General features: G+C 65.5%; 58 protein-coding genes and 1 riboswitch (2 of these 59 running past the window's edge). Of the genes, 38 read left to right on the top strand and 20 right to left on the bottom strand.

Annotated elements, in window-relative coordinates:
• Positions 1–230 carry the 3' end of an MFS transporter gene (locus tag BLV15_RS10825; protein WP_090227828.1) on the top strand. The gene continues 976 nt to the left of window position 1, outside the view, so only the last 230 of its 1,206 coding nucleotides appear in the window; its start codon lies off the left edge, out of view; it ends in the stop codon at positions 228–230.
• Positions 231–436: 206 nt separating this feature from the next.
• On the opposite strand, the gene BLV15_RS10820 is transcribed toward BLV15_RS10825, so the two are convergent.
• Both BLV15_RS10820 and BLV15_RS10815 read right to left on the bottom strand, forming a co-directional pair.
• Positions 437–1,768, bottom strand: coding sequence for an MFS transporter (locus tag BLV15_RS10820; RefSeq protein ID WP_175534341.1), 1,332 nt, complete (start codon positions 1,766–1,768; stop codon positions 437–439).
• Between the two features lie 337 nt (positions 1,769–2,105).
• Positions 2,106–3,020 carry a LysR family transcriptional regulator gene (locus BLV15_RS10815; protein ID WP_090227823.1) on the bottom strand — a complete coding sequence of 305 codons (915 nt, stop codon included), beginning with the start codon at positions 3,018–3,020 and terminating at the stop codon, positions 2,106–2,108.
• A 104-nt stretch (positions 3,021–3,124) separates the two neighbouring features.
• On the opposite strand from BLV15_RS10815, the gene BLV15_RS10810 reads away from it, so the two are divergent.
• The gene (locus BLV15_RS10810) at positions 3,125–3,880 is read left to right on the top strand and encodes an SDR family NAD(P)-dependent oxidoreductase (RefSeq protein WP_090227821.1); all 756 of its coding nucleotides are present in this window, start codon (positions 3,125–3,127) and stop codon (positions 3,878–3,880) included.
• A gap of 112 nt (positions 3,881–3,992) precedes the next feature.
• Here BLV15_RS10810 and BLV15_RS10805 read toward each other — a convergent pair whose 3' ends face one another.
• Together BLV15_RS10805 and BLV15_RS10800 are read right to left on the bottom strand one after the other, a co-directional pair.
• The gene (locus BLV15_RS10805) at positions 3,993–4,262 is read right to left on the bottom strand and encodes a DUF1652 domain-containing protein (RefSeq protein ID WP_090227818.1); all 270 of its coding nucleotides are present in this window, start codon (positions 4,260–4,262) and stop codon (positions 3,993–3,995) included.
• Between the two features lie 125 nt (positions 4,263–4,387).
• A complete protein-coding gene (locus BLV15_RS10800) occupies positions 4,388–4,714 on the bottom strand; it encodes a hypothetical protein (protein ID WP_090227816.1) in 327 nt (108 codons plus the stop codon).
• Between the two features lie 282 nt (positions 4,715–4,996).
• Between BLV15_RS10800 and BLV15_RS10795 the strand changes: the two genes are divergently transcribed.
• Both BLV15_RS10795 and BLV15_RS10790 read left to right on the top strand, forming a co-directional pair.
• Positions 4,997–5,257 carry a DUF1652 domain-containing protein gene (locus BLV15_RS10795; RefSeq protein ID WP_175534340.1) on the top strand — a complete coding sequence of 87 codons (261 nt, stop codon included), beginning with the start codon at positions 4,997–4,999 and terminating at the stop codon, positions 5,255–5,257.
• Positions 5,258–5,667: 410 nt separating this feature from the next.
• A complete protein-coding gene (locus BLV15_RS10790) occupies positions 5,668–5,985 on the top strand; it encodes an SEL1-like repeat protein (protein ID WP_090227812.1) in 318 nt (105 codons plus the stop codon).
• Positions 5,986–6,022: 37 nt separating this feature from the next.
• Here BLV15_RS10790 and BLV15_RS10785 read toward each other — a convergent pair whose 3' ends face one another.
• The gene (locus BLV15_RS10785) at positions 6,023–9,502 is read right to left on the bottom strand and encodes a hybrid sensor histidine kinase/response regulator (protein WP_090227810.1); all 3,480 of its coding nucleotides are present in this window, start codon (positions 9,500–9,502) and stop codon (positions 6,023–6,025) included.
• Between the two features lie 281 nt (positions 9,503–9,783).
• Between BLV15_RS10785 and BLV15_RS10780 the strand changes: the two genes are divergently transcribed.
• The 6 genes from BLV15_RS10780 (at position 9,784) to BLV15_RS10755 (ending at position 15,362) form a co-directional block, all read left to right on the top strand.
• Positions 9,784–10,353 carry a GNAT family N-acetyltransferase gene (locus tag BLV15_RS10780; protein WP_090227807.1) on the top strand — a complete coding sequence of 190 codons (570 nt, stop codon included), beginning with the start codon at positions 9,784–9,786 and terminating at the stop codon, positions 10,351–10,353.
• Position 10,354: 1 nt separating this feature from the next.
• The gene (locus tag BLV15_RS10775; protein ID WP_090227804.1) at positions 10,355–11,188 is read left to right on the top strand and encodes an AraC family transcriptional regulator; all 834 of its coding nucleotides are present in this window, start codon (positions 10,355–10,357) and stop codon (positions 11,186–11,188) included.
• 137 nt (positions 11,189–11,325) lie between these two features.
• Entirely contained in the window at positions 11,326–11,967 is a 642-nt protein-coding gene (locus BLV15_RS10770) for an alanyl-tRNA editing protein (RefSeq protein ID WP_090227801.1), read from the top strand.
• Positions 11,968–12,362: 395 nt separating this feature from the next.
• Positions 12,363–13,076: an AzlC family ABC transporter permease gene (locus BLV15_RS10765; protein WP_090227799.1), complete on the top strand. Its 714-nt coding sequence runs from the start codon at positions 12,363–12,365 to the stop codon at positions 13,074–13,076.
• Positions 13,073–13,402: an AzlD domain-containing protein gene (locus tag BLV15_RS10760; protein WP_090227797.1), complete on the top strand. Its 330-nt coding sequence runs from the start codon at positions 13,073–13,075 to the stop codon at positions 13,400–13,402. The genes BLV15_RS10765 and BLV15_RS10760 overlap by 4 nt, the downstream gene beginning before the upstream one ends.
• 88 nt (positions 13,403–13,490) lie before the next feature.
• Positions 13,491–15,362 carry an MFS transporter gene (locus tag BLV15_RS10755; protein WP_090227794.1) on the top strand — a complete coding sequence of 624 codons (1,872 nt, stop codon included), beginning with the start codon at positions 13,491–13,493 and terminating at the stop codon, positions 15,360–15,362.
• Between the two features lie 489 nt (positions 15,363–15,851).
• Here the strand turns inward: BLV15_RS10755 and BLV15_RS10750 are convergent, their stop codons facing one another.
• The 4 genes from BLV15_RS10750 to BLV15_RS10735 form a co-directional block, all read right to left on the bottom strand.
• Positions 15,852–16,346, bottom strand: coding sequence for a SprT family zinc-dependent metalloprotease (locus tag BLV15_RS10750; protein WP_090227791.1), 495 nt, complete (start codon positions 16,344–16,346; stop codon positions 15,852–15,854).
• Positions 16,347–16,389: 43 nt separating this feature from the next.
• Positions 16,390–17,052, bottom strand: a complete 663-nt coding sequence (locus BLV15_RS10745; protein ID WP_090227788.1) for a Yip1 family protein — start codon at positions 17,050–17,052, stop codon at positions 16,390–16,392.
• A gap of 168 nt (positions 17,053–17,220) precedes the next feature.
• A complete protein-coding gene (locus tag BLV15_RS10740) occupies positions 17,221–17,820 on the bottom strand; it encodes a Yip1 family protein (protein WP_090227786.1) in 600 nt (199 codons plus the stop codon).
• Between the two features lie 155 nt (positions 17,821–17,975).
• Positions 17,976–18,569, bottom strand: coding sequence for a DNA-J related domain-containing protein (locus BLV15_RS10735; RefSeq protein WP_090227784.1), 594 nt, complete (start codon positions 18,567–18,569; stop codon positions 17,976–17,978).
• Between the two features lie 121 nt (positions 18,570–18,690).
• Between BLV15_RS10735 and ttcA the strand changes: the two genes are divergently transcribed.
• From ttcA to BLV15_RS10710, 5 genes are all read left to right on the top strand, one after another.
• Positions 18,691–19,515: a tRNA 2-thiocytidine(32) synthetase TtcA gene (gene ttcA, locus BLV15_RS10730; protein ID WP_090229042.1), complete on the top strand. Its 825-nt coding sequence runs from the start codon at positions 18,691–18,693 to the stop codon at positions 19,513–19,515.
• A 22-nt stretch (positions 19,516–19,537) separates the two neighbouring features.
• Positions 19,538–20,029: a hypothetical protein gene (locus tag BLV15_RS10725; protein ID WP_090227781.1), complete on the top strand. Its 492-nt coding sequence runs from the start codon at positions 19,538–19,540 to the stop codon at positions 20,027–20,029.
• Positions 20,030–20,043: 14 nt separating this feature from the next.
• A complete protein-coding gene (locus tag BLV15_RS10720) occupies positions 20,044–20,715 on the top strand; it encodes a DNA-3-methyladenine glycosylase I (RefSeq protein WP_090227778.1) in 672 nt (223 codons plus the stop codon).
• A gap of 280 nt (positions 20,716–20,995) precedes the next feature.
• Entirely contained in the window at positions 20,996–21,658 is a 663-nt protein-coding gene (locus tag BLV15_RS10715; protein WP_090227776.1) for a C40 family peptidase, read from the top strand.
• Positions 21,659–21,735: 77 nt separating this feature from the next.
• A complete protein-coding gene (locus BLV15_RS10710; protein ID WP_090227773.1) occupies positions 21,736–22,263 on the top strand; it encodes a C40 family peptidase in 528 nt (175 codons plus the stop codon).
• 26 nt (positions 22,264–22,289) lie between these two features.
• On the opposite strand, the gene BLV15_RS10705 is transcribed toward BLV15_RS10710, so the two are convergent.
• Positions 22,290–23,120: a metallophosphoesterase family protein gene (locus tag BLV15_RS10705; protein ID WP_090227771.1), complete on the bottom strand. Its 831-nt coding sequence runs from the start codon at positions 23,118–23,120 to the stop codon at positions 22,290–22,292.
• A 163-nt stretch (positions 23,121–23,283) separates the two neighbouring features.
• Positions 23,284–23,514, top strand: a riboswitch (cobalamin riboswitch).
• A gap of 110 nt (positions 23,515–23,624) precedes the next feature.
• Between BLV15_RS10705 and btuB the strand changes: the two genes are divergently transcribed.
• From btuB to BLV15_RS10655, 10 genes are all read left to right on the top strand, one after another.
• The gene (btuB, locus tag BLV15_RS10700; RefSeq protein WP_245728170.1) at positions 23,625–25,454 is read left to right on the top strand and encodes a TonB-dependent vitamin B12 receptor; all 1,830 of its coding nucleotides are present in this window, start codon (positions 23,625–23,627) and stop codon (positions 25,452–25,454) included.
• Positions 25,455–25,523: 69 nt separating this feature from the next.
• A complete protein-coding gene (locus tag BLV15_RS10695) occupies positions 25,524–26,822 on the top strand; it encodes a cobyrinic acid a,c-diamide synthase CobB (RefSeq protein ID WP_090227766.1) in 1,299 nt (432 codons plus the stop codon).
• Entirely contained in the window at positions 26,819–27,469 is a 651-nt protein-coding gene (gene bluB / locus BLV15_RS10690; RefSeq protein WP_090227763.1) for a 5,6-dimethylbenzimidazole synthase, read from the top strand. The genes BLV15_RS10695 and bluB overlap by 4 nt, the downstream gene beginning before the upstream one ends.
• Complete coding sequence (cbiB, locus tag BLV15_RS10685) at positions 27,466–28,377, top strand: adenosylcobinamide-phosphate synthase CbiB (RefSeq protein WP_090227760.1); 912 nt, start codon at positions 27,466–27,468, stop codon at positions 28,375–28,377. Before bluB ends, cbiB begins: the two co-directional genes overlap by 4 nt.
• On the top strand, positions 28,370–29,362 hold the full coding sequence (cobD, locus tag BLV15_RS10680; protein ID WP_090227757.1) for a threonine-phosphate decarboxylase CobD: 993 nt from the start codon (positions 28,370–28,372) through the stop codon (positions 29,360–29,362). The genes cbiB and cobD overlap by 8 nt, the downstream gene beginning before the upstream one ends.
• On the top strand, positions 29,359–30,819 hold the full coding sequence (locus BLV15_RS10675; RefSeq protein ID WP_090227754.1) for a cobyric acid synthase: 1,461 nt from the start codon (positions 29,359–29,361) through the stop codon (positions 30,817–30,819). Before cobD ends, BLV15_RS10675 begins: the two co-directional genes overlap by 4 nt.
• 154 nt (positions 30,820–30,973) lie before the next feature.
• Positions 30,974–31,495, top strand: a complete 522-nt coding sequence (gene cobU, locus BLV15_RS10670; RefSeq protein ID WP_090227752.1) for a bifunctional adenosylcobinamide kinase/adenosylcobinamide-phosphate guanylyltransferase — start codon at positions 30,974–30,976, stop codon at positions 31,493–31,495.
• Entirely contained in the window at positions 31,492–32,538 is a 1,047-nt protein-coding gene (gene cobT / locus BLV15_RS10665) for a nicotinate-nucleotide--dimethylbenzimidazole phosphoribosyltransferase (protein ID WP_090227749.1), read from the top strand. The genes cobU and cobT overlap by 4 nt, the downstream gene beginning before the upstream one ends.
• Complete coding sequence (gene cobC / locus BLV15_RS10660) at positions 32,535–33,092, top strand: alpha-ribazole phosphatase family protein (RefSeq protein WP_090227746.1); 558 nt, start codon at positions 32,535–32,537, stop codon at positions 33,090–33,092. Before cobT ends, cobC begins: the two co-directional genes overlap by 4 nt.
• Positions 33,093–33,120: 28 nt before the next feature.
• Positions 33,121–33,849, top strand: a complete 729-nt coding sequence (locus BLV15_RS10655; protein ID WP_090227743.1) for an adenosylcobinamide-GDP ribazoletransferase — start codon at positions 33,121–33,123, stop codon at positions 33,847–33,849.
• An 86-nt stretch (positions 33,850–33,935) separates the two neighbouring features.
• Here BLV15_RS10655 and BLV15_RS10650 read toward each other — a convergent pair whose 3' ends face one another.
• Positions 33,936–34,463, bottom strand: a complete 528-nt coding sequence (locus BLV15_RS10650; RefSeq protein ID WP_090227741.1) for a BRO-N domain-containing protein — start codon at positions 34,461–34,463, stop codon at positions 33,936–33,938.
• A gap of 94 nt (positions 34,464–34,557) precedes the next feature.
• On the opposite strand from BLV15_RS10650, the gene BLV15_RS10645 reads away from it, so the two are divergent.
• The gene (locus BLV15_RS10645) at positions 34,558–34,833 is read left to right on the top strand and encodes a helix-turn-helix domain-containing protein (protein WP_090229040.1); all 276 of its coding nucleotides are present in this window, start codon (positions 34,558–34,560) and stop codon (positions 34,831–34,833) included.
• Between the two features lie 470 nt (positions 34,834–35,303).
• Here BLV15_RS10645 and BLV15_RS21835 read toward each other — a convergent pair whose 3' ends face one another.
• From BLV15_RS21835 to BLV15_RS10635, 4 genes are all read right to left on the bottom strand, one after another.
• A complete protein-coding gene (locus BLV15_RS21835) occupies positions 35,304–36,245 on the bottom strand; it encodes an S-4TM family putative pore-forming effector (RefSeq protein ID WP_139210705.1) in 942 nt (313 codons plus the stop codon).
• Between the two features lie 4 nt (positions 36,246–36,249).
• On the bottom strand, positions 36,250–37,236 hold the full coding sequence (locus BLV15_RS21830) for an SMODS domain-containing nucleotidyltransferase (RefSeq protein ID WP_139210704.1): 987 nt from the start codon (positions 37,234–37,236) through the stop codon (positions 36,250–36,252).
• A 148-nt stretch (positions 37,237–37,384) separates the two neighbouring features.
• Entirely contained in the window at positions 37,385–38,155 is a 771-nt protein-coding gene (locus BLV15_RS10640) for a nuclease-related domain-containing protein (protein WP_090227738.1), read from the bottom strand.
• A 284-nt stretch (positions 38,156–38,439) separates the two neighbouring features.
• Positions 38,440–38,769 carry a four-helix bundle copper-binding protein gene (locus BLV15_RS10635; RefSeq protein ID WP_090227735.1) on the bottom strand — a complete coding sequence of 110 codons (330 nt, stop codon included), beginning with the start codon at positions 38,767–38,769 and terminating at the stop codon, positions 38,440–38,442.
• 159 nt (positions 38,770–38,928) lie between these two features.
• Between BLV15_RS10635 and BLV15_RS10630 the strand changes: the two genes are divergently transcribed.
• The 4 genes from BLV15_RS10630 to BLV15_RS10620 all read left to right on the top strand — a co-directional run bounded on the left by BLV15_RS10630 (position 38,929) and on the right by BLV15_RS10620 (position 41,314).
• A complete protein-coding gene (locus tag BLV15_RS10630; protein ID WP_090227732.1) occupies positions 38,929–39,342 on the top strand; it encodes a MarR family winged helix-turn-helix transcriptional regulator in 414 nt (137 codons plus the stop codon).
• 22 nt (positions 39,343–39,364) lie between these two features.
• Positions 39,365–40,570: an MFS transporter gene (locus BLV15_RS10625; RefSeq protein WP_090227730.1), complete on the top strand. Its 1,206-nt coding sequence runs from the start codon at positions 39,365–39,367 to the stop codon at positions 40,568–40,570.
• Positions 40,567–40,692 carry a hypothetical protein gene (locus BLV15_RS22390; RefSeq protein ID WP_255964483.1) on the top strand — a complete coding sequence of 42 codons (126 nt, stop codon included), beginning with the start codon at positions 40,567–40,569 and terminating at the stop codon, positions 40,690–40,692. The genes BLV15_RS10625 and BLV15_RS22390 overlap by 4 nt, the downstream gene beginning before the upstream one ends.
• Before the next feature lie 115 nt (positions 40,693–40,807).
• On the top strand, positions 40,808–41,314 hold the full coding sequence (locus BLV15_RS10620; RefSeq protein WP_407072429.1) for a glutathione peroxidase: 507 nt from the start codon (positions 40,808–40,810) through the stop codon (positions 41,312–41,314).
• Positions 41,315–41,408: 94 nt separating this feature from the next.
• On the opposite strand, the gene BLV15_RS10615 is transcribed toward BLV15_RS10620, so the two are convergent.
• The 3 genes from BLV15_RS10615 to BLV15_RS10605 form a co-directional block, all read right to left on the bottom strand.
• Positions 41,409–42,677, bottom strand: coding sequence for an OmpP1/FadL family transporter (locus BLV15_RS10615; RefSeq protein WP_090227725.1), 1,269 nt, complete (start codon positions 42,675–42,677; stop codon positions 41,409–41,411).
• 203 nt (positions 42,678–42,880) lie between these two features.
• Positions 42,881–43,735: a sulfurtransferase gene (locus tag BLV15_RS10610; protein WP_090227721.1), complete on the bottom strand. Its 855-nt coding sequence runs from the start codon at positions 43,733–43,735 to the stop codon at positions 42,881–42,883.
• 324 nt (positions 43,736–44,059) lie between these two features.
• Positions 44,060–45,121: an SMP-30/gluconolactonase/LRE family protein gene (locus BLV15_RS10605; RefSeq protein ID WP_090227718.1), complete on the bottom strand. Its 1,062-nt coding sequence runs from the start codon at positions 45,119–45,121 to the stop codon at positions 44,060–44,062.
• 131 nt (positions 45,122–45,252) lie between these two features.
• On the opposite strand from BLV15_RS10605, the gene rnd reads away from it, so the two are divergent.
• The 5 genes from rnd (at position 45,253) to BLV15_RS10580 (ending at position 49,474) form a co-directional block, all read left to right on the top strand.
• Positions 45,253–46,392: a ribonuclease D gene (gene rnd, locus BLV15_RS10600; protein ID WP_090227715.1), complete on the top strand. Its 1,140-nt coding sequence runs from the start codon at positions 45,253–45,255 to the stop codon at positions 46,390–46,392.
• A complete protein-coding gene (locus tag BLV15_RS10595; protein WP_090227713.1) occupies positions 46,389–46,682 on the top strand; it encodes a YcgL domain-containing protein in 294 nt (97 codons plus the stop codon). Before rnd ends, BLV15_RS10595 begins: the two co-directional genes overlap by 4 nt.
• Before the next feature lie 3 nt (positions 46,683–46,685).
• The gene (locus tag BLV15_RS10590) at positions 46,686–47,618 is read left to right on the top strand and encodes a D-2-hydroxyacid dehydrogenase (protein WP_090227710.1); all 933 of its coding nucleotides are present in this window, start codon (positions 46,686–46,688) and stop codon (positions 47,616–47,618) included.
• 120 nt (positions 47,619–47,738) lie between these two features.
• Entirely contained in the window at positions 47,739–48,188 is a 450-nt protein-coding gene (locus tag BLV15_RS10585; RefSeq protein ID WP_090227708.1) for a YcgN family cysteine cluster protein, read from the top strand.
• A gap of 62 nt (positions 48,189–48,250) precedes the next feature.
• Positions 48,251–49,474: a hypothetical protein gene (locus BLV15_RS10580; protein ID WP_090227705.1), complete on the top strand. Its 1,224-nt coding sequence runs from the start codon at positions 48,251–48,253 to the stop codon at positions 49,472–49,474.
• 4 nt (positions 49,475–49,478) lie between these two features.
• On the opposite strand, the gene BLV15_RS10575 is transcribed toward BLV15_RS10580, so the two are convergent.
• On the bottom strand, positions 49,479–49,856 hold the full coding sequence (locus BLV15_RS10575; RefSeq protein ID WP_090227702.1) for a YgaP family membrane protein: 378 nt from the start codon (positions 49,854–49,856) through the stop codon (positions 49,479–49,481).
• Between the two features lie 150 nt (positions 49,857–50,006).
• Between BLV15_RS10575 and BLV15_RS10570 the strand changes: the two genes are divergently transcribed.
• Entirely contained in the window at positions 50,007–50,924 is a 918-nt protein-coding gene (locus tag BLV15_RS10570; protein ID WP_090227700.1) for a YihY/virulence factor BrkB family protein, read from the top strand.
• Positions 50,925–51,303: 379 nt separating this feature from the next.
• On the opposite strand, the gene BLV15_RS10565 is transcribed toward BLV15_RS10570, so the two are convergent.
• The gene (locus BLV15_RS10565; RefSeq protein WP_090227698.1) at positions 51,304–53,337 is read right to left on the bottom strand and encodes a S9 family peptidase; all 2,034 of its coding nucleotides are present in this window, start codon (positions 53,335–53,337) and stop codon (positions 51,304–51,306) included.
• 100 nt (positions 53,338–53,437) lie between these two features.
• Between BLV15_RS10565 and BLV15_RS10560 the strand changes: the two genes are divergently transcribed.
• Together BLV15_RS10560 and BLV15_RS10555 are read left to right on the top strand one after the other, a co-directional pair.
• A complete protein-coding gene (locus BLV15_RS10560; protein ID WP_407072427.1) occupies positions 53,438–53,887 on the top strand; it encodes an MFS transporter in 450 nt (149 codons plus the stop codon).
• A gap of 125 nt (positions 53,888–54,012) precedes the next feature.
• Positions 54,013–54,590: the 5' portion of a class II glutamine amidotransferase gene (locus BLV15_RS10555; protein WP_090227695.1), read on the top strand. It continues 208 nt past the right edge of the window; only the first 578 of its 786 coding nucleotides appear in the window; its start codon is at positions 54,013–54,015; the stop codon falls past the right edge of the window.

The following is a 54,590-nucleotide window of genomic DNA, read 5'->3' as shown; positions in this document are numbered from 1 at the left end:
CAGGCGAGGGGGCGGATGTCGCCCTTTCGATGAACGTGGTGGTCTGGAACAGCGCGATAGCGGGAGGCGGACTGCTCGGCGGGGTGCTGCTCGGGCAATGGGGCGTGGCTGCGTTTCCCTGGGTTCTGCTGGCGCTGTTGCTGGCCAGTTTGGCCATCGCACTACAGGCGCGGGCGCATGGGTTTCCCGCTGGTGACCGGCGCCCGGGCGGGGCAGTGGTTGGTCATTGAGGTGTGTCTTAGTCTGGGGAAAACGGTGCCTTTGGCCGATTTTTGCCTGCCAAAATCCGACTGAACACGGCCAATGGCAATGTTCCGATCAAGGCGTTCAGTTTCTGGCTCGGGCTCAGGCAGGCAAAGGCGACGCAGCGTTTGGACGATCGGGTTACCAGGAAACAAAGAGGCTCGGTGAAGCCGAGCCTCTTGATGCCGGTCGATTATCTGCTGACAGCCGGCGCCAGCGCCGCACGGCGGTTCTGTTTGCCCACCAGGAACACCAGCAGCGAACCGGTAGCGGTCAGCGCGCAAAGGGGCAACAGCGCGATCGGGAAGCTGCCGGTCTGGTCACGCAGTACACCGATGACGGAGCTCATGGCACCCGTGCCCAGGTGGGCGAAGGTATTGATCGCCGCGATCCCGGCGGCCAGGGTCGCCGGCGGCAGGGTTTCGGAGCACAGCGCCCAGAACGGCCCCTTGATCGCGTAGTTGCCCATCAGTACGAGCGTCAGCAGCACCAGCGTGATGGTCAGCGAGCCCGTGAACAGCGTGGCAAAGAAGCTCACGGCGGTGATGGCCAGCGGGATGGCGGTGGCCTTGACCCGCTCTCCGCTTTTGTCCGCACGCATGCCCCAGTAGATCATGAAGGCCGCGGCGATGCCGAAGGGGATCATGTTCAACAGCCCGGTTTGCATGTTGGAAAGATGGAAGGATTTCAGGATCTGCGGCATCCACAACGAGAGCGTATTGCTGGTTGCCGAACTGCCCATGTAGATCACCGACAGTACCCAGATGTACTTGTTGGTGACCACGGCCTTGAGCATGCCGCTCACGGTATGCGCCTGTTTTTCGGGAGTGCTGTCGCGTGCCGCGCGTTCCTTGCTCAGCTGTCCGCTCAGCCAGTCCTGTTCCTCCTGAGTCAGCCATTTGGCATCTTTCGGCCGATCAGGCAGCACCTTCAACGCCAGCAATCCCAGAATGATCGCGGGGAGTGCTTCCAGCATCAGCAGCCACTGCCACCCTGCGAAGTCCGCCACGCCATCCATTTTCAGCAGCAGCGCCGACAGCGGCGAACCGATGAAATTGGACAGCGGAATAGCGACCATGAAGATCGCGATGATTCGAGCCATGTACGCCTTGGGAATGCACTGCGAGAGGTAAAGGATGACGCCCGGAAAGAAGCCGGCTTCTGCCGCCCCGAGAAGGAAGCGGGAAACGGAATAGGAGATCGGGCCAACCGCAAATGACGAGCAGAAACCGACGATGCCCCAGGTGATCATGATGCGCGCGATCCATCGACGCGCACCGAAACGCTCCATGGCCATGTTGCTGGGCATTTCGCAGAGGACATAGGCGACGAAGAACAGCGTGGCGCCGAATCCGAAGGCACTGGCCGTCAGGCCGATGTCCTCATTCATGGTCAGCGCTGCGAAACCGATATTGACTCGATCGATGTAGGCGATGAAGTAACAGAGCACGAGAAAGGGAATCAGACGAAACCCAAGCTTGCGCATCGTCGATTTTTCAATCCCATCAGTTGATTGCTTGTTCATGGAAACCGCTCTCTTGTATTTGGAATAGGCTGCCCTCAGGCAGAACCTCTCGGTGCGGGGGAGAGGCATGACGGCATACTTTCATTCCAAACTTTCAGCAGGCTTTCGTGGCGAACAAACGGGAAGGATGGTTGGCGGTGTCGCGCCAGCTCTGGCTGGCAAGGTGGAACCTGCCGAGATGAGGAAGGGAAGGTGCATCAGGCCGAGAAAAGAAGCCGAGTGCGTCGATAGCTGCTATTGGGGCCGAAACCAGCCGCCACATCGCATCCTTACACCTCGCCTCATCTTGCAGATCCATTACCGCTGCCGTTAACCGTCCTTACTTGCCGCCTGGCATTCAGCCCCATCGCCAGGCAGGTTCGCCGAGGTGTTCGGCGAAGAAGTCCGAGAGCACCTTGATCTTCATCGGTCGTGTGCGGGCGGTGGGGGTTACGAAGTACAGACCGCCGCGCGCCATGCTCCATTCCGGCAGCAGGGTGACCAGTCGGCCATCGGCGAGGTATTCGCTGGCGATGAATTCGGGCAGTTCGGCGATGGCCAGTCCTTCCAGCAGCACGGGCAACAGCGCGTCCGAGTTCGTCACCCTCAGCGGGCCGCTGGGCGACACGTCTTCCTCGCGGCCGTCCTCGTGGGTGAATCGCCATACCTGGCCGCGGGCGCGGTAGGCATAGCTGAGGCACGAGCGGGTGGCCAGCTCGCGGGGATGGCCGGGGTGGCCGTGTTCGGCGAGATAACCGGGCGAGGCGACAAGGTACTGCGTGACGGCGCAGAGCCGGCGCGCCACCAGCGAGGAATCCGGAAGCACGGCGATGCGCAACGCCGCATCGAAGCCCTCGGCGATCAGGTCTACCGACGCATCCGTGAGATGCAGGTCTATCGACAGTTCGGGATAGCGGCGCATCAACTGTGGCAACAGCGGGGCGACCCAGCGCAAGCCGAACGCCATGGGGATGGCCAGCCGCACCTGGCCACGGGGCTGCACCGACAGATCCTGGGCTTCGCTTTCCAGTTCTTCGGCCTGCCGGTAGATCTCACTCGCCCTGGCCGCCATGTTCGCGCCGAACTCGGTCAGCGCCAGTTGCCGCGAGGTGCGGTTGAACAGTCGGCTTCCCAGGCGTTCCTCCAGCCTGGCCACTGCGCGCGATACCGTGGGCACCGAAACGCCCATGACGCGCGCTGCCGCGGCGAACGAACCCTCTTCGGCCACTTTGGCGAACATGCCCAGCCCTTCGAAATCCGGAAGTCTGCTCATTTCATTTCTGCAACGATGGCTTTCATACAATTCTATTTTGACGATTCGCCGCCGTCGATAAGCTTCTCCCACACCACTTCATCAAGACCGATGGGAGAACCACCATGAGCAGCACACTCGAAGGCAAGATCGCACTGGTTACCGGCGGCACCAGCGGTATCGGCCTGGCGACCGCCAAACGCTTCGTCCGGGAAGGTGCACAGGTTTACCTCACCGGACGCCGCCAGGCGGAGCTGGATGCCGCCGTGAAAGCAGTCGGCAACAACGCCATCGGGGTGCGGGTCGACTCCACCCGCCTGGAGCAGCTCGATGCGCTCTACGAGCAGATCGGCACCGCCCACGGGCGTATAGATGTGCTGTTCGCCAATGCCGGTGGCGGTTCGATGCTGCCCCTGGGCGAGATCACCGAGGAGCAGTACGACGACACCTTCGCGCGCAACGTGAAGGGTGTGCTCTTCACCGTACAAAAAGCCCTGCCGCTGCTGGCGAAAAAGGCCTCGGTGATCCTTACCGGTTCGACCGCCGGCAGTTCGGGAACTGCCGCGTTCAGCGTGTACGCCGCCTCCAAGGCCGCGGTTCGGGCGTTCGCGCGGAACTGGATTCTGGATCTGAAGGACCGCCAGGTACGGATCAACACCATCAGCCCCGGCGCGACCCGAACTCCGGGCCTGGTCGACCTGGCCGGCCCCGATGCCGTGCAGCAGCAGGGCCTGCTGGATTACCTGGCGTCGCAGATTCCCATGGGGCGTGTCGGTGAAGCCGAGGAAATCGCCAGCGCGGCGCTGTTCCTGGCCTCCGACGATGCCAGCTTCGTCAACGGTATCGAGTTGTTCGTCGATGGCGGCCAGGCGCAAGTCTGAAGGCAGTTGCGGGCGACCATGCGGGTCGCCCGCGCTGAAAGAGCCGGCGAGGGTGCTCGCGTATCGCGACCTGCACCTTACGACTTCAAAAGCGATACCCGCGGTCGTGAGGCTATCGGCTCTGGCTTCGCTGTCGACCGTGGCCCTGTTGATGGCGGTGGAGCACGACGGCCAACTCCTGGCGCAGCTCCAGAATCAATTGGGAGAGGGCGCGGATACTCTCGATGCGCTCGGCGTCGACCTGGGTAAGGATGAAGGTGTCATCGCTGTCGCTGGCGTGGATGCGCAGCGTGATCAAGTCGGCGTTGCGCTCGACGTGGCAGGCGTGCGGTTCAAAGGCATCCTCGAGAATCGAACGCGCCTGTTCGAAAGGAAGGTTCATGGCAGTAGGTCCTGAAAAGGTCGGTTTGGCCGACGGTATTGTTGTTGTTCAAGTGCACGGAGCACCGGCTTTCTTGGGAAATCGAAGCCTTCTCAGGACGCTGGGCGATCCGTCGCCGGGCATGCTCAACTGCTCGGGCCGAGGTCCGCGAGGTATTCCTTCTGCGCCGTCACCAGGTCGCGCTGTTCCAGCAGCCAGAGCATTTGCGTAAGCAGCTCCTCGTCGTTCTCGCCGCGCTGGTTCCAGTCGTTGAACAGGCGCTGCACGGCCAGGAGCGTGTATTCGGCCTGTCGCTCGAAATCGTTGCCGTGAGCGGTGGGCTGCCACAGCTCGTACAACCGGGTCAGCGCATCCCGGGCGAGCAACGGGCGGTTGCCTTGCCGCTCCTTCCATTGGGCCGCGATCTCCTGTAGCTGGCGCAGCGCCAGTACCGAGGGGTGAGGGGTGGACATAGGGCCTCGACGACGTGATGACTGATAGAGGTTCGAGAGCGGCCGATCAGGCTAATTCAGCCCGTTAGTCGGACAACGTCGGCAGCCGGTAACGGCCGGGCAGCTGAGCCGGAAGCGGTGTTACCGAAACGCAACCCCGACGGAAGGCGAGGTTCACGGGCTAGCAAGTCCTGCTACAATTTGCCCCACATAGCCGAGAACTGAGTGCAGACCTGGATGTCGTCGCAGCCTCGATCTTCGGTTCGTTCGCGTCGCATATGGAGAACCTCGTGAATGAAATGCATGTCCCTGCCCCGTGCCTGTGAGCTCATCAATATTTACTTTCAGCCCTTGGCCTTCGAAGCGGCACTCGACGCTCCGCAAAGCCTGCACGCCTGCGTGTTCGATCCCGCCAGCGGCGAACGGCTGCTGACGGTGTTGGGAATCCACTGCAACACCTCGCCGACGCTGCACGACGTGAAGCGCATCATCCGCACGATCGAATCCGACTTGCAGATCGTCATGCCGTCCGTCCGGAGCGGCGCGTTGCCTGCCACGCTCTAGCCTTGTTTGGGGGTGTTTTGGCAACCCCGAAAGTCGGTTTTCGTTGATCTTTATGACGAAAAAAATGCGCGATGCGGCGCCATGGTCGCTTGACTTGTTCACAATCAGTCTGACGGCATATGAAGGTGCTGCGTAAACCCTTGTCAGCCTTCGACTTTTTCTGTATGGCTTTGCAAGTTGTTGAAAAAGAACGAGTTTTTATTGTGGCGAAAAAAACGCCAGTTTGAACGCCAGCCCCGTCCGGCCTGCCTTCGCGGTACTTTTCTGCATCTTGTCCACTGAGTTATCCACAGATTTTGTGGATAGCTCGAAAGCGCGTTTCTAGATCAACGCTGCGCTTCCCGCGCAAGTCTTTTCATCACGGGCAAAAGGAGTAAAGTGCGCGCCCTCCCTGGTCGCTCCTGGTCCTGATGAAGTCTCGCGTTTCCCTTCCCAATACCCCCGCGCCGCGCTCCGGATTGCCGCTACGTGTCGCGTCCTGGCTGCTGGATCGTCCGCAGCTCGGCCAGCGCGAAGGCATCAAGCGCCTGGCCGGCCACCTGCTCAAGCAACCTGCCCGGCAGGGCGTGACCGAGGCGCAAAGTCGTCTGGGGCTGCTGCTGTGTCGCGAGTGCGGTGGTCAGCGCGACCGGCGTATCGGCTTCGAGCTGCTGCGCCTGGCGGCGCGCGCCGGCGATCCGGTCGCCCAGCGCGAACTGGGACGCCAGGAACCGACCGCCGAGCGTTGATGGGGATATGCCGTGCCCCTGATGGGCACGGGATCGTTCAGCGCAGCGTCAGATGACGGCTGAGCAGGGCGCGCAGGGCGGCCGGCTTGACCGGTTTGGCGAGGTAGTCCAGGCCCACCGCGTGAATGTCGGCGACCAGCTCGGGCCGCGCATCCGCACTGATCACCACACCGGGAATCGGCTCGCCCAAACGGGTACGCAGCCAGGCCACCAGTTCCGTACCGGTTTCGCCTTCGTCCAGGTGATAGTCCACCAGCGCCAGTTGCGGACGCACGTCCTCCGCCAGCAGATGCTCGCACTCCAGCCGGTTGCGCGCGGTCCAGACCTGGCAACCCCAGCGCGACAGCAGGCTGTGCATGCCGACCAGGATGCTGTCCTCGTTGTCGATGCACAGCACCTGGGTGCCATTCAGGCCGTTACCGCTGCCATTGACGTCGGCTTGCGCGGCGATCTGCGGCTGTGGCGACTTGGCCAGTGGCACGCTGACGCTGAACACGCTGCCCTTGCCGACCCATGAGCGCACTTCCAGCCGATGACCGAGCACCCGGCAGAGGCCGTCGGCGATCGCCAGGCCGAGGCCGAGGCCTTTCTCGGCGCGGGTCTGGTGGCTGTCGAGGCGCTTGAACTCCTCGAAGATGACCTTGCGCTTGTCTTCCGGAATGCCCGGTCCGCGGTCCCACACCTCCAGGCGCAGCTGGCCGCGGCTGTGGCGCACGCCGAGCAGCACCGGCCCCTTGGCGTAGCGGAAGGCGTTGGTGAGGAAGTTCTGCAGTACGCGGCGCAGCAGCTTCATGTCGCTTTCAACCCGCAGCCGGCTGCCGTGCACGCGGAAGTCCACGCCCTGTTCCTGGGCCAGCGCCTTGAATTCGGCGCCGAGGGTGTCGAACAGCGCGCTCAGCGGGAAGGCGCTGCGATCCGGGGTGATGCGGCCGTTTTCCAGACGCGAGATGTCCAGCAGGTCGGTGATCAGGTCTTCGGCGGAGCGCAGCGAACTGTCCAGGTGGCGGACCAGTTGCTGGGCGTCCGCGGGCAGCGCGTTGTCCTGGTGACCGAGCGCGGCGGAGAACAGCCGGGCGGCGTTCAGCGGCTGCATCAGGTCGTGGCTCACCGCGGCGAGGAAGCGCGTCTTCGACTGGTTCGCTGCCTCGGCGTGGGCCTTGGCCTCGGACAGCGCCAGGTTCAGCTGCGACAGCTCGTGGGTGCGTTCGGCGACGCGTTGCTCGAGGCCTTCGTTGGCCTCCTTGAGCGCGTGCTCGGCCTCGCGGAACGCGGTGATGTCGGTGAAGCTCATGACGAAGCCGCCGCCCTGCATCGGGTTGCCGATCAACTCGATCACCCGGCCGTTGGGGAAGGTCCGCTCGGAGGTGTGCGCGGTGCCCTGGCGCATCCAGTAGAGGCGCTTGGCGACGTGCTCGTCCGCATCGCCGGGGCCGCAGAGGCCGCGCTCGGCGTTGTAGCGGATGATGTCGGAAATCGGCCGGCCGACGTAGATCAGCCCCTCCGGATAGCCGAACAGCTCCAGGTAACGGTGGTTCCAGGCGACCAGCCGCAGCGACTGGTCGACCACGCTGATGCCCTGGGTGATGTTCTCGATCGCGCCCTGCAGCAGCGCGCGGTTGAACTGCAGCACTTCGGAGGCTTCGTCGACGATGCGCACCACATCGTCCACCTGCATGTCGCGGCCTTCGATCGCCGCCTTCACCACCGCTCGGGTGGATGAGGCGCCCAGCACCGCCGCGAGCAGGCGTTCGGTGTGGGCGATCCAGTCGCCATTGGCGGCCTGGTTCGGGTTGAATTCCTTGCCCTGGCGGTAGGAGAAGCGCGCGAAGCTCTCCTGCGCACGCTCCTCGCCGACGAAACGTTCGGCGAGCACCAGAAGGTCGCGCACCTGCACGGCCAGCAGCGGCCGGTTGCCCGGCCGCACGGTGATTTCCTGACCGACGAAACGGCTCGCCTGCCAGTGCTCGGACACTCGCGTGCGCGACAGCAGCGAGACCCAGGCGAACAGGGTGAAGTTGACCACCAGCGAGAGCAGGGTGCCGCGGGTCAGCGGGTCGACCTCGATGCCGATCGGGAAATACAGCAACTGGCGCAGACCGGGGAAGACTTCCAGCGGCCAGCCGAGGCTGCGCGCCACCAGCGGCAGCACCAGGCTGTAGAACCAGATCGCCGCGCCGGCGGCGAGGCCGGCGAACACGCCACGGCGGTTGGCCTGTTTCCAGAACAGCGCGCCGGCCATCGCCGGGGCGAGCTGGCCGACGGCGGCGAAGGAGATCTGCCCGATGGTCGCCAGGCTGGCGCTCGAGCCGAGCAGGCGATAGCTGACATAGGCCAGCAGCAGGATCAGCACGATGCTCACCCGGCGTACCGACAGCATCCACTGGCGGAACAGCTCGAAGGGGCGCTCTGCGGTTTTCTTGCGCAGCAGCCAGGGCAGCAGGATGTCGTTGGAGAGCATCGTCGAGAGCGCCACCGACTCGACGATGACCATCCCGGTGGCCGCCGAGGCGCCGCCGATGAACGCCAGCAACGCCAGGCTGGGATGCGCCTCGGCGAGCGGCAGGCTGATGACGAAGGAGTCCGGTGTTACGCCGGGGAGCAGCAGCATCTGCCCGGCCAGGGCGATGGGAATGACGAACAGCGATGCCAGCACCAGATAGAGCGGAAACACCCAACGCGCCAGGCGCATGTCCTGCGGCTCGGTGTTCTCCACCACGGTGACGTGGAACTGCCGCGGCAGGCAGACGATGGCGATCATCGCCATGCCGGTCTGCACCAGGATCGCCGGCCAGTTCACCGGCTCCGCCCAGAACTCGGCGAGCTGCGGCGCGGCGCGGGTCTTCGCCAGCAGGTCGTCGAAGCCGTCGTGCAGGCTGTAGGTGACGAAGGCGCCGACAGCGATGAACGCCAGCAGCTTGACCAGCGACTCGAAGGCGATGGCCAGGACCATCCCGCGGTGGTGCTCGGTGGCATCGAGGTTGCGCGTGCCGAAGAGGATGGTGAACAGCGCCAGCACCAGCGACACGATCAGCGCGGTGTCCTGGGCGCGGGTTCCGGTGGAGTCGGCGCCGGCGCCGATCAGCAGGTTGACGCCGATGACGATGCCCTTGAGCTGCAGCGCTATATAGGGCAGCACGCCGACCATGCAGATCAGCGCCACCACCACCGCCAGCGACTGCGATTTGCCATAGCGCGCGGCGATGAAGTCGGCGATCGAGGTGATGTTCTCCTGCTTGCTGATCATCACCATCTTCTGCAGCACCCAGGGCGCGAAGATCATCAGCAGCAGCGGCCCGAGGTAGATCGGCAGGAACGCCCAGAGCTGTTCGGCCGCCTGGCCGACCGCGCCGAAGAAGGTCCAGCTGGTGCAGTAAACAGCCAGCGACAGGCTGTAGACCCAGGCGCGGGTGCGCGGCGACAGGGGGCGGCGGCGCCGGTCGCCGTAGAAGGCGATGGCGAACAGGAAAGCCATGTAGACGAAGGCGACCGTAGCGATCGACCCGCTGGACAACGACATGCGAACTCCAAAACGGCAGGGCGGACACAGCCGACGACGGCTGTTGCGCGAAGGGAACGCCCGAAGGCGTTTCGCGGGGTTGGATTTTCGCAGCAAAAGCGCCCTGTCGTCAGGCGGCTGCTACCAATGTCGCAGAGGTCCTTGAGCGGTATCCGGCTGGCTGGTAGCGTGGCCTGGATCGCTTGGGAGCACTGTCCAACAGGCAATGTGCGCCGTTGTCGCATGTTTCAAAGCGGCGAGTCTGTCGAGTTTTACCCGCGTCACTGGCAAGGAGGACGCAGATGTTCAAGCCGCAACCGGTCACCCTGCAGCGAGGCGCCCTGCGCCTGGAGCCGCTGAGCGAGGCCGACATCCCCGAACTGGTGACACTGGCCGAAGCGAACCGCGACGAGCTGGTCTACCTGAACGGCCCGTTGCGTCCCGACTGGTATCGCCAGGCGCTGGCCGAGCAGCGCGAGGAAAAGGCCGTGGTGTTCGCCATCCGCATGGGCGACGCGCTGATCGGCACCACCCGTTTCGCCGATTTCATGCCGGTACTGCCGGCCGTGGAAATCGGCTGGACCTGGCTCGAGCGTGGCCAGTACGGCAGCGGCCTGAACGCGTCGATCAAGTACCTGATGCTGCGCCACGCCTTCGAGGAGTGGCAGGTGGTGCGTCTGCAACTGAAAACTGCGGCCAGCAACCTGCGCTCGCAGCGCGCCATCGAGAAACTCGGCGCCCAGCGCGAGGGGCGGCTGCGCAACCATCGGCGACTGGCCGATGGGCGCCTCGACGACACCGTGCTGTACAGCATCACCGACCGCGAATGGCCGGCGATCAAGCTGCAGCTGGAGGCGCAGTTCAGCGGCTGAAATGGACGCCTCGATCCACTCCGAAAACGCGCGTCTCTGGCATCCCGCCAGCCTCGATGGGCTGGAACTGCTCTCGGCACGCTTCGTCGACCACCGCTTCGCTCCACATGTCCACGATGGCTACGTGATCGCGGTGCTCGAGGCGGGTGCCGAGCGCTACCGCTATCGCGGCGAGGAGCATCTGGTCAGCGCGGGCGGCCTGGCGCTGCTCAATCCGGACGAGGTCCACACCGGCCACAAGGGCCATGACGACGGCTGGCGCTACCGGGTGTTCTACCCGCCCGCCGAGCTGTTCCAGTCGCTGCTCGGCGAGCTGGACCTGCCATCGCGGAGCGCGCCGCGTTTCGCCGGCAGCGTGCACCGCGACGCCGACCTGGTGGCGCGCCTGCTCGATCTCCATCGCCACCTCGAGAGCGGTGCCAGTGCGCTGCAGCAGCAGACGGCATGGCGCGAGACCATGCTCGCGCTCCTGCAACGCCACGCCGGGCTCGGGTCGGCTCGCGCGCCGGGGCTGGAGCCGCTCGCCGTGGGCCTTGCCAAGGAGATGTTGCGCGCGCAGCTTGCCGAGCCGCCGTCGCTGGAGGTGCTCGCCGCGGCGGTGAACCTGTCGCCGTTCCACTTTGCGCGGGTGTTCCGTCGCGCTACCGGAATGCCGCCGTACGCCTGGCTCAAACAGCTGCGCCTGGACCAGGCACGCAGCCTGTTCAGGCTGGGCCTGGCGCCGGCGGCGGTCGCCGTGCAGCTGGGGTTTTCCGACCAGAGCCATCTCAACCGCCAGTTCAAGCAGGCCTACGGCGTGACGCCCGGCGAATACCGCCAGGCCTGCGCGCGGTAGGCAACCTCTCCGCAGCGTCCGGCCTGAACGTCTGGCTGCACAGCGCATCCAGGCTCCGCGCGCGGCGCAAGATCGTTCAAGACTGCCCGGGCGGGGAGCGCCTAATCTGCCGTCCTGTCTCGTTTTCGGGAGGGGCCATGGCCACCGACAAGCTGTTCTGGAAAGACGCCTACCGCAGCCGGCTCGAGACGCGCGTGGTTGCCGTGGAGGATGACTGGGTGCGCCTCGCCGAAACGATCTTCTTCGCCTTCTCCGGCGGGCAGGAGAGCGACCACGGCAGCATCGCCGGGCGCCCGGTGCGGGAGGCGTGCAAGGAGGGCCTGGACATTCGCTATCGGCTCGATCCGGGGCACGGCCTGCTCGCCGGCGATGCCGTCGAGGTGCTGATCGACTGGCCGCGCCGCTACCGCCTGATGCGCCTGCACTTCGCCGCGGAAATGGTCCTGCAACTGGTCTACCGGAAGGTTCCCGGCATCCAGCGCATCGGCGCGCACATCGGCGAAGACAAGGCGCGCATCGATTTCGCCCTGGATACCAGCATCGCCAGCCTGTTCGAGGGCTTGCAGGCTGAGGTCGGGGAACTGGTACGTGCCGATCTGCCGATCCGCTGCGACTTCTCCGACGAAGCCGCGCAGCGGCGGTTCTGGCAGGTCGAGGGATTCGCCGAGATGGCCTGCGGCGGTACCCATCCGCGGCGCACCGGAGAGATCGGCGCGCTCAGGTTGAAGCGCCGCAACACCGGAAAGGGCAAGGAGCGCGTGGAAATCCACCTGGCCTGATGACGCTCTCACGGGGGCGTAGGGTGGGCTTCAGCCCACGCGATGGCGTGGACTGCGTCGGGCTTCAGCACGTAGGGTGGGTTAGCCGCGACGGGCGAAGGTCGGGGCAGGCGCGGAAGCCGGCGCGCGGCGTAACCCGCCAGGCGGGGTCATGCCGGACTCCGCCCGGTGGGTTACGCGGCTTTCGGCTTCGGGTTGTCAGGGACTATCGAGCGATGCCGCTAACCCACCCTACAGATTGATGCAGTGTTCGGACGTTTCGTACCACGCGAAGCGCTCCACCCCAAGGCCGGATATCGTCCTGGCGGATTGCCCCCCCACCCGAACTCATGCGCAAGATCGTTCAAGACGTCGGTGACACGCGCTCTTATCCTCCGCTGCCCAGAGGAGAACCCATGTCCCGTCGTCACGAATTCCTGCAGGCCCTGCGCGATATGACCCCGATGCTGCTCGGCGCGATGCCGTTCGGCATCATCTTCGGCAGCCTTGCCGGCGCCGCCGGGCTGACGCCCTGGCAAACCCTCGGCATGTCCGCGCTGGTGTTCGCCGGCTCGGCGCAGTTCATCGCCATCAGCCTGCTGACCAGCGGCGCGACCCTGGCCGTGGTGTTGCTCACCACGCTGGTGGTCAACCTGCGCCATGCCCTGTACAGCGCCAGCCTGCAGCCGTTCGTGCGCCATCTGCCCAAGCGCTGGCGGGTGCCGCTGGCGTTCTGGCTGACCGACGAAGCCTTCGCCGTGGTCCAGCACCGCTATGCCGAAACGGACGCCTCGCCGCACAAGCACTGGTATTTCCTCGGCGCCGAACTGGCGATGTACGTGAACTGGCTGCTGTGCACCTTCGCCGGCATGGTCTTCGGCCAGGCGGTGCCGAACATCGGTGCCTGGGGGCTGGACTTCGCCATGCTGGCGACCTTCATCGGCATCGTCGTGCCGATGTTGAAGAACCGCCCGCAACTGGCCGCCGCGCTGGTGGCGGCGGCGGTGGCGCTCGCTTGTCACGGGCTGCCGTACAAGCTCGGCCTGATGGCCGCGGCGCTGAGCGGTATCGTCGTCGGCGTGCTGCTGGAACGCCGCTGCGCAACGCCGGACGAGGAACTCTGCCAATGAACAACTGGTTGCTGATCCTCGGCATGCTGGCGATCACCTTCGCCACCCGCTATTGCCTGTTCGCCTTCCCGCATTTGCGCTTCCCGCCGCTGATCCGCCAGGGCCTGCATTACGTGCCGACGGCGGTGCTCACCGCCATCATCGTGCCGGGCATGCTGTTGCCGGATGGCCAGCACTGGGCGGTGCGCCTGGACAACGCCTATCTGCTGGCGGGGATCGCGGCCATCGCCCTGTCCGCACTGACGCGCAACCTGCTGGCGACCATCGGCGGCGGCCTGCTGGTGTTCTTCGTGTTGCGCGGGGCGCTCGGTCAGTTGCCGATCTAGCCGCTGTCGGTGCATTCGCCTAACCTCTGGGCCGCAACGGCATGCCCTCGACGACCAGGGCGTGCCAACCGGTTCAGGCGAGGGCTCAATGAAATCCAGATCGCAATTCGCGTTGCTCGGCACCCGGCGCTTCCTGCCGTTCTTCGTCACCCAGTTGCTCGGCGCGTTCAACGACAACGTCTTCAAGCAGTCGCTGATCCTCGCGATCCTCTACAAGCTCAGCCTGGCGGCCGACCCCGCGCTGCTGGTGAACATCTGCGCGCTGCTGTTCATCCTGCCGTTCTTCCTGTTCTCCGCCCTGGGCGGGCAGTTCGGCGAGAAGTTCGCCAAGGACGCGCTGATCCGCGCCATCAAGCTGGCGGAGATCGTCATCATGGCGATCGGCGCCGCCGGCTTCCTGCTCAACCTGTTGCCGCTGATGTTCCTTGCGCTGTTCGGCATGGGCGTCCACTCGGCGCTGTTCGGCCCGGTGAAGTATTCGATCCTGCCGCAGGCGCTGCGTGACGACGAACTGGTGGGTGGCAACGCGTTGGTGGAGATGGGCACCTTCCTGGCGATCCTCGGCGGCACCATCGGCGCCGGCGTGCTGATGTCCAGCGATGGCTACGCGCACTGGGTCGGCGCGGCGGTGGTGTCGGTCGCGGTGCTCGGCTACCTGAGCAGCCGCGGCATTCCGCGCGTGGCGGCGGCGCTGCCCGGCCTGGAGCTGGACTGGAACATCTTCCGCCAGTCCTGGCGCATCCTGCGCATGGGTCTCGGCCAGCGGCCCTCGGTGTCGCGCTCGCTGGTGGGCAACTCCTGGTTCTGGTTCCTCGGTGCGATCTACCTGACGCAGATCCCGACCTACGCCAAGAGCCTGCTGTTCGGCGACGAAGGCGTGGTGACGCTGATCCTCACCGTGTTCTCGGTGGGTATCGCGCTGGGCTCCGCGCTGTGCGAGAAGCTCTCCGGGCACAAGGTGGAAATCGGCCTGGTGCCGTTCGGCTCGTTTGGCCTGAGCCTGTTCGGCATCCTCCTGTGGTGGCATTCCGGCGGTTTTCCGCAGGCCGCCGAGCCGCACACCTGGCTGCAGGTGCTGGGCGTGCCGCAGGCCTGGCTGATCCTCGGCGACGTGCTCGGCCTGGGCGTGTTCGGCGGCTTCTACATCGTGCCGCTGTATGCGCTGATCCAGTCGCGCACCCGCGAGGACGAGCGCGCGCGGGTGATCGCCGCGAACAACATTCTCAACGCGCTGCTGATGGTTCTCTCGGCGATCGTCTCGATCCTCCTGTTGACCGTCGCCGGGTTGTCGATTCCGCAGCTGTTCCTCGTCGTCTCGCTGATGAACATCGCGGTCAACGCCTACATCTTCAAGATCGTGCCGGAGTTCGGCATGCGCTTCCTGATCTGGCTGCTCGGCCACTCGGTGTACCGCGTCGAGCACCGTGGCCTGGAGCGCATCCCGGAGGAGGGCGCGGCGCTGCTGGTGTGCAACCACGTGTCCTACGTCGATGCGCTGCTCATCGGCGGCGCGGTACGGCGGCCGGTGCGCTTCGTCATGTACTACAAGATCTACCGCATGCCGGTGCTCAACTTCGTGTTCCGCACCGCCGGCACCGTGCCCATCGCCGGGCGCAGCGAGGACCTGCTGATCTACGACGCCGCATTCAAACGCATCGCCGAGTACCTGCGCAACGGCGAGCTGGTGTGCATCTTCCCCGAGGGCAAGCTGACCCTGGATGGCGAGATCGGCGAGTTCAAGGCCGGCGTGGAACGGGTGCTCGAAGAAAACCCGGTGCCGGTGATTCCGCTGGCGCTGCAAGGGCTGTGGGGCAGCTTCTTCAGCCGTGATCCGCAGAAGGGCATCTTCCGCCGGCTGTGGTCGCGGGTCGGACTGGTGGCGGGCGAACCGCTGGAGGCAGACGCCGGAAGGGCGGTGATGCGGGAGAGGGTGGTGGAGTTGAGGGGGGAGTTGAGGTGATGCGGCGCGCAGCGTCGAGGCTCGTTCTTGGCTTGCGAGCCTGTTTGGAGTTTGGGTTTCGCCCCTGACGGAGCGCCGATAGAAGCGTAGGGTGGATGACGCTCTTTTCATCCACCGTTACACCGCCGGTGGATCGATGAAGCGCGATCCACCCTACGACTGGCTGCGATCTTTCAGACGGCGCGGAATCCCCCTTTCAGGAGGCCGAGCATAGGCATTGCGCAGAGGGACGAGCGGCATGGATGCCGCGAGAGCTGCGCTGGGCCAGGGATGGCCCATCGCAGCGTGCCCCTGGAGCGGTGCCGGAGTGAGGGGAGTCTCGCGCAGCGAGACCCGGATGCAGGGGGCGCATTCTCTTGGGTTACTTTCTCTTGTGCGAGCAAGAGAAAGTGACTCGCCATAAGGGCGAAACCCAGACGTTCAGTTACCTACACACGCTGAGTACATACGGATTTCCAGGGCCTCATCCGAGCCCCTAAATCCACCCCCTCAACCCTCCCGCTTTTCCCCCGTAAAACTAAGCGTCCCCTTGCAACGCCGGCACACATACCTGCGCCCCTTGCCCACCAGTGCGTGACGCTGCGCCGAGAAGTCGAACTCCCCGTCCGCGCACTTGCAGCGATAAACGAAGCAGCTGCGTGGCCGGCGGGTGATCGCATAGCTGTGGCAGCGGTTCGGCGTAAGCTCGTAGACGCCCCGCATCACCAGTTGCCACTCCTCGCCATGCGCACGGATGTGCGGGCCGAAAACCTGGTGCGCGATCAGGTGGGCGACCTCGTGGGCGACGGTCTGGCGCAGAAAGTCCTCGCTGTTTTCCCGATACAGCTGAGGGTTGAAACGCAGCAGGTTCTCATCCAGATGGGCGACGCCTGCCTTCTGCCCACGCAGCTTCAGACTGACTTCGGGGCGCGGGAAACGGCGTTTGAAAAAGGCCTCGGCGAGCTGGTAACAGGCTTCGACGCGGGCGTTCAGCTGGTGGGGCATAAGGCACTCCTGGGGAGCGCCATTATGCCAGAGGAGGGAAGGATCAAAGCCCTTTGGGCACTTCGTTCGGACGTTCCTGGACGGTCGGATAGGCCTGGTCCGGCGCGGTACGTTCGTAGGTCGGCTGCAGCATCAGCATCCAGAACAGGATCATGCTGACCAGGGTGTGGACCAGCATCAGGATGCCGACGCCGAGCACCGAGGCGGAGAACAGCATGCCTTTCTCCCGCGGGATGCGCATGAACTTCGGCAGGCCGATGAACAGCAGGTAGGCCGAATACGCCGCAGCAATGGGCAGGACGATCACCGCCAGCCAACGGCTCGGATACAGCGCGGCGAGCCCGGCGAGGAACAGCGGCGTGACCATGTAGGCGACGAAGCCGATGCACTGGTTGAGCGTCGGACGGGCGTCGAAGGTGCGGGTCATCCAGCGCACGAAAGCGCCCATCAGGAACACGCCGAACAGCGACGACAGATAGAGCAGCACGCTCAATTGCAGGGCGCTGCTGCTGTCCAGGCGGACGGTCTCGTTTTCCACCAGGGTCCAGCCGGTGATGGTGGTGCCGACGAACAGGCAGATCGCCGGAATCAATGCGAGCAGGAACAGATGTCCCAGGTAATGCGAGCTGTTGGCCTGCTCTTCGTTGCGGATATCGACCCAGGCCCGGTCAGGATGGGTCATCAGCGATACGAAATGTGGAGTCATGGTGTTTCTCCTCAAACGTGTTGTTGTCCCCGTACCCAATGGGCCGGCTTAACCAGTAGACGTTTCGAGGAAAAGCAGGGTTCATCGATTGGCCGTTTTACCCGGCGAACGGTATCGGCAGACGCGAAAGCCGCCCGTAGGCGGCTTGATAGGTGAGGATGAGACCTCTCAGTTGGTGTAGACAGGCCCCACGCCGATGCTCCAGAAGATCACCGACAGCGCGATCATCGCCACCAGCAGGACGAGCCCCACCGCGAGCACCGAACTGGAGAACAGGAAACCCTCGTCGCGCGAGATGCCCATGAAGGTCGGCAGACCGACGTAGAGCAGGTACGCCGTGTAGCAGACCGCCACCGTGCCGACCGCCATCGCCAGCCAGAGGTTCGGATAGAGCGCGGCGAGCCCGCCGATGAACAGCGGTGTGGCGGTGTAGGCGGCGAACACCACGCACTGGGCGAGCGTCGGGCTCGCCGCGTAGGTACGCGACATCCAGTGAATGAAGGCGCCCATCACCGCGACCCCGGCGAGCATCGCCAGGTAGGACATCACGGTCATCTGCGCCGCGCTGGCCTCGGTCAGACGAACCGCAGGCTCGCCACCGTGACTCCAGCCGAACTGGCTGGTGCCTATATAGGCGGACACGGCGGGAATGGCGGCGAGTAACAGAACGTGGGTGAGGTACATGTGGCTGACGGATTCCTCCTCGCCACGGATTTCTTGCCATTCGCGATCGGGATGGGCGAAAAGCCCCCATACGTGGTTGATCATGCCTGCATCTCCTCTTGTTATGGCGATCGCCACGGGAGTCGGCCAATGGAGCGGTCGAAGCGACTGAGGTCGATTCGGGTGCGATCGTATGTCGCAGTATAGGAGGCGCTGCAGCCCGCGCCTGCTGCGGGTTAGAGCGAATCCGCCTGTAACGCTCAGCGGTAATAGCGAGTCAGAATTTCCATCGCCAGGTTGATCGATTGCAGGCGCTGCGTGCTGCCGCCGCGATCCGGGTGGTGCAGGCTCACCAACTGCCGATAGCGCTGGCGGATCAGGGCGAGGTCCAGCGGCGCATCCCGGTCCAGCTCGAACAGCTCCAGCGCCGCGCGCTTCTCCTCGCCGCCGTGCAGGCGCGTCCAGAAACTGGCGAGCAGTGCCTCCACGTCGCTTTCCCCGGCCTGCCGCAACTGGTCGAGGTCCAGATAGTAGTCACGCAGCGAATCGTGCACGGCCAGCGCCTCCTCGCCGGCACGGTAGGGCAGCAACTGGATATGCAGCGCGCCGATCGCCAGGTGTGCGGATTTCTCCTGCCATAGCCGGTCGCGCAGGCGGTAGAGCGCGTTGAACAGCAGGAAGTGAGTGCGGAACAGGACCAGCCGGTCGGTGAGCGGGAGGTGCGGGATGTGCGTGCAGTGGCGCTGCCTGAGCACCTGGATCAGCTGGTATTCGCCGCAGCCGTCCGGCATTTCGCCAAGCAGCAGGCGCAGGTGCTCGGCAAGGTCCAGCGCGGGGTCGAGTTCGGTGAGCATGCGCCGAGCTTAGCATTGGCCAGGCGCGTCGCTCTCTCGCCGGATATCCGGGTGGAGTAGGGCGGCGGCGGGTTTTGCGCTTAAAATGCGCGCCTTTCGCAACTTGCCGGACGTTTTCGCCATGGGCACCCTCTCGGTCAATCAGAACAAACTGCAGAAACGCCTGCGTCGCCAGGCCGGCGAAGCCATCGCCGACTTCAACATGATCGAGGACGGCGACAAGGTCATGGTCTGCCTGTCGGGCGGCAAGGACAGCTACACCATGCTCGACATCCTGCTTTATCTGCAGAAGGTGGCGCCGATCCGTTTCGAGATCGTCGCGGTGAACATGGACCAGAAGCAGCCGGGTTTCCCCGAGCACGTGTTGCCCGCCTACCTGGAGTCGATCGGCGTCGAGTACCACATCGTCGAGAAGGACACCTACTCGGTGGTGAAGGAGAAGATTCCCGAGGGCAAGACCACCTGCTCGCTGTGCTCGCGCCTGCGTCGCGGCACGCTGTACACCTTCGCCGACGAGATCGGCGCGACCAAGATGGCCCTCGGGCACCACCGCGACGATATCCTCGAGACCTTCTTCCTCAACATGTTCTACGGCGGCACGCTCAAGGCCATGCCGCCCAAGCTGCGCGCCGATGATGGCCGCAACGTGGTGATCCGCCCGCTGGCCTACTGCAGCGAGAAGGACATCGAGGCGTACTCGGTGCTCAAGGAATTTCCGATCATCCCGTGCAACCTGTGCGGCTCCCAGGAAAACCTGCAGCGCCAGGTGGTCAAGGACATGCTGCACGAGTGGGAGCGCAAGTCGCCGGGGCGCACCGAAATCATGTTCCGCGCCTTGCAGAACGTGGTGCCCTCGCAACTGGCCGATCGCAACCTGTTCGACTTCACCAACCTGCGCATCGACGAGAGCGCCACGCCGCGCTTCCTCGATGTGATGAACCTGTAACGACTGTCCATGAGGAAAGAGCATGCGCGCTGTGCTGGTGGTGCTGGGATGCCTGTTGCTGGCTGCCTGCGGCGGTTCCGCTGAAGAGGGACACCTGACCCTGAAGCTCGACGGCAAGCCGATGGCCTTCAACCAACGGCTGAAAGCGCAGATGGGCGGCGACCGGGAACATCTGGTGATCGGCGGCCATCTCCCCGACTCCCCGGACAGCTACGACATCGAGCTGTGGAGCCTGGGCAAGCGCATCGAGCCGGGCACCTATTCGCTACCCGCCGCCAAGCTGATCAGCCGCTACGCGATCCAGTCCAAGGGCGACAAGAGCCGCGGCACGACGATCTGGTCGGCATTCCGCCGGGACGAGGATCGCCTCAGCCTGACCATCGAATCGATCGACGACTGGGGCGTGAAGGGCCGTTTCAGCGGGCGCCTCCAGCTGCTCGGCGGCGACGGCACCGCGTTCATGGACGTCAGCGACGGCAGCTTCGCCGCTCCCTACGAGATGCAAAATCGCTAAGCCGATGATTTCCGATGCGTGATTACAAATGGCTGCACGAGTACTGCCTGAACCGTTTCGGTTCGGCCAAGGCACTGGAGGCGCGCTTGCCGCAGCCGTTGAGCGCTGCCCAGTTGCGCGCCCTCGGCGATGACCGCTACCTGTCGACGATCAGCCTGCGAGTCTTTCGCGCCGGGCTCAAGCACAGCCTGGTGGACGCCAAGTGGCCGGCCTTCGAGCAGGTGTTCTTCGGCTTCGACCCGGAAAAGGTGGTGCTGATGGGCGCCGAGCACCTCGAGCGACTGATGCAGGACGCTCGGCTGATCCGCCACCTGGGCAAGCTCAAGAGCGTGCCGCGCAACGCGCAGATGATCCTCGACGTGGCACGGGAAAAAGGCTCGTTCGGCGCGCTGATCGCCGATTGGCCGGAAAGCGATATCGTCGGCCTGTGGACCTACCTGAAGAAGCACGGCAACCAGCTTGGCGGGCTGTCGGCGCCGCGTTTCCTGCGGATGATCGGCAAGGACACCTTCATCCCCACGGACGACATGGTCGCCGCCCTGAAGGCCCAGGACGTGATCGACAAGGCGCCGACCAGCCAAAAGGACCTCGCCGCGGTGCAGGCCGCATTCAATGCCTGGCACGAAGAGAGCGGTCGGCCGTTGTGTCAGCTGTCGGTGATGCTGGCGCACACCGCCAATCACTGATCGCCGGGACAGATTGCCGCACCGTTCGTCGCCCCAAAAAACGTGATTCCACCAGCGAACGATTTAGCGTCACAAAAATGGCGCATGTCGCCAGCCCCATCACGGCGGCGTTGCATCACATCTCGACGAAAACTGACGCTTCGCGGGCGACGGGAAGGTTCAGGCGCGGTTAGATGTTTCGTCGAAACTCTGACGTCACATTTGGTTCCATAAAATTTGCAAATGGGTTGTTCAGAAGGCATAGTCCGGCCGTCTTCAACTTTCCGACACGGCCGTGCCCATGCTTAAGCGCTTCGCACCCCTCGTGCCTTTGGCTCTGTTACTCGTAGTCACCGGTTGCGCCACCACCTCTTCAACTTCGCTGCAAACCGAGTCGAACCAGTCCCTGCCGGTTCACAGCCGCAGCTCCACCGCTGCCGAATCCATTTTCGCCAACGTCGATGTCGACGCTGACGAAACCAGCGACGAGGTTGCCGAGCAACCCGCGCACTTCAGCTCTGACAAGTCCTACAAGCTGCCCGACCTTGCCGATAGCATCCTCGAGCGCGGCTTCCAACTGGTCGGCACGCCTTACCGCTTCGGTGGCCTGAGCGAAAAAACCGGCTTCGATTGCAGCGGCTTCGTTGGCTTCCTGTTCCGCGAAGAGGCGGGCATTCAACTGCCGCGCTCGACCCGCGAGCTGATCAACCTGGACGCGCCGCTGGTGGCGCGCAACGACCTCAAGCCGGGCGACATCATCCTCTTCAACAACCGTGGCCGTGGCCGCGTGTCCCACGCCGGTATCTACATCGGCGACGACCAGTTCATCCATTCCTCCAGCCGCCGCAGCGGTGGAGTTCGGGTCGACAGCCTGGACGATCGCTACTGGCGTTCCAGCTTCATGGAAGGCAAGCGCGTACTGGTCGCCCAGACTTCCCTGGCGAAGAGCAGCTACCGCCCCTGATCCCTTGCGTGGCCCGGGCTTGCGTCCGGGCCGGGCTGTCGGCAGAGTAGCCGCACTCAGGATAAGGATCGCCCGTCATGGCCTGTCCGGCTCGTCTCTCGCTCATACTCATCGCCGCTCTACTGGGTGCCTGCGCCAGCAGCCCGCCGCCCTCGGCTCCCCAGCCGGTATTCGTCGATCCCACCGCACAGTTCTCGCCCTCGTCGGATGACGTGCTGTTCCGCGCGCTCGGCCTCGTCGGCACGCCTTATCGCTACGGTGGCAATACGCCGGACAGCGGTTTCGACTGCAGCGGACTGATCGGCTTCGTCTATCGCGACGCCGCCGGCATCAAGCTGCCGCGCTCCACCGGAGAACTGGTCAACCTGCGCGCGCCCAGCGTGTCACGCGCTGCCTTGCAGCCGGGCGATCTGCTGTTCTTCGCCACCAGTGGCGGACGCACCGTCAGCCATGCCGGCATCTACGTGGGCGAGGGGCGCTTCGTGCATGCGCCGTCCAGCGGCGGCACGGTTCGCCTGGACAAGCTGGCCGATGCCTACTGGCAGCGCAGCTACCTGAGCGCCAAGCGTGTGCTCGACGGCGATCACCTCGCACGCAACCCCTGAAGCAACCCTCTACTCCGTGCCCGTGCTCACGCCTGCCGTGCGGCGCCGGGCACCGGCCATTCCAGTTCGAAATGCGAGCCCAGCACGAACCGGCCGTCAAGCCAGTCCCAGCGCTCCACGCACGCCTGTTTGCTGCCCGGCTTGCCCACACGCAGCCTGTTGAAGGAGTTCGGCGAGGTCCCGCGCACCCGTGACGAGAGCGTGGTGCCGGCCTGCACCATCCAGATCTCTCGCGACAGCTGCGGATACTGCTTGCTCAGCGGGAGCACGTAGGGCAGGTGGATGTGCCCGCCCAGCACGAGATCGAGCCCGGCCTCCGCCCAGCGGCTGAGTGCGTGGGAGGCGCCGTGCTGGAGGTTGCTCAAGTCGCTGCTGACCATCGCGCCGAACGGCTGGTGCGCCACTACCATGCGCAACTTGCCGGGCGCCGAGGTGCGCAGGTGCTGGCAGACCCGGCGCACCTGCTCCGCGGTCACCAGGCCGTCCTTGTGGCGACGCGGCGCGGTGGTGTTGAGCCCGATCACCAGCAGTTCGTCGTTCTCGAACACCGGTTCCAGCTCCCTGCCGAAATGTCGCCGGTAATTGGCGTACGGCCTTAAGAAACGTTCGACGACGTTGTACAGCGGGATGTCGTGGTTGCCGGGGATCACCAGCGTGTCGGGAATACCGTGGCGCTCCAGGCGCTGGACGAAGGCCTGCGCGGCGGCGAACTGCTCCGGGCGGGCGCGCTGGGTGATGTCGCCGGAAAGAATCAGCAGGTCGGCGCCGTGTTCGCGCACGTGGTCTTCTAGCGCGGCCACCACCTCCGGCCGCTCGGTGCCGAAGTGGGTGTCGGAGATTTGTAGGATCGTCGTCATGGGCGAAACAGTACCTGCCTTGGCCTCGTTCGGGGGACGTAACAGAGGTTTCGATAGGTTCGCTGCGGAAAAAGTCCCTGCCGAAGCGAAATCCCGGTCGCCGAACATGCCGGTCAGGTGCTCCCGGATGCCGACGATTGACGCGTTCCTGCCCAGCCTCTACCCTTCGCGGCTTGCTTCAGGTGCCCCTCCGATCGACGTCGGCGGGGTGAAACAGGGAAGCCGGTGCGTCCTGCCTCGAACCCCGAGAAGGACCATTCCGGCGCTGCCCCCGCAACGGTAGGCGAGTCGTGCGACCGCGTTAACCACTGTGCTCTGCATGGGAAGGTGCGTTCGCCGGAACCCGAAGGTTCCTCTCGCAAGCCCGGAGACCGGCCTGTCGCAGTTCACGGCATCGCGGAGGGCGTTGCTGGGCGTATCTGCCGTTGTCCTGGCCGCTGCGTCGCTGCTCTCCGCCGCCTTTCCCTGCTTATGTCGTGCGGGTGGCACGGCGGAGACCATTCCTTGAAACGCAAGCCTTTCCTCAGGCCCGCGGCATTTTCGCTGCTGGGCTTTTCCTCGCTTTCCCTGGCCGTAGCGGCCGAACAGCCCCTGTTGCTCGACGAACAGGTCAGCACCGCCACGCGCACCTCGCAGGATGGCATCGCGGCGACCACGGTGATCGACCGCGAGCAGATCGAGCGCAGCCAGGCCACCTCGGTGCCCGAACTGCTGCGTCGCGTGCCCGGCGTCAGCCTGGTGAACAATGGCGGCCCCGGCAAGAGCACCTCGGTCAGCCTGCGCGGCAGCAACTCCAACCATGTGCTGGTGCTGATCGATGGCGTCCGCGTCGGTTCGGCGACCACCGGTGATGTCGCCTTCCAGAACCTGCCGGTCGAGCTGATCGAGCGCATCGAGGTGGTTCGCGGCCCGCGTTCGGGGCTGTATGGTTCGGACGCCATCGGCGGGGTGATCCAGATCTTCACCCGCAAGGGCAATGCGAACGGCGGCGCCAAGCCGTTCCTTTCCGCCGGCTACGGGACCCACGACAGCTACAGCGGCAGCGCCGGCGTTTCCGGTGGCGATCGCGACGGCTGGTACAACCTGGGCGTCAGCAGCAACGCCACCGACGGCATCAGCGCGCGCTCCGCCACGGCCGGCTACGAGCCCGACGCCGACGGTTACCGTGAACTGGCCGGTACCTTCAGCGGTGGCTATCGCTTCGCCAACGGCCTGGAGCTGGACGGCAACCTGCTGCAGTCGAACTCGCACAACGACTACGATTCCGGCACCCGCGCCAACGCCGACGGCGTGCAGAAGGTCGCCGGCGCCCGCGCCCGCTATCGTCCCCTGGAGCCGTGGCTGATGACCCTGCAGGCCGGCCGCAGCGAGGACAAGAACGACACCTACTCCGGCTCCACCTTCAATACCCGCATCGACACCCGTCGCGACAGCTTCAGCTGGCAGAACGACTTCAGCGTCGCCAGCGGCCAACTGCTCACGCTCGGCTACGACCACCTGCACGACGAGGTGAACGGCACCACCGCGTTCCGCGAGGATTCGCGCGACAACGACGGGCTGTTCGGCCAGTACCTGGCCAGCTTCGGGCGCAACGAGTGGCAGCTCAGCCTGCGCCGCGACCGCAACGAGCAGTTCGGCAACCACACCACCGGCAACCTCGGCTGGGCGTTCGCGCTGAGCGATGCGCTGCGCTTCACCAGCAGCTACGGCACCGCGTTCAAGGCGCCGACCTTCAACCAGTTCTATCACCCGGTGAACGGCAATCCGGACCTCGAGGCGGAGAAATCGCGCAACCTCGAATTCGGCCTGGAAGGGCAGCACGCCTGGGGCACCTGGTCGGTGAACGCCTTCTACGACGAGATCGACAACCTCATCGCCTACTTCAACGCCGGCAGCGGGCTGCGCGCCTACAACATCGACGAAGCGGTGATCCGCGGCGTCGAACTCAGCCTGGCCGGCGACTGGCTCGGCTGGGACTGGTCGACCAACGCCACCTTCCAGGACCCGCAGAACCGTTCCGACCGCGCCAATCAGGGCGACCTGCTGCCGCGCCGCGCCGAGCAACTGTTCAACCTGGATTTGGATCGCCGCTTCGGTCGCTTCGGCGCCGGCGCATCGCTGCATGCCGAGGGGCGTCGCTGGGACAACGCGGCCAACACCACCGACCTGCACGGCTTCGCCACCGTCGATCTGCGCGGCGAATACTGGCTGAACCCGGAGTGGCGCTTGCAGGCGAAGGTCACCAACCTGCTCGGCGCCGAGTACGAGACGGCCGCCACCTACAACCAGCCGGGCCAGGCGGTGTACCTCGCGGTGCGCTACCAGGCGCTCTAGGACGATGATGAGCGGCTATCGCGATCCCGCCCCGACGCCCCGCACGCCCTCGACGTGGAGTCCCCGGCCGTGAGCGAAACCCGCGCCTGTCCCACCCTGCTGATCGCCGCGCCCGCCTCCGGGCAGGGCAAGACCACCGTCACCGCCGCCCTGGCGCGCCTGCATGCGCGTCAGGGGCGACGCGTGCGGGTGTTCAAGTGCGGCCCGGATTTCCTCGATCCGATGATCCTCGAGCGGGCCAGTGGCCAGCCGGTCTACCAGTTGGACCTGTGGATGGTCGGCGAGGCGGAGTGCCGCCGGCAGCTGTGGCAGGCCGCGCAGGAAGCCGACCTGATCCTCGTCGAGGGCGTGATGGGCTTGTTCGACGGTACGCCGTCCGCCGCCGACCTGGCGCGCACCTTCGGCCTTCCGGTGCTGGCGGTGATCGATGCCGCGGCGATGGCGCAGACCTTCGCCGCCGTCGCCCACGGCCTGGCCACCTTCCAGGCCGACCTGCCGTTCTCCGGCGTGCTCGCCAACCGCGTCGGCAGCGCGCGTCACGCCGAGCTGCTGCGCGCCAGCCTGCCGGCCACGCAGCGCTGGTACGGCGGCCTGCCGCGCGCCGCCGGCTTCGAGCTGCCCTGCCGCCACCTGGGGCTGGTGCAGGCGGAGGAACTGCTCGATCTGGATCAGCGCCTGGACAGCGCCGCCGATGCCCTGGCGGCGAGCGCCGACACCGCGCTGCCGGCCGCCGTGAGCTTCGCCGCGCCGCAGGAGGAGGGCGATGTCGAGCCGCTGCTGCGCGGCGTGCGGATCGGCGTGGCGCGGGATGCGGCCTTCGCCTTCGTCTATGCGGCCAACCTCGACCTGCTGCGCCGCCTCGGCGCCGAGCTGTGCTTCTTCTCGCCGCTGGATGACGAGACCCTGCCGGCGGTGGACAGCCTCTACCTGCCCGGCGGCTACCCCGAGCTGCACCTGGCGCGGCTGGCGGGCAACCGGCCGATGCGCGCGGCGATCCGGGCGCATCACGCCGCGGGCAAGCCGATCCTCGCCGAATGCGGCGGCATGCTCTACCTGCTCGACGGGCTCAGCGACAGGCACGGCCAGCGCGGCGAAATGCTCGGCCTGCTGCCTGGCGAAGCGCGTCTGCAGCCGCGCCTGGCCGCGCTCGCGCTGCAGGCGGTGGACCTGCCGGAAGGCCGCGTGCGCGGGCATACCTACCACCATTCGACGCTGGACTGCGCGCTGCAGCCGCTGGCTCGTGGCGCGTGCCCGAACGGCCGTGGCGCCGCCGAGGCGGTGTATCGCCAGGGCCGACTGACGGCTTCCTACATCCACTTCTACATGCCGTCCAACCCGCGTGCGGCGGCGGCCTGGTTCCTGCCATGAACGAATGGGCCTACAGCGCCGAGGAGCGCGCGGCGATCTACCGGGCCATCGCCGAGCGCCGCGACATGCGGCACTTCAGCGGCGGCGAAATCGCCCCGGAACTGCTGACCCGGCTGTTGCAGGCCGCGCACCAGGCGCCCAGTGTCGGCCTCATGCAGCCCTGGCGCTTCCTGCGCATCACCCGTCCGGCGCTGCGCGAGGCCATCGCCGGGCTGGTGGAGGAGGAGCGCCTGCTCACCGCCGATGCCCTCGGCGAGCGGCGCGACGACTTCCTCCGGCTCAAGGTGGAAGGCGTGCGCGACTGCGCCGAGCTGCTGGTCGCCGCCCTGAAGGACGGCCGCGAGGCGCACGTCTTCGGCCGCCGCACGCTGCCGGAAATGGACCTCGCCTCGCTGTCCTGCGCCATCCAGAACCTCTGGCTGGCGGCCCGCGCGGAAGGGCTCGGCATGGGCTGGGTGTCGCTGTTCGATCCGCAGCGCCTGGCCGACCTGCTCGGCATGCCGGCCGGCGCCAAGCCGGTGGCGATCCTCTGCCTTGGGCCGGTGCCGGCCTTCTACCCGGAGCCGATGCTGGTCGGCGAAGGCTGGACCCAGGCGCAGCCGCTGGAGGCCATGCTGTTCGGCAACCAGTGGGGCGAGAGGCCATGATCGGCGTGGCCCTGGGCGCCTGCGCCGGCGTCGCGCTGGACGCGCTGTTCGGCGAGCCGAAGCGCTGGCATCCGCTGGTGGGCTTCGGTCGCCTGGCCGACGCCATCGAGACGCGGCTGAACCGAGTGAACGGCGGCGCGCGGCTGAACGGCGTGCTCGGCTGGTGCCTGGCGGTGCTGCCGCTGACGCTGCTGGCCTGGGCGCTGGGCCGTTTGCCGTACCTCGGTTGGCTCGTCGAGGCGCTGCTGCTGTACCTCGCCATCGGCCTGCGCAGCCTGGACGAACACGCCCAGCCGGTGGCCGATGCGCTGGAGCGCGGTGACCTGGACGAGGCGCGGCGGCGGGTCGGCTACATCGTCAGCCGCGAACCCTCGGCACTGGACGAAAACGGCGTAGCCCTGGCCGCCACCGAGTCGGTGCTGGAAAACGGCAGCGACGCGGTGTTCGCCGCGCTGTTCTGGTTCGCCGTGGCCGGTGCACCGGGCGTGGTGCTGTATCGCCTGAGCAACACGCTGGACGCCATGTGGGGCTACCGCAACGCGCGCTTCGAGCGCTTCGGCTGGGCCGCGGCGCGCCTCGATGACGTGTTGAATTACCTGCCCGCGCGGCTGGTCGCGCTGACCTACGCGCTCCTCGGCGAAACCCGCCGTGCGCTGCGCTGCTGGCGCCTGCAGGGGCCGCAGTGGAGCAGCCCGAATGCCGGCCCGGTAATGGCGGCGGGTGCCGGGGCGCTGGGCGTGGTGCTGGGCGGGCCGTCGATCTATCACGGCGAGATGCGCTATCGTCCGCCGCTGGGCGAGGGCGCCGTGGCGCGTGGCGAGGACATCCGCCGGGCGATGCGCCTGGTGCGCCGCGGCGTGGCGGCGTGGTTGCTGCTGCTGGTCATCGGGAGTTTGCTGAATGCTTAACCATGGAGGCGGCCTGCGCAAAGCCGCGGAGAAATACCGCATCGGCCTTGCCGACTGGCTCGACCTGTCCACCGGCATCGCGCCCTACGGCTGGTCGCTGCCGGAGGTTCCGATGGAGGCGTGGAACCGCCTGCCGGAGCGGGACGACGGCCTGGAGCAGGCCGCGCGGCAGTTCTACGACGTCGAGGCGCTGCTGCCGGTGGCCGGTTCGCAGGCGGCGATCCAGGCCCTGCCGAGGCTGCGTCGCTACTGCCAGGTGGGCATCGTCTCGCCCTGTTACGCCGAACACGCCGAGGCTTGGCGCCGCGAAGGCCATCGCCTGCTGGAGATCAGCGAGGCGGGCGTGCGGCGCAGCCTGGATCGCCTCGACGTGCTGGTGGTGGTCAACCCCAACAACCCCACCGGCCGGCGCATTCCCACCGAGCAGTTGCTGGAATGGCACGCCCGGCTGGTCGAGCGCGGCGGCTGGCTGGTGGTCGACGAAGCCTTCATGGACGCCACTCCCGACCACAGCCTGGCGGCGCACAGCCACCTGCCGGGGCTGATCGTGCTGCGTTCGTTCGGCAAGTTCTTTGGCATGGCCGGCCTGCGCCTGGGCTTCGTGCTGGCACAGCCGCAGCTGCTCGATCGCCTCGACGAAATCCTCGGCCCCTGGGCGGTGAGCGGCGCCGCGCGCAGCATCGCGCGCACGCTGCTGCTGGACGATGAAGGCCAGGCCGGTCAGCGCCGCCGCCTCGAAGCCGATGGCGCGCGGCTGCACGACCTGCTGGCCGGCCACGGCCTGAGCCCGACCGGTGGCTGCGCGCTGTTCCAGTGGTGGGTCAGCGAGCACGCCGCGCTGCTGCACGAATACCTGGCCTGCCACGGCATCCTGGTCCGGCTGTTCGCCGCGCCGTCGAGCCTGCGCTTCGGCCTGCCGCCGGACGAACCGGCCTGGGCTCGCCTGGAGTCGGCGCTGGAAGTCTTCGCCCGGAGCCGCGAATGAAAGCCAGCGTCACGCTGATGGTGCAGGGCACCACCTCGGATGCAGGCAAGAGCACCCTGGTGACCGCCCTGTGCCGCTGGCTGCAACGCCAGGGCGTGGCGGTGGCGCCGTTCAAGCCGCAGAACATGGCGCTGAACAGCGCGGTCAGCGCCGACGGCGGCGAGATCGGCCGGGCCCAGGCCGTGCAGGCGCAGGCCTGCAAATTGCCGCCGCACACCGACATGAACCCGGTGCTGCTCAAGCCCAACAGCGACATCGGCGCCCAGGTGATCATCCACGGCCACGCGGTCGGCAACATGAACGCGGTCGCCTATCACGCCTACAAACCCACCGCGATGCAGGCGGTGCTGGCCTCCCACGGGCGCCTGCGCGAGGCCTACCGGGTGGTGATGGTGGAGGGCGCCGGCTCGCCGGCCGAGATCAACCTGCGCCAGGGCGACATCGCCAACATGGGCTTCGCCGAGGCGGTGGACTGCCCGGTGATCCTCATCGCCGACATCGACAAGGGCGGTGTCTTCGCCCATCTGGTCGGCACCCTGGAACTGCTTTCAGAGAGCGAACGGGCGCGTGTCCGCGGTTTCGTCATCAACCGCTTCCGCGGCGACATCGCCCTGCTGCGCCCTGGCCTGGACTGGCTGGAGGCGCGCACCGGCAAGCCGGTGCTCGGCGTGCTGCCGTACCTGATGGACTTTCACCTCGAAGCCGAGGACGCGATAGACGCACGCCAGCCGGGCAAGCAGGGCGAGCGCCACCGGGTGCTGGTGCCGGTGCTGCCGCGCATCAGCAACCACACCGATTTCGACCCGCTGCGCCTGCACCCGCAGGTCGACCTGCGCTTCGTCGGCCCCGGCCAGCCGATTCCGCCGGCCGACCTGATCATCCTGCCCGGCTCCAAGAGCACCCGCCGCGACCTGGCGTTTCTGCGCGCCAACGGTTGGGACCTCGCCATCGCCCGGCACCTGCGCTACGGCGGCAAGCTGCTGGGCATCTGCGGCGGCCTGCAGATGCTCGGCCGGCGCATCGACGATCCGCTCGGCCTGGAAGGCGACGCCGGCGGCAGCGACGGGCTCGGCCTGCTCGACCTGCACACGCGCCTGGAGGCGGACAAGCAGCTGCGCCTGGTCAGCGGGCGCCTAAGCCTGGAAGGCGCCGCCGTCAGCGGCTACGAAATCCACGCCGGCGTCAGCAGCGGCAGTGCGCTGGACGAGGCGCTGGTGATCCTCGATGACGGTCGCCAGGACGGCGCGCGCAGCGCCGACGGCCAGGTCATCGGCACCTACCTGCACGGCCTGTTCGAGGCGCCCGAAGCCTGCGCCGCGCTGCTGCGCTGGGCCGGCGTACGTGAGGTCGAGCACAGCGATTACCGCGCCCTGCGCGAACGCGAGATCGAGCGCCTTGCCGATCTGGTCGAGGCGCACCTGGATACCGATCGCCTGAGGGCGCTATGCGAGCTTTGATGCGGCCGGCCGGTGTCTCCATTCGCCTGCCGAAATCCCGCCCGGTGGATCGGTGGGGCGCGATCCACCCTACGTTTACACCGATCCGTAGGGTGGATGTCGCCTTTCACATCCACCGCTTTTCGATCACCCCATCCTCTGGAAACGCTGAACCATGCCTGAACTGATCCTCGGCGGCGCCCGCTCGGGCAAGAGCCGCCTGGCCGAGCGTCTGGCGGCGGAGTCCGGCCTCGAGGTGGTCTATTTCGCCACCAGCCAGGCGCTGGACGGTGAGATGTCCAGCCGCATCCGCGCCCATCGCGAACGCCGCCCGGCGCACTGGGGACTGGTCGAGGAGCCGTTGCGACTGGCGAGCGTGCTGCGCGAACAGGCGGCCGACGGGCGCTGCCTGCTGGTCGATTGCCTGACGCTGTGGCTGACCAACCTGCTGATGCTGGACGACCCGCAGCGCCTGGCCGCCGAGCGCGATGCGCTGCTCGACGCCCTCGCCGAGCTGCCGGGGCGAATCCTGTTCGTCAGCAACGAAACCGGCCTCGGCGTGGTGCCGATGGGCGAACTGTCGCGGCGTTACGTCGACGAGGCCGGCTGGCTGCACCAGGCCCTGGCCGAACGCTGCGAGCGGGTGGTTTTCACTGTCGCCGGCCTGCCGATGATTCTCAAGGGAGCACCGTTATGATCATCGATTGGTGGCGGCAGGCCTGCCGTCCGCTGGACCTCGCCGCGCGCGCCGAGGCCGAGGCGCGCCAGGCGCAACTGACCAAGCCGACCGGCTCGCTGGGCCAGCTGGAAGGGGTCGCGCTGGCGCTGGCCGCCCTGCAGGGCGGCCGACCGGATATCCGCCTGCCGTGGATCGCGGTGTTCGCCGGCGATCACGGCGTGGTCGCCGAGGGCGTCTCGGCCTATCCGCAGGAAGTCACCGGGCAGATGCTGCGCAACTTCGTCGGCGGCGGCGCAGCCATCAGCGTGCTCGCCCGCCAGTTGGATGCGCGCCTGGAAGTCGTCGATCTCGGCACCGCCTTTCCGCTCGAAGCGCTGCCCGGCGTGCTGCACCTGAACCTCGGCGCCGGCACCGGCAACTTCGCCTGTGAAGCAGCGATGAGCGACGCGCAACTGCGCCTGGCCCTGCAGGCCGGCCGCGACAGCCTGCTGCGCGCCAAGGCCAGCGGCGCCGACCTGTTCATCGGCGGTGAAATGGGCATCGGCAACACCAGCGCCGCCAGCGCCCTGGCCTGCGCGCTGCTGGGCCTACCGGCGCGCGAGCTAGTCGGCCCCGGCACCGGCCTGGATGCCGGCGGCGTGGCACGCAAAGCGGCAGTGATCGCGCGCGCGCTGGCGCTGCACGGCGCGTTTCTCGGCGATCCCTTCGAGGTGCTGCGCCGCCTTGGCGGCTTCGAGATCGCCGCGCTGACCGGCGCCTATCTCGCCGCTGCGCAGGAGGGCGTGGCGGTGCTGGTAGACGGCTTCATCTGCAGCGTCGCCGCGCTGCTCGCGGTGCGCCTGAATCCGGCCTGCCGCGACTGGCTGCTGTTCGGCCACCGCGGCGCCGAGCCCGGCCATCGCCGTGTACTCGATGCGCTGGCTGCGCAACCGCTGCTCGACCTCGGCCTGCGCCTCGGCGAAGGCAGCGGCGCGGCGCTGGCGGTGCCGCTGCTGCGCCTGGCCTGCGCGCTGCACAACCAGATGGCCACCTTCGCCGAGGCGGCGGTGTCCGACCGATGAGGCTCGACCTGCTGCGCCACGGCGAGACCGAATCCGGCGGCGGCTTTCGCGGCAGCCTCGACGACGCGCTGACCGCCGTCGGCTGGCAACAGATGCGCAGCGGCATCGCCGCGTGCGGCCCCTGGGATGCGCTGGTCAGCTCGCCGCTGCAACGCTGCGCCGCCTTCGCCGACGCCCTGGCCGCCGAGCGCGGCCTGCCGCTGCACCTGGAGGCGGACCTGCGCGAACTGCATTTCGGCGAGTGGGAAGGGCGCAGCGCCGCCGAACTGATGGAAACCGACAGCGAGGCGCTGGGGCATTTCTGGGCCGACCCCTACGCCTTCACGCCGCCCGGCGGCGAGCCGCTGGCGGCCTTCGAGGCGCGCGTGCTCGGCGCCCTGGCGCGGCTGCAACGGCGCTTCGCCGGGCAGCGCGTGCTGCTGGTCACCCATGCCGGCGTGATGCGCCTGCTGCTGGCGCGCGCACGCGGCCTGCCGCGCGGCGAACTGCTTTCGGTGGTGGTCGGCCACGGCGACTGCCATCGGCTGGACCTCACGATAGATGCAACCCCGTAACCTGCGCCGCGCGCAGCGCTGGAGCCCCATGCAGCCGTTCCTGATCGCCCTGCAATTCCTCACCAGCCTGCCGATCCGCCTGCCCGGCGTGCCCAGCCCGGAGCAACTGGGCCGCTCGCTGCTGTTCTACCCGCTGGTGGGTGCACTGATCGGGACTATCCTGCTCGGCGCCAACGCGCTGCTGGCCGGCAGCCCCGCCGCCCTACATGCCGCGTTGCTGCTGGCGCTCTGGGTCGGCCTGAGCGGCGCCCTGCACCTGGACGGCCTCGCCGACAGCGCCGATGCGTGGCTCGGCGGCCTGGGCGACCGCGAACGCACCCTCGCCATCATGAAAGACCCCCGCAGCGGCCCGATCGCCGTGGTGGTGCTGGTGCTGGTCCTTCTCCTCAAATTCGCCGCCCTGCTGGCGCTGCTACAACACGGCGACACCCAGGCACTCTTCCTCGCCCCCATCCTCGCCCGCGCCACCCCGCTGGCGCTGTTCCTCACCACCCCCTACATCCGCCAAGGCGGCCTGGGCCAGGCCCTCGCCGACCACCTGCCACGCCACGCCGCACGCTACACGCTGGCCGCCACGGCGCTGGGCGCTCTGCTGATCGCAGGCTGGAGCGGGGCAGGGGCTCTGCTACTCGCGGCGGCACTATTCGCCTACCTGCGGCGGACGATGATGAAGCGGCTGGGGGGATGTACGGGGGATACGGTGGGGGCGGTGTTGGAGTTGGTTGAGGTTGTCGTTCTGGTGGGGTTGGCGCTTTAGTCGATCGGGTGGGAGCAAAGGATCATGAGTTGCCTGGAAACGCTGCAAACCCAGTGAAATGGAACATCCCATGTTGATGGCGGTGTTCAGCGCGCTGCACCGGCTCGGGAGCGCCCACGCCACCAGCGCGCCAACCACGATTGGCGCTTGCCTGGTGCTGAGCGGGCCTGCCGATGGAAGCGCGGTAACTCGCCCAGGGCAATCCACAGCTCACCTTGCCACTCCAGCAAATTGACCTGCTGGTTGTCCCAGGCCATCAGGCAGCGCGATGGCTCATGCCCGTCTCCCGCCTCACTGTCGCGCAGCGCCGGCAAGGCCACATGGCTAAGCCAGCGGCGTAGATGGCGGTTCTCCGGATGCGAGAAGCGGCACAATGCTCTGTAAATGCCTGACTCGCTGAGCACCTCCACCGCCTCCAACTGCCCGCTGGCCAGCCGGAAATGCACCGTCCGGACCTGGTCGGCATCCATCAGCCGACAGATCCGCTCCGGGTGGCGATGACCCAGCAACCGCGCAAACTCCTGGGCACAGAACCACGGCTGGCGGTCGATCATCACCCCGCGTAACGGGCGGTTATGGCGCATCAGCACGATAGGGATGTAGGCATCTTCCATGAGGCCTCCGGCAATCCAGTTCGCATAATCTTAAAATCAGATATCTGGAGAGTAGATATACCGTACCTGTCCTGTCAACGGACGGATGCCTCCTGTGGAAAAGTCGGTTTATCGAGACGAAAATCTGGTTTTCTTGAAATTGCTCAAACAATGTCGAGCCGAAGCAGGGCTGACCCAGGGCGATTTCGCCAAAGCACTTGATCGCCCACAGTCATTTGTCAGTGACGTAGAACGCGGGTTACGCCGACTGGATCTGATACAGCTACGGGATATCTGTCAGGTGCTGGGCATTAGCTTGAGCAGCTTTGTGCAGCGGTTTGAGGATGAGTTGGCTGGCAATGGTGAAGGGGACAATAGAGCGTTTGATTAAGCGCAAGGGCGTCGGGTTACTGGCACATCCAGAACGGCGTACCACAAAGAAAATAAATCTGTCCCCTTTCCCCCTTTATAGGTTGGACCGTAAGTTTTTTTGTTGTTCATTGGTTAAACTTAAATTGGCATTCAAATATTTTGATTTTTGTTTGGCCAAGCGTTTCCCTTGATAGCAATTACCAATGATGGATTGTTATATTGAGTGCTAGATAATACTAATATGCAACCCAGGATTACCCCGTGGTTCGCACGGAGTCTGGGTGAGAGACGTTTCGGGTGCTGAGAAAACAGGGCTTCCTGTTGGCTCTGAAAACACAGTATCGGATAGGCATGAGAATCTAAACAGAACGAGAAAATTTAGTTTGATGCAACTAAAACTAGGTGTGTCAGACACTCTAAGGGGAGTAAAGGGGGAGCATGGGACCCGAAAACCTTGCTCCCCCCACCGACCCCTTCACGTGCAAATGATTAGCGAACGGTTTTCTCTGCGAGCTTATTTTGTATGTCTGTTGCAGAGTAAGACATTGTGTCCTCAAGTTCGTCACGAAGTATCCAGTAAAACCACTCTGGGATTGGCCAAGCGCTTGCTCTGTATGTATATATGCTGTTTTGGATTTCGCGGCACATTTGCATAATCCAATTGTCATCTGTGTCAGGCGTGATACCATCCATTGTGTCTGAAAGAAGGTCTTTAATTTCTTGGGTGTGTTTGATTGTTTTGTTATTCAATTCATATATAGTATGGGCATATGTGAATACTGGCATGAAGATGGAGACAATATTCAAGAGCGTTGACTGTGTGTCAGGGTTTAGCAACACAGCAGTCAAGGCAATTGTGGCCGTAAGTGCAAATGAGATTAATATCACGGATTGTCTTATCTTCTCTCTCAATTCGATATCCCAACTTAAGCAAGAGTATTGACAGACCAATACTCCCAAAGGGTGGGGTGTGCTTGGGCGAACGCTGTACCAATTTTGCAATGCTTGAGTGTCGGGGTTTTTCTTGAAGTGCTTGCGGGCAAGATTGTTGATCTTCTCGATTGCTGGTTTTTTACCAGCCGAAGCACTATTCCAAGAAAGTTGGAAAATTTCAGTGTCGAACAGTTCTTGTATTTTTGCCCCGAGCTCAATTTGTTCGGATGTTTTCACCTTTAAAAATACTATTTCGAACAAAGTGAAAAACAATGTTACAACAACAATGGTGGGGGAAATGTCTTTTTGAGGGGTGTTCAGAAGCGCTGGCATTATGGGGCTATTGATGACTACAGATGCTAGCGTGATTACAAAGGCTATGAACACAAGTGCAATTTGTATTCTTCCTAGAAATTTGGCGTTTTTGTACGCCTGCCGAAAGGCAGCAATTCTATCAATCGAATTGCTGCTGTTTTGGTCTTCATTAATGGTGTTCATATAGTCAACTGTACGCTGGGAATGTTGTACCGAAAACCTGTCTCCATTTTCTAAAGCACTCTTCGATATCGGTATTTTCGGCTACCCTCGCTTCAATAGACTTGTTGTAGTCTTCATGGGCACGGCTGTATATCTTGCTCTTTTGGTCGAGGGTTAAGTTGTTCAAGTTTCCTTGAAAGCCTTTAGGGTCTGTTACAACAGAGTAAATTTTATCCCGGATGTGCGCAAGTAAGCCTGGAATTTCCAGGTCGACATAGGATGATGCGCTGGTTCTCCATTGGTAGTAATTGAGTATCATGACCTCCAGTAAGTATGAAGGTATTGTAGGCATGGTCGGACGGCTGTTCCAGAACTTAATGATTCTGATGACGTTAAGTACATTTCCGGAGTTTGCTTGGTTGATTGTTGTTGTTCTGTCCTTGTCAATTCTAGGGTCAGTTTTCTTCCATTTCCCTTGTCCGTCGGGAATTAGGTAGTTGTCTACATCCGTATAAAAGCAGGGAACAATATCAAAGCTCCAATCACGTGTGGTGAGCTGGAGTCTCACGGCTTCTTGTCGAGTATTGATTTCTGATGAACGGTATTCGTAAATGTTGCCAAGCTCAATTTTAAAATTGTTGAGAACCTTGATTGAGTTAAGGGTCTTATTGTCATCATTCGTAAATCTGTAAAGGTTAGAGTTGGTATCATTGACATATATGTCAATGCCTTCGTTGCCTGCAAATTCGTTATAAGTTGCGCCTTGGGCATTTAGGCAAAACATCATGTCTACATCATCGAGCGGACGCTTTTTAGTTCTCCTTGAGAATGATCCAAAGTGGATGTTGTGTTCAGATAGCAATTTAGGAAACGACGAAGAATTCGTTTCTATCTGATTGATTCGAGTTTCTAGATTGACTCGATCCTGCTTGGCTTTGGCCGAATCATTGGGGTCTAGATTCACTGTGTCAGAAAGAAAGGTAGTAAAGGCGGTATTAATGTTTGTTGTCATCGGTTCCGTTCCTGCACTGCGTCCTATGATGTCTCACTGATATTGCTACAAGGGCGGCGCAATCCAACTGGTCTGATTAGCGTGGATGTATTCATTTACAACATAGGTAATAGGGGACAGACCACAATTTACAGTTCCCTCCTACATTTCAAATGCTCTGCATCGTCCGGCACTTGGGAAACCCCGAACATCCCCAAAACTGCTGCCCCGCTTTCGGCCCTGACTTCACGGTGCGGATCAGCAGTGCGCTGCCACATTTCGGACATTGCCGCTCTGCAGTCGGATCACTCCGGCGCTTGAGGTTCTGCACATGCTCGCGATGGGTGGCGAGCGTCGGCGCGTGGCGGCCGGTTTGCAGGGCTTTCAGCATGGCGTCGACTTCGGTCTCGCTGAATACCGGATGCCGGAACGAATGGATATAGCGGATAAAGCCGATGCCCTGGGTGACGTTGGCCGGTACTTCGGTCTTGAAGGTGCTGCCGCCGACGAAGGTGATCACCGAGTGCAGGTGCTCGGGGCTGACGCCGAGGGTGGCTTCCAGCGCCTTGAGGTGTTTGTAATTCTGCCTTAGCGGGTTCTGGAATTTGAAGGTGTGTTTGTAGAGCTTCTGCGTCCACTGCGCCTGCTTCTCGCTGCCGAAGATCCAGCCGCTCATGTTCTTCGTTTCCAGCACGAAGAGGCCGTAGGGCGAGAGGAAGACGTGGTCGATCTGCGTGGTGCCGTCGGGCGTGTTCAGAGTGACGTTGTGCAGGCGGCGGTAGGTTTGCCTATCCAGCTGCCAATGGGCGAACAGCCGCACCAGGAGTTCGCCGATATGGCCCTTGGCCCACGGCGATTTGAGCAGGCCGATCAGCAGCAAGGTGGGAATCAACCAGGTGGCCGTGCTGAACAGTGGGCGGAGTATTACGGCGTAGTCCATTGCTTCTTCCTTGAGCAAAGCCTTTTGGCAGCCATTGCGATCCGAAAGGTCGAGGCTGCGCGCGGACTCGGACAATGGCTAATTGCCTCGCTTGGCTCAAGGGCTACAGCGTCCACCGATGACAATCGGTAACGGGCGGCGTGACGTGGAAGAAACCCCACGAAGATGCCGGCACACGAGCGCGCTTTTACCGGTCGACGCAAACTGGGCGATGGCAGCTGCAGGCCATCAACAACGAATGGCAGGGAGGATCTTTCCGATCATCCCTGAACGCAGGCCCGCCCCTACGCCACCATCGCCTCGCACTCCGCCGCGCAGCGCTGGCAGGCCTGGGCGCATTGCTGGCAGTGCTCGTGGGAGTGGCGGGCGCATTCCTCGGCGCAGGCCTGGCAGGCGAGGGCGCAGAGGTGGCAGGTTTCTTCGGCGAGGTCGCTGCCGCGGACCATCAGGGCTTCGGCGAGGCGGCAGAGGTCGGCGCAGTCTCGGTCGAGGCGGATGCAGGCGGCCATCATGGTCACGTCGTCTTCGCGCAGGCAGGCGGCGGCGCAGGCTTCGCAGGCAATGACGCAGGCGCTGCAGGCCTGGATGCATGAGAGATAGCGTTGCTCGGTCATCGGAGCGCTCCATGGTTTACAGCGTTTGACCACTAGTGACCGGTGCTTTGGTGTGCAGTTCTGAGGCGGCGGACGGAAGGCGACTCACGGGCATCCGTTAGCCTTCCCAAGGTTGCGACGATTTGACGCCGAAGCTAATGCGGGTATATACACGCATCCATGACGACGACCCATTGCCTCTGCACCCAACTGCGTCGCACCGCCCGGGGTGTGACCAAACGCTATGACGACGCCCTGGCCGGCGCCGGGCTGACCACGGCGCAGTTTTCCCTGCTGCGCCATCTCGAGCGGCTCGAATCGCCGAGCATCACCGACCTCGCCGCCGCTATGGGGCTGGAGCGCAGCACGCTCGGCCGCAACGTGCGCGTGCTGGAAGGCCAGGGGCTGCTGGAGCTGGGCAATGCGGTCGACCAGCGCAACCGCCTGGTGTCGATGACCGCGCTGGGCCGTGCGCGGCTGGACGACGCGCTGCACGCCTGGAACGACGCCCAGCTACAACTGACGCAGAAGTTCGGCAGCGAGAAGCGCGCGGCGTTGATCGCGCTGCTCGACGAGCTGCATGCCCTCGAATGAAAACAAAAACTTAGGAGTTCACATGGCTGCGTCTTCGCGCCCGATGTTCTGGATCATGCTGTCGGCGGCGCTGATCCTCGCCCTGTCCCTCGGCACCCGCCACGGTTTCGGCCTGTTCCTGCCGCCGATGAGCGCCGAGTTTGGCTGGGGGCGCGAGGTGTTCGCCTTCGCGATCGCGCTGCAGAACCTGATCTGGGGGCTGGCGCAACCCTTCGCCGGTGCGCTGGCCGATCGCTTCGGGGCGATTCGCACGGTGGTCATCGGCGGCGTCCTCTATGCCCTCGGCCTGGTGCTGATGGGCTTCTCCGACTCGCCCTGGTCGCTGTCGCTGAGCGCCGGCCTGCTGATCGGCCTCGGCCTTTCTGGCACCTCGTTCTCGGTGATTCTCGGTGTGGTCGGCCGCGCCGTGCCGATGGAGAAACGCAGCATGGCGATGGGCGTTGCGGCGGCGGCGGGCTCGTTCGGCCAGTTCGCCATGCTGCCCGGCACGCTGGGCCTGATCGGCTGGCTCGGCTGGTCGGCGGCGCTGCTGGTGCTCGGCCTGATGGCGGCGCTGATCGTGCCGCTGGCGGGCATGCTGCGTGATCGTCCGCAGCCGGTTCAGGCCCACGAGCAGACGCTCTCCGAGGCCGTGCACGAGGCGGTTGGCCATTCGGGATTCTGGCTGCTGTCGCTGGGCTTCTTCGTCTGCGGTTTTCAGGTGGTGTTCATCGGCGTGCACCTGCCGGCCTATCTGGTCGACCAGCATCTGCCGGCGACGGTCGGCACCACGGTGCTGGCGCTGGTCGGGCTGTTCAACGTCTTCGGCACCTATATCGCCGGCTGGCTCGGCGGGCGGATGTCCAAGCCGCGCCTGCTGACCTGGCTGTACCTGGCGCGCGCAGTGGTGATCACGGCCTTCGTCTTCACCCCGCTGACGATCTGGACCGCCTACGCCTTCGGCATCGCCATGGGGCTGTTGTGGCTGTCGACGGTGCCGCTCACCAACGGCACCGTGGCGACCCTGTTCGGCGTGCGCAACTTGTCGATGCTCGGCGGCATCGTCTTCCTCTTCCACCAGTTGGGCGCGTTCCTCGGCGGCTGGCTGGGCGGCTATCTGTACGACAGCACCGGCAGCTACCAACTGGTCTGGCAGTTGTCGATCCTGCTCAGCCTGATCGCGGCGGTGCTCAACTGGCCGGTACGCGAGAAGCCGGTGGCGCGTCTGGCGGCAGGGCCGGCGGCGTGACCCGGAGCCTGGTGCTGCGCCTCGGCGCCGCGCTTGGCGTGGCGGCGCTGCTGGCGATGGCCTGGTTCGGCTGGCGCGCCGGTGGCATCGCCTTGTTGCAGTTGGGCGTCGGCGTCTGTTGAACGGCGATTGCCGCTGCCTGCTCCGGCAGCTCGCCTGAACCGACCTCATCAGGATATCGCCATGACCCTATCCCGCTTTCTGCCGCTGGCGCTGCTCACCTCGCTGGCCTCGCCGATGCTGTTCGCTGCCGACTGCCCGCCGCTGTTGCAGCATGAATTACCCAAGCTGCGCTCCAAGGACACCCTCGATCTCTGCCAGTTTTCCGGCAAGGCACTGGTGGTGGTGAACACCGCCAGCCACTGCGGCTTCACTCCGCAGTTCAAGGGGCTCGAAGCGCTCTACCAGCGCTACAAGGGCGACGGCCTGGAAATGCTCGGCGTGCCGTCCGACGACTTCTTCCAGGAAGACGACGACGCGGCGGAAACGGCCAAGGTCTGTTACCAGAACTACGGCGTGACCTTCGCCATGACGCAGACCCAGCCGGTGCGCGGCAGCGATGCCACGCCGCTGTTCCGCGAACTGGCCGCGCAGGCCGAGGGCCAGGCGCCGCGCTGGAACTTCTACAAGTACGTGGTGGATCGCCAGGGCAAGGTGGTCGGCGTATTCAACAGCAAGACCAAGCCAGACGACCCGGCGCTGGTCGAGGCGGTGCAGAAGGCCCTGTCGAGCAAGGCGGACTGAGGCAGGTATTGCCGGCGGTGCGCGCGGCGCACCCAGCGGCGAGCAAAAAAAAACGCGCGGCCTGGGCCGCGCGTTTTGGTTTTGCCGGTGACGCTTAGAAGCGGTACGAGACCTGGGTGCCGATACCGTGGGCGCTGTTTTCGTAAGTGGCGTTGTAGACGCCCTTGGTCGCGCTGGCCTGGTTGATGTCGACGTCTTCTTCCTTCAGGTAGGAGTAGGCCACGTCGATGGTCAGGTCTTCGGTCGGGCTCCAGCCGAAGCCGAGGGACAGGGTCTTGCGGTCGCCGGTCGGGATGCGCGGCGAGCGGTCCTGGTTGTTGGCCGGGCTCTGGTCCATGCCCAGGCCTGCACGCAGCACCCACTGCTTGTTCAGCTTGTAGGAGGCGCCAATGGCGTAGGCCCAGGTGTCATGCCAGTTCTGTTCTTCCGTGATGGTGCCGAAATTGCCGGCCAGCGGGGCAGGCACGCCGTCGTTCTGCACCACGATGGATTCCAGACGGCTCCAGCGGGTGAAGGTGGCGCCGCCGTAGACGGTCCACTGGTCATTCAGGTCGTGAGTGATCGAGAAGTCGGCGGATTCCGGGGTTTTCAGCTTCAGCGAAGCATCGTACTTGCTGCCCGAGAAGGGACCGAAACCAGCGCCGGTGATACGGGTATCGCCTTCGAGCTTGTAGTCGACCATCGAGTGGTAGGTCAGGCCCGCGCGGGTTTGCGGCGAGAACTCGTAGAGCACGCCGACGTTGTAGCCCAATGCGGTGTCATCGCCCTTGATGCGTGCGCGACCGTCGTTCAGGCCGGGGGTGGCGGCATTGAGCACGGCGCTTTCCAGCTTGCCGGAGATGCGGTTGACGGTCAGGCCCAGGCCGACGGACAGCTGATCGTTGAAGCGGTAGCTGACGGTGGGCTGCGCGGTGACGACCTTCACTTCGCTGTAGTCGCCGAAGTAGCGACCCTGGAAGCCACCTTCGTAGTCGGTGATCAGGCCGAACGGGGCGTAGACGCCGAAGCCGAAGGCCCACTTGTCGTTCAGCGGGTTGACGTAGTAACCGGCCGGTACGGCGGTGAACGGCACCATGTCGCCGTCGTTGCTGCCGTTGCCCGGCAAGCCGCTGGTGTCCTTGATGTCGGTCTTGGCGATGATCGCCGCGGCGCCCAGGCTGACTTCCTGGCGCTTCAGGCGCGCCATGCCGGCCGGGTTGCCGAAGACGGTGGTGGAGTCCTCGGCGGAAGAGGAGCGACCTGCGAAGTTGGTGCCCATGCCGCTGACGCTCTGTTCGTTGAGCGCGAAGCCAGAGGCGAATACCTGGCTCGAGGCCGCCGCGATGGCGATGGCGAGGGCGCTTTTCAGTGTTTTTGTTATCACGGGTTCAGGACTCCTGTTGTTAGTCGGTGTGAAACTAAACGAGCTGACTGTGTCGGCATCGTCGAAGTTCCAAGCGAGTCTTGGCTCGCAAGCGGCGCGATGATGCCTGTTCCGCAACAATCCCGGCAAGCGCTCGAAGGCTCAACCGATGAAACGGATGTTTGAGCTGTAAATGCCGGTCTAGAGCGCTTTTAAACTGACTCTCAATCGCCGATTGCGACCGGTCGGTCAACTTTCGTGATCCACTCGCTCCAGGAGCCCGCGTACAGCGGCGCCAGCGGGTATCCGGCAAGGTTAAGCGCGAACAGGTTGTGGCAGGCGGTGACCCCGGAACCGCAGTAGGCGACCAGCCGATCGGGCGAGCGCGTCTCCAGCAGGGCGGCGAAACGCTGGCGCAGCTGTTCGGCCGGCAGGAAGCGTCCATCGGCGCCGAGGTTGTCGGTGAAGGCCGCACAGCGCGCGCCGGGGATGTGTCCGGCCACCGGGTCGATCGGCTCCACCTCGCCGCGAAAACGTGGCAGGCCGCGGGCGTCCAGCAAGGTCATGTCGGGTTGCTGCAGACGTTGCAGCAGACGGTCGGCGTCGATCACCAGGCTGTCGTCCGCGGCGCCGTCGAAACCGCCGTTGCCCGCGGGAGGCACGTCGCGGGTCAACGCCAGGCCGGCTTCCTTCCAGGCTTTCAGCCCGCCATCGAGCAGATACAGACCGTCGCGCTTGCCGAGCCAGGCCAGCAACCACCAGGCCCGCGCGGCGAACGCGCCGGGGCCGTCGTCGTACATGACGACCTGGCTGTCGTCGTCGATGCCCCACTCGCGCAGGCGCTGCAGCAGCGTCGCCGGCGAGGGCAGCGGGTGCCGGCCGGTGACGCCGGGCTGCACCGGCGCGGAGAGGTCGCGTTCCAGGTCGGCGAAATGGGCGCCGGGAAGATGCCCTTCGGCGTAGCTGCACTGGCCGTAGGCGGGGTCTTCCAGGGCGAAGCGGCAATCGAGGATGACCAGGCTGGGGTGGCCGAGGCGCTGGGCGAGAGTTTGCGGGTCGATCAGGTGGGCGATGGTCATCCGGTGCTCCTGTTGCGAGGGAATCGATGGCGCATGATAAACGCCACTGGCATGTGGGCGGGGCCGCCGCCCAAACGGGTTCAGCCGTAGGGTGGATCGCGCTCCATCGATCCACCGGGCGGTGTAGCGGTGGATGAAAAGAGCGTCATCCACCCTACGCTTGAAGGGAGTCCGGTGCATCCGATGGGGCGGCGTGTACTGAGTGACGCCCAGGCGTAGGGTGGATCGCGCTCTATCGATCCACCGGGCGGTGTAGCGGTGGATGAAAAGAGCGTCATCCACCCTACGTCCGGCGGGAGTCCGGTGCGGCAGATTGCGGTGTGCTCAGCGAATCTTCAGGCGGCCTATCCGGTCATTGTCCAGGCTGCCGAAGTACAGGAAATCGCCCTGCGGTTTCACCGAGGTGACCATGCGCAGGTGCGCGCCGCTGGTGTCGTGCAGGCTCTGCACGATGTTGCCGTTTTCGTCGAGGGCGATCACCAGGCCGTAGGGCGTGGGTTTTGGCCAGAGCGCGCGCGGCAGCTTGGCGATCTGCGCCTTGAGCCACGGGTGGCGATGGAGGAAGTCTGCGTCGGCCTTGCGCGGCGTGGGCAGGGCGACCCAGAAGGTGCCGGCGCGGTCGCCCTGGAGGTTGTCCGGCAGGCCGGGCAGGTTGTCGATGAACACGTCATGGCTGCCGGCCTTGTCCCCCGTGAGCCAGTAGCGGGTGATGCGATAGCGGTAGGTTTCGTTGACCAGCACGAAATCCTCGTGCTGCGAGAGTGCCACGCCGTTGGCGAAGTACAGGTCCTTGAGCAGCACCTCGGTCTTGCCTGTAGCCGGGTCGTAGCGCAGCAGGCGGCCGTGCGGGCGCGCTTCGAGCAGGTCGAGCAGGTAGTCCGGCTGGGTGAAGGTGTCGGAGGCGTCGCTGAAATAGATGCGCCCGTCGCGGGCGATGTCGAGGTCGTCGGTGAAGCGGAAGGGAACGCCGTCCGCCTCGGTGGCGAGCACGCTGATCTTGCCGTGGGCATCGACGCTGAGCAGGCCCTTGTAGGCGTCGGCGACGATCAGCTGGCCGTCCGCGGCGAAGTCCATGCCCAGTGGGCGCCCGCCGGTGTTGACGAAGGTCTGCGGGATGCCGTCCGCACCCAGGCGCACGATGCGGCCGTCGGCGAGGCTGGCATAGAGCCGCCCACTGGCATCCACGGCGGTGTCTTCCGGCCCGTGCAGCTGGCCCTGGGCGATCAGCTCGGCCTTCATCAGCGTGTCGTTGGGCTCCAGTACGCCGGTCAGCGGCGGCGCGGCGGGCGCGTCCCAGGCGAGCGGGTCGATCACGCTCGGGGTGACGCTGAGGTAGAGCGCAGCGGCGGCGAGCAGCAGCGCGATGAAGCCGATCAACTTGGTCATGGCGGTCCTTTTCTGATTGTTCTGGGCGCAGCGTCGGAGCATAGGAGGCGGCGCAGCCGGCCGACAAGCCGTGAATCTCCGTCCCGGTGGCGCAGCGCAGTTATACTGGCGTGATAACCAAGGAGAGCCGTGTGCCCAACGATATTCACTGGATCCGTGACGACGCCACCCTGGCGCACCACTGCAGCATCTGGCGTGACTTGCCCTACGTGGCGCTGGACACCGAATTCATCCGAGTCGACACCTTCTATCCACTCGCCGGCCTGGTGCAGATCGGCGACGGCGAGCGCGCCTTTCTCATCGATCCGCTGCTGATCGGCGACTGGAAACCGTTCGCCGCGCTGCTGGAAAGCCCGCAGGTGGTCAAGGTGCTGCACGCCTGCAGCGAAGACCTCGAAGTACTGCTGCGCCTGACCGGCAGCCTGCCGGCGCCGCTGTTCGACACGCAGCTGGCCGCGGGCTACCTGGGTATCGGATTCTCCATGGGCTATTCGCGCCTGGCCCATGCCGTGCTCGGCCTCGACCTGCCGAAGGACGCCACGCGCTCGGACTGGCTGGCACGCCCGCTCAGCGACATCCAGGTGCGTTACGCCGCCGACGATGCCAAGCACCTGGCGGAAATCTACGAAGTGCTGGATCAGCGCCTGTCCGACGAGAAGCGCGCTTGGCTGCTGGAGGACGGCGCCGAACTGGTCGCCAACCTGCGCCGGGAGGTCGACCCGCGCGAGTTGTACCGCGAGGCCAAGCTCGGCTGGAAGCTGTCGCGCGCCCAGCTGGCGGTGCTCCGCGAGCTGTACGTGTGGCGCGAGGCCGAGGCCCGTCGCCGCGACCAGCCGCGCAACCGCATCGTCCGCGAGCACTGCCTGTGGCCGCTGGCGCGCTTCCAGCCGGACAACCTGGGCGCCCTGGCGAAGATCGAGGACATGCATCCGCGCACCGTGCGCCAGGACGGCGAGACGCTGATCCAGCTGATCAAGGACGCCGCCGCGCTGCCCAGGGAAGCCTGGCCGGAGGCGCTGCCCGAGCCGCTGCCAGTGGACGCCACGGTGCTGCTCAAGCGCCTGCGCGCGGTTGGGCAGGCCGAAGCCGAGAAACTGCAGATCGTCCCCGAGCTGATGCTGCGCAAGAAGTCCCTCGAGGCGCTGCTCAAGAGCGGCTATCCCGACGGCCCCTACACCCTGCCTGAATCCCTGCGTGGCTGGCGCCGCGAGCGCATGGGCCAGGCGCTGCTCGACGCCCTCGCTCCGGGCGCTGGAGAACCGACCCCGTGAAACGCCTCTGTTCCATCTACCGCAGCCCGCGCAAGCGCGAGATGTACCTCTACGTGAACCGCGCCGACGCGCTCAAGCGCGTGCCGGAAAGCCTGCTGGTCGCCTTCGGGCCGCCGCAGCATGCCTTCGACCTGGTGCTGACCCCGGAGCGCCAACTCGCGCGCGAAGACATCGCCAAGGTGCTGGAGAACCTGGAAACCCAGGGCTATCACCTGCAGATGCCGCCGCCCGAGGACGACTACATCGCCCACCTGCCGGATGAACTGCTGCGCCGCAACGACCCGGTCTGATCCATGCGCCTGCTGATCGCCGATCCTGAAAGCGCCCGCTACGCCGACCTGCTGCGTGACGCCGAGCCGTCGCTGCAGCTGCACGGCAGTGACGATCCGGCGGAGCTGGCCAGGCTGGCGGCCCGCTGCCCGGTGTGGCTCGGGGCGCCCGATCTGCTGGCGCCGCTGTTGCGCGGCGGCGCCCGTCCGCAGTGGGTGCAGTCGACCTGGGCCGGCATCACGCCGCTGCTGGCCGACGACCTGCCGCGCGATTACCGGCTCAGCCGGGCGGTCGGCGTGTTCGGCCAGGCGATGGCCGAATACGTGCTGACCTACCTGCTGGCCCACGAGCGCCAGGTTCTGTCGCGCGCGGCGCTGCAAGGGGAGGGCCGCTGGGACACGCGCACGCCGCACGGCCTCGGCGGCCGCCGTGCGCTGATCGTCGGTGCCGGCGACATCGGCCAGGCGGTGGCGCGCGTGCTGGCGCCGTTCGGCATCGAGCTGCGCGGCATCGCCCGCCAGCCGCGGGCCATCGAGCCGTTCCTGGAGGTCGCCGGGATCGACCAGCTGGAGCGTCTCGCCGCGCAGGCCGACTACCTGATCAACCTGCTGCCGAACACGCCCGACACCGGCGATCTCTACGACGCCGGCCTGTTCGCCCGCCTGCCGCGCGGCGCGCTGTTCATCAATGCCGGGCGTGGCACGGCGGTGGTCGATGCCGATCTGGTCGCCGCGCTGCAAGCCGGGCAACTGGCGGCGGCGGTGATCGACGTCTGCCGCGAGGAGCCGCCGGCGCCCGATCATCCGTTCTGGCGCGCGCCGAACCTGCTGCTCACCGGGCACACCGCGGCGCCGACGCCGCCAACGGCGATGGCACGGCTGTTCCTCGACAACCTGGCGCGTCACCGCGCGGCGGAGCCGCTGCTCGGCCAGGTGGATTTCGCCCGGGGCTACTAGGGCCGTTGGCGTTCCCCGCGACGAAACCTCGACACCCAGGCATCCGACGACGCAGCCTTGGCCCTGTCTGCGCGGAGGGCTAGACTGCCGGCCTTTTCGCACCCTCGCCGCAGTACGCCCATGGCCGCCATCGTCGAACCCTTCTGGAAGCGCAAGACCCTAGCCGAGCTCGATCGCACCGAGTGGGAATCGCTCTGCGACGGCTGCGGCCTGTGCTGCCTGCAGAAGCTGGAAGACGAGGACGACGGCAGCGTCTACTACACCCGCGTGGCCTGCAAACTGCTCGATTTGACGAGCTGCCGCTGCAGCGACTACCCGAATCGCCGCCAGTACGTGGCCGACTGCATCCAGCTCACCCCGGCGCAGGCCGACCAGTTCCGCTGGCTGCCGCCGACCTGCGCCTACCGGCGCGTGGCCGAGGGCAAGGACCTGCTGGCCTGGCATCACCTGGTCTGCGGCGACCCGGACGCGGTGCACCGCGCCGGCATCTCGCAATCGGGCAAGATGCTCAGCGAAGACAGCGTCGCCGAGGATGACTGGGAAGACCACCTGATCTTTCGCGCCGGCTGATACTCGGCCGCCGCCCGCAGGGCGCTGACCGACACCGACAGACTCCATGGGATTTCACTGCGATGCCCTCACTCCGCTGGTTGCCCTGCTGCCTGCTGTTCGTCTTCACCTCCTGCGTCCTGGCGGCGAAGAAGGTCGACCTGGACTACTCCGTGCGTTTCCTGCCGCAGGCCGATGAGGCCGAGGTCAGTCTGCGGCTGGCGAAGGGCGAAGTGGTTCGCGAGCTGGAACTCGACCTCGGCACCAGCGGGGCGTACAGCGACTTCAAGGCCGACGGCGACTGGCGTCTGAGCGGCGACCACGGGCTGTGGAAACCTTCGCGCGGCGCGGCGACGCTGAACTACCGGGTGCGCGTCAGCCATCGTCGCGAATCGGGCGCCTACGACGCGCGGATGACCGCCGACTGGGCGCTGCTGCGCGGCGACGACCTGGTGCCGGCGGCGCGCCTGTCGCAGGCCGATGGCGTCGAGCTGGTGTCGCGCCTGCAGTTCGAGTTGCCGGAGGGCTGGAACAGCGTGGAAACCGGCTGGCCGCGGATCGGCAAGAACCGTTTTCGCATCGATAATCCGGGGCGCCGCTTCGACCGGCCGACCGGCTGGATTCTCGCCGGCAAGATCGGTGCGCGGCGCCTGCGTCTGGGCGAGACCGACGTCACCGTCGCCGCACCCACCGGCGAGGGGCTGCGGCGGATGGACATCATCACCTTGCTCACCTATGTCTGGCCGCATGCGCAGGCGGCGTTCCCGCGCGATCCGGAGAAGCTGCTGATCGTCGGCGCCGGCGAGCCGATGTGGCGTGGCGGGCTTTCCGCGCCGAACTCGTTCTTCATGCAGGCCGAGCGGCCGCTGATCAGCGAGAACGGCACCAGCCCGCTGCTGCATGAACTGGTGCACGTGTTCACCCGGATCACCGATACGGACGACAGCGACTGGATCAGCGAGGGCATCGCCGAGTACTACTCGATCGAGTTGCTGCGCCGTTCGGGCGGACTCGGCGAGACCCGTTATCACAAGGTGCGCGAGCAATTGCAGCGTTGGAGTCGCGACGTGAGCAGCCTGCGCGGCGAGCATTCCAGCGGCGCGGTGACGGCGCGGGCGGTGCTGTTGCTAGAGGACCTGAACCAGGAAATCCGCGTGGCCAGCAAGGGGCGGCAGTCGCTGGACGACCTCGTCCAGGGCCTGATGCGCCTGGACAAGGTCAGCACCGACGACGTGCGGGCGATCGCCGAAACCCTGCTCGGCGAACCGTCGAAGGTGCTGGATACGCCGTTGCTGGCGGGCAGCTAGCGCCTCAGACGCCGGCTTTCGGGCTGCTCAGCGATTCGTTGCCGGTGACGGTGGCGCTGCGGGTCGCGGCGTCTGCGTTCTCGAACAGGCGGTCCAGCTTGCCGCCGCTGGCGACCTTGAAATCGCGCACGTCTTCCTTCGCCGCCCGCAGCACCTTCTTCGCCGCGCAACGCCCGGTGAAGCCGCGCACCAGGCCCATGCCGCCCATCGCCACTTCCAGCAGGCCGCCGATGCCGCCGCGGCGCAGGCCCTTGCTCAACAGCACGAAGCCGCCGGCGATGGAGGCTGCGCGCTCCCAGCCGTGCACGTTCTTCTCGGCATCGCTGCCGGGGGTGAAGGTGGAGGTGGCGCCGGTTTCTTCTTTCTGGGTGGGAATCAGCATCGTCGTTCTCCTGAAGGGTTACCTAGAACATGACTCTCGTGTCGCCGCGCTGTTCCGCAGCCCGGATGGCCGGCGCGCGTCGTTGCAGAACTTCCGCGGCGTTGTGGTCGTCCCAGTTTTAACTTCGTTTTGCGACAAGGAAGGGCCTACATGTTCGCCATCAAGAATCGCCTCGGTCTGTTCCAGCTGGCCAAGCGTGTGATCAAGGAATTCGCCGACGACGAGATGCCGACCTACGCGTCGGCGCTGGCCTACCAGATGTTCTTCTCGCTGTTCCCGTTCCTGTTGTTCCTCATCGCGCTGATCAGCTTTCTCGACCTGCCGACGTTCTTCGACTGGCTGCGCGAGCAGGCCGCCTACTTCCTGCCGACCGAGGCGATGGACCAGCTGAATCCGGCGATCGACCGCTTCCAGCAGCAGGAATCCGGGCTGTTCTCGGTGGGGATCGTGGTGGCGATCTGGACCTCGTCGTCGGCGGTGCGCTCGACGATGGATGCGATGAACAAGGCCTACGACGTGAAGGAAGGCCGCCCGGCGTGGAAGCGCTTCCCGTTGTCGGTGCTCTACACCATCGGCCTGGCCGCGCTGCTGCTGAGCGCTGCCGGGCTGATGGTGGTCGGTCCGACCGTGATGAACTGGCTCGCCCACTGGTTCGGTCTGGAGCAGGTGATGGTGATGCTCTGGAACCTGCTGCGCTGGCCGGTGGCGATCGTGCTGATGGTGGTGGCGGTGGCGGTGGTGTACTACGTCGCGCCGGACGTGAAGCAGAAATTCCGCTTCATCACTCCCGGCTCGCTGCTCGCGGTGGTGGTGTGGATCGCCGCCTCGGTGGGCTTCGGTTTCTACGTGAAGAACTTCGGCAACTACAACGCGCTGTACGGCTCCATCGGCGCGATCATCATCCTGCTGCTGTATTTCTACATTTCCGCCGCGGTGCTGCTGCTCGGCGCCGAGCTGAATGCCGTGCTGGAGCACCACGATCCGGAAGGCAAGGATCCCGGCGAGAAGGTCGAAGGCGACGGCGCGCCGCCGGAGCAAGTGGCCACCGGTTCCAAGGTCGATGCCTGATTCGCGCGCGATCTCGTAGGGTGGGCTTCAGCCCACGCGACAGCGCTTGGGGGCGCCGGTGGGCTGAAGCCCACCCTACGGGCACTTTCATTCATCATTGCACCGCTCTGGTGGATCGATGAAACGCGATCCACCCTACGAGTTCGTTGATGCCCCGTCACATGTAGGGTGGATGACGCTCTTTTCATCCACCGTTGCAGCGCCCGGTGGATCGGTGAGGCGCGATCCACCCTACGAGCTCACCGATGCCCCGCCATACGTAGGGTGGATGACGCTCTTTTCATCCACCGCTGCGCCGCCCGGTGGATCGATGAGGCGCGATCCACCCTACGCATTCGTTGGGGAAGGCGGTATCTACGGATGACGCGCAGGTTTCTCCTCAGGCCAGCCCCAGCACCTTCAGCAGGAAGCCGTATTCCAGCGCGACATCCTTGAGCGCCTGGTAGCGGCCGCTCATGCCGCCGTGGCCGGCGCCGAAGTCGGTCTTGAGCAGCAGGAGGTTGTCGTCGCTGCGCGTGGCGCGCAACTTGGCGACCCACTTCGCCGCTTCCCAGTATTGCACCCGACTGTCGTGGTAACCGGCGATGGCGAGGATCGCCGGATAGGCCTGGGCGCGCACGTTCTCGTAGGGCGCGTAGCCCTTGATGCGCGCGTGCACTGCCGCATCGCTCGGGTCGCCCCATTCGTCGTACTCGGTCACGGTCAGCGGCAGGTCGGGGTTCTGCATGCTGTTCAGCACGTCGACGAAGGGCACTTCGGCGATGGCCGCGGCGAACAGCTCCGGACGCTGGTTGAGCACCGCGCCGATCAGCAGCCCGCCGGCGCTGCCGCCGCTGACGGCGAGGCGCTCGGTGCGGGTGTAGCCCTCGGCGATCAGGTGCTCGGCGCAGGCGATGAAGTCATCGAAGGTGTTCTGCTTGTGCTCCAGCTTGCCGCCGCGATACCAGGCCTCGCCCAGCTCGCCGCCACCGCGCACATGGGCGATGGCGAAGACGAAGCCGCGTTCGAGCAGGCTCAGGCGGGCATGCGAGAACCACGGGTCGAGGCTTTCGCCATAGGCGCCATAGCCGTAGAGATACAGCGGGGCAGGGCGGCCGAGCACGTCGCGCCGCGCGACCAGGCTGATGGGAATCGCGGTGCCGTCCGGCGCTTTGGCCCAAAGCCGCCGGCTGACGTAGGCGTCGGCGTCGAACGGGCCTTCCACCGGGGTTTCCTTGAGCACCGTCTGAGCGCCGCTGGCGATGTCCAGCTGGCGCACCTGCGCCGGGCGGTTCAGCGCCTCGTAGCGCAGCCGCAGTACGGGGCTGTCGAATTCCAGCGAGTCCTGTCCGTAGAGGCTGTAGGCGGCATCCGGCAGCTCGACGCGATAACTCCGCGCCCCGACCGGATGCACCTGGATGACCGGCAGGCCGCCCTCGCGCAGGCTGAGGACGAAACCACCGGCGTTGAGACTGGCTTCCTCGAGCATCCGCTGCGGGTCGTGGCCGATCAGTTCCTGCCAGTGCTCGCGGGTCGGCGTGGCGTCCTCGGCGCGGTACAGGGCGAAGTTGATGCCGGCCTGGTTGCTGCGCACCACCCAGGCCCACTGGCCGTCGATGCGCCCGTGATCGGGGTAGTACTCGTGGCCTTCCTCGCGTGGTGCCAGGCAGACGAACGCCTGTAGCGGCCGATCGGCATCCAGCACCCAGGCTTCACAGGTGGTCTTGCTGTTGGCCAGCAGGATCAGCTGGCGCTCGGAACTCGAGCGATAGCAGTTGAGGAAGAAGCGCCCGTCCGGCTCGTTGAACACCAGCGCCGCCTCGGCGTCGCCCAGCGTGTAGCGATACAGCTTGTGCGGGCGGTGAGTGGCATCCAGTTCGCCGAAGAACAGCGTGCGGCTGTCGTTGGCCCAGGTCAGGCTGCCGTCGCAGTCGTCGAAGGGCAGTTCCTCGACGGCGCCACTGGCCAGATCCTTGACGAACAGCCGGTAGATCTCGTCGCCTTGGGTGTCCAGGCTGTAGGCCAGGCGCGTCTGGTCCGGGCTGATGCTGAAGGCGCCCAGCGACAGGTAGCCGCCCTCGGCCAGCGCGTTGGGGTCGAGCAGCAGCTCCTCGCTGCCGTCGTCGACCTGCAGCGAAACGCCGGCCGGTCGTGCGCAGCGATAGTGCCGCGGGTATTCGTCGCCGGCCTGGGTGCGGCTGTAGTAGAGGTACGCGCCCCAGGGCGTGGGCAGCGACAGGTCGGTCTCGCGGATGCGTGCCTTGATCTCCTCGAACAGGCGCTCACGCAGCTCGGCACCGTCGGCCAGCTGCGCCTCGGTCCAGTCGTTCTCGGCGTGCAGGTAATCCAGCACCTCCCGGGCGTCGCGGTTCTCCAGCCAGCGGTAAGGGTCCTGGGCATCCGTGTCGATGCGGGCGATGGGGGCGTGGGACATGTTCATCCTCGAAGTTGCGGCGCCGCGGCGGGAGGTCTGCGCGGCGAAAAGCCGCTATCATAGGCGCCCATTCGCCAGCCAGGCCATGCCGAAGCGCCACATGAACGAACACGACTACCTCCTCGCCTGGGCCGTCTACGGCATCGCCGCACTCGGTTGCCTGGCGGTGGTGTTCCAACTCACCGGCTGGATGTGGCGCTACCTGCGCGAGCCGCTGCGGCTGGTGATCGCGGTGCTGCTGCTGACGCCGACCATCGTCGACCCGGGCAAGGAGCTGTTCGCCCCGGCCATCGCCATCACCGCGCTGGACCTCGCCTTCAAGGTCGGCAACAACGTCTGGAAGGCGGTCGCCGACCTGAGCATGTACGGCCTGATTGCCTTCGTCGTCTACCTGCTGTTCGTGCTGCTGCGCTGGCCGGTGGAGCGCTGGCTGCGCAATCGCAAACGGGCCCGCGAGGAAGCGGTGGAAGACCCGCGCACCCTGCGCGAGCGGATGGACCCGGACGTCGAGCGCCCGCGCCGCGAGAGCCGCGTCGAACCGCGCGTATAGATTGCCATACGGCGGCTTGCGCCCACGCGCGGAGCCGGTCAGCATGGCCTCCTGCTTACCAGGAGCGCCCATGAATCCGATTCGCCCCCCCTTCGTCGCCACGCCGCCGCTGCCGAGGCCCGCCCATGTGTGAGCTGCTGGGCATGAGCGCCAACGTGCCGACGGATATCGTCTTCAGCTTCACCGGGCTGATGCAGCGCGGCGGCCGCACCGGCCCCCACCGTGACGGCTGGGGCATAGGTTTCTACGAGGGGCGTGGCCTGCGGCTGTTCCAGGATCCCTCGGCGAGCGCCGAATCCGAGGTCGCACGGCTGGTGCAGCAGTACCCGATCAAGAGCGAGGTGGTCATCGGCCACATCCGTCAGGCCAACGTCGGCAAGGTCGCGCTGGCCAATACCCATCCCTTCGTCCGCGAGATGTGGGGGCGCAACTGGTGCTTCGCGCACAACGGCCAGCTGGCGGATTTCCAGCCCGCGCCCGGCTTCTACCGCCCGGTGGGCGACACCGACAGCGAAGCGGCCTTCTGCGACCTGCTCAACCGCCTGCGCGCCGCATTTCCCGAGCCCGCCGATATCGAGGCGCTGCTGCCGACGCTGATCGAGGCGTGTCGCGAATACCGCCGCAAAGGGGTGTTCAATTGCCTGCTCAGCGACGGCGACTGGTTGTTCAGCTGCTGTTCGACGAAGCTGGTGCAGATCACCCG

It is taken from the genome of Pseudomonas kuykendallii (assembly GCF_900106975.1).
In the GTDB taxonomy this organism is placed as follows: Bacteria; Pseudomonadota; Gammaproteobacteria; order Pseudomonadales; family Pseudomonadaceae; genus Pseudomonas_O; species Pseudomonas_O kuykendallii.
The sequence above is the reverse complement of the archived record's forward strand: the minus strand, read 5'-3'. Positions and strand labels throughout refer to the sequence as shown.

Bases quoted from the DNA above. Each gene is read 5' to 3' on its own strand.
- BLV15_RS10575 (WP_090227702.1), bottom strand. From the start codon at position 49,856: ATGCTGATTCCCACCCAGAAAGAAGAAACCGGCGCCACCTCCACCTTC.
- BLV15_RS10770 (WP_090227801.1), top strand. From the start codon at position 11,326: ATGGCCACCGACAAGCTGTTCTGGAAAGACGCCTACCGCAGCCGGCTC.
- BLV15_RS10715 (WP_090227776.1), top strand. From the start codon at position 20,996: ATGCTTAAGCGCTTCGCACCCCTCGTGCCTTTGGCTCTGTTACTCGTA.
- BLV15_RS10750 (WP_090227791.1), bottom strand. From the start codon at position 16,346: ATGCCCCACCAGCTGAACGCCCGCGTCGAAGCCTGTTACCAGCTCGCC.
- BLV15_RS10620 (WP_407072429.1), top strand. From the start codon at position 40,808: ATGCTGTTCGCTGCCGACTGCCCGCCGCTGTTGCAGCATGAATTACCC.
- BLV15_RS10785 (WP_090227810.1), bottom strand. From the start codon at position 9,502: ATGTCGTTGTCCAGCGGGTCGATCGCTACGGTCGCCTTCGTCTACATG.
- BLV15_RS10760 (WP_090227797.1), top strand. From the start codon at position 13,073: ATGAACAACTGGTTGCTGATCCTCGGCATGCTGGCGATCACCTTCGCC.
- BLV15_RS10720 (WP_090227778.1), top strand. From the start codon at position 20,044: ATGCGTGATTACAAATGGCTGCACGAGTACTGCCTGAACCGTTTCGGT.
- BLV15_RS10650 (WP_090227741.1), bottom strand. From the start codon at position 34,463: ATGGAAGATGCCTACATCCCTATCGTGCTGATGCGCCATAACCGCCCG.
- BLV15_RS10675 (WP_090227754.1), top strand. From the start codon at position 29,359: ATGAAAGCCAGCGTCACGCTGATGGTGCAGGGCACCACCTCGGATGCA.
- cobD (WP_090227757.1), top strand. From the start codon at position 28,370: ATGCTTAACCATGGAGGCGGCCTGCGCAAAGCCGCGGAGAAATACCGC.
- BLV15_RS10755 (WP_090227794.1), top strand. From the start codon at position 13,491: ATGAAATCCAGATCGCAATTCGCGTTGCTCGGCACCCGGCGCTTCCTG.
- cbiB (WP_090227760.1), top strand. From the start codon at position 27,466: ATGATCGGCGTGGCCCTGGGCGCCTGCGCCGGCGTCGCGCTGGACGCG.
- BLV15_RS10740 (WP_090227786.1), bottom strand. From the start codon at position 17,820: ATGATCAACCACGTATGGGGGCTTTTCGCCCATCCCGATCGCGAATGG.
- BLV15_RS10610 (WP_090227721.1), bottom strand. From the start codon at position 43,735: ATGACCATCGCCCACCTGATCGACCCGCAAACTCTCGCCCAGCGCCTC.
- cobC (WP_090227746.1), top strand. From the start codon at position 32,535: ATGAGGCTCGACCTGCTGCGCCACGGCGAGACCGAATCCGGCGGCGGC.
- BLV15_RS10800 (WP_090227816.1), bottom strand. From the start codon at position 4,714: ATGTCCACCCCTCACCCCTCGGTACTGGCGCTGCGCCAGCTACAGGAG.
- BLV15_RS10560 (WP_407072427.1), top strand. From the start codon at position 53,438: ATGAACGAACACGACTACCTCCTCGCCTGGGCCGTCTACGGCATCGCC.
- BLV15_RS10570 (WP_090227700.1), top strand. From the start codon at position 50,007: ATGTTCGCCATCAAGAATCGCCTCGGTCTGTTCCAGCTGGCCAAGCGT.
- BLV15_RS10780 (WP_090227807.1), top strand. From the start codon at position 9,784: ATGTTCAAGCCGCAACCGGTCACCCTGCAGCGAGGCGCCCTGCGCCTG.
- bluB (WP_090227763.1), top strand. From the start codon at position 26,819: ATGAACGAATGGGCCTACAGCGCCGAGGAGCGCGCGGCGATCTACCGG.
- BLV15_RS10710 (WP_090227773.1), top strand. From the start codon at position 21,736: ATGGCCTGTCCGGCTCGTCTCTCGCTCATACTCATCGCCGCTCTACTG.
- BLV15_RS10775 (WP_090227804.1), top strand. From the start codon at position 10,355: ATGGACGCCTCGATCCACTCCGAAAACGCGCGTCTCTGGCATCCCGCC.
- BLV15_RS10640 (WP_090227738.1), bottom strand. From the start codon at position 38,155: ATGGACTACGCCGTAATACTCCGCCCACTGTTCAGCACGGCCACCTGG.
- BLV15_RS21835 (WP_139210705.1), bottom strand. From the start codon at position 36,245: ATGAACACCATTAATGAAGACCAAAACAGCAGCAATTCGATTGATAGA.
- BLV15_RS10810 (WP_090227821.1), top strand. From the start codon at position 3,125: ATGAGCAGCACACTCGAAGGCAAGATCGCACTGGTTACCGGCGGCACC.
- BLV15_RS10805 (WP_090227818.1), bottom strand. From the start codon at position 4,262: ATGAACCTTCCTTTCGAACAGGCGCGTTCGATTCTCGAGGATGCCTTT.
- cobT (WP_090227749.1), top strand. From the start codon at position 31,492: ATGATCATCGATTGGTGGCGGCAGGCCTGCCGTCCGCTGGACCTCGCC.
- BLV15_RS10605 (WP_090227718.1), bottom strand. From the start codon at position 45,121: ATGACCAAGTTGATCGGCTTCATCGCGCTGCTGCTCGCCGCCGCTGCG.
- BLV15_RS10580 (WP_090227705.1), top strand. From the start codon at position 48,251: ATGCCCTCACTCCGCTGGTTGCCCTGCTGCCTGCTGTTCGTCTTCACC.
- BLV15_RS10790 (WP_090227812.1), top strand. From the start codon at position 5,668: ATGAAGTCTCGCGTTTCCCTTCCCAATACCCCCGCGCCGCGCTCCGGA.
- BLV15_RS10590 (WP_090227710.1), top strand. From the start codon at position 46,686: ATGCGCCTGCTGATCGCCGATCCTGAAAGCGCCCGCTACGCCGACCTG.
- BLV15_RS10815 (WP_090227823.1), bottom strand. From the start codon at position 3,020: ATGAGCAGACTTCCGGATTTCGAAGGGCTGGGCATGTTCGCCAAAGTG.
- BLV15_RS10820 (WP_175534341.1), bottom strand. From the start codon at position 1,768: ATGAACAAGCAATCAACTGATGGGATTGAAAAATCGACGATGCGCAAG.
- BLV15_RS10630 (WP_090227732.1), top strand. From the start codon at position 38,929: ATGACGACGACCCATTGCCTCTGCACCCAACTGCGTCGCACCGCCCGG.
- BLV15_RS10795 (WP_175534340.1), top strand. From the start codon at position 4,997: ATGTCCCTGCCCCGTGCCTGTGAGCTCATCAATATTTACTTTCAGCCC.
- cobU (WP_090227752.1), top strand. From the start codon at position 30,974: ATGCCTGAACTGATCCTCGGCGGCGCCCGCTCGGGCAAGAGCCGCCTG.
- BLV15_RS10655 (WP_090227743.1), top strand. From the start codon at position 33,121: ATGCAGCCGTTCCTGATCGCCCTGCAATTCCTCACCAGCCTGCCGATC.
- BLV15_RS10635 (WP_090227735.1), bottom strand. From the start codon at position 38,769: ATGACCGAGCAACGCTATCTCTCATGCATCCAGGCCTGCAGCGCCTGC.
- BLV15_RS10765 (WP_090227799.1), top strand. From the start codon at position 12,363: ATGTCCCGTCGTCACGAATTCCTGCAGGCCCTGCGCGATATGACCCCG.
- BLV15_RS10725 (WP_090227781.1), top strand. From the start codon at position 19,538: ATGCGCGCTGTGCTGGTGGTGCTGGGATGCCTGTTGCTGGCTGCCTGC.
- BLV15_RS10625 (WP_090227730.1), top strand. From the start codon at position 39,365: ATGGCTGCGTCTTCGCGCCCGATGTTCTGGATCATGCTGTCGGCGGCG.
- ttcA (WP_090229042.1), top strand. From the start codon at position 18,691: ATGGGCACCCTCTCGGTCAATCAGAACAAACTGCAGAAACGCCTGCGT.
- BLV15_RS10745 (WP_090227788.1), bottom strand. From the start codon at position 17,052: ATGACTCCACATTTCGTATCGCTGATGACCCATCCTGACCGGGCCTGG.
- BLV15_RS10585 (WP_090227708.1), top strand. From the start codon at position 47,739: ATGGCCGCCATCGTCGAACCCTTCTGGAAGCGCAAGACCCTAGCCGAG.
- BLV15_RS10735 (WP_090227784.1), bottom strand. From the start codon at position 18,569: ATGCTCACCGAACTCGACCCCGCGCTGGACCTTGCCGAGCACCTGCGC.
- BLV15_RS10565 (WP_090227698.1), bottom strand. From the start codon at position 53,337: ATGTCCCACGCCCCCATCGCCCGCATCGACACGGATGCCCAGGACCCT.
- BLV15_RS21830 (WP_139210704.1), bottom strand. From the start codon at position 37,236: ATGACAACAAACATTAATACCGCCTTTACTACCTTTCTTTCTGACACA.
- BLV15_RS10705 (WP_090227771.1), bottom strand. From the start codon at position 23,120: ATGACGACGATCCTACAAATCTCCGACACCCACTTCGGCACCGAGCGG.